The following is a 55,486-nucleotide window of genomic DNA, read 5'->3' on the forward strand; positions in this document are numbered from 1 at the left end:
GCCATCCTCGACGCGAAGCGAAACGCCGTCGACCGCCTTGACATGCCCGACCACCTTGCGGAATGCGCCCTTGCGGATGGGGAAATGCATCCTGAGATCGTTGAGTTCGAGCAGCGGGCTTCGTTGCGTCATGGGATCGGCCATCATTGTCCTCCCTCGTAAAGCAGACAGCTGGCGACATGCCCGTCACCGATGGCGACGGATTGCGGATCCCTTTGGTCGCACAGGCCCGCCCTCGCCTGCTTGCATCGGGGATGAAAGCTGCAGCCCTCAGGCCGGGAAAAACGCGACGGCACCATGCCTTCGATGATCGCCAGCCGCTCGGTCGGCTGCCCGTGCATGCGCGGCACCGATTGCAGCAACGCCTTGGTGTAGGGATGGGCCGGCGCGTGGAAGATCGTGTCGACATTGCCCGCCTCCACCACCCGGCCGACATACATGACGACGACCTCGTCGGCGATCTCCGCCACCACGCCGAGATCATGGGTGACGAACAGCACCGAGAGCCCGAATTCGGCCTGCAGCGAGGCGAGGAGATCGAGGATATTGGCCTGGGTGGTGACATCGAGCGCGGTGGTCGGCTCGTCGGCGATCAGCAGTTTGGGACGACAGGCGAGTGCGAGCGCGATGCAGACGCGCTGGCGCATGCCGCCGGAAAACTGAAAGGCATAACTTTCCATACGTTCGGCCGGCCGGGGAATACCGACCAGCGCCAATGTCTCGATCGCATGTTCGCGCGCCTCCTTCTTTCCCATCTTCAGATGCAGGCGGATCACCTCCACCATCTGGTTGCCGATCGTATGAACGGGGGAAAGTGCGGCCATCGGCTCTTGGCTGATCAGGCCGATCTGGGCGCCGCGGATCGCCCGCATCTCGCGGCCGCGCGGATCAAGTGCGGCGAGATCGATAGCGGGTGCCGCCGGATCGGGCCGGTAGCGGATCGCGCCCGAGACGATCCGCCCTCCGCGCGGAACCTGATTGAGGATCGAGCGGCCGGTAATGCTTTTGCCCGAACCGGATTCGCCGACGACACAGACCGTCTTGCCGCTTGGGATGGAAAAGGAGACGCCGTCGACCGCCCTAATCGTGCCCGCACCGCCGAAGAAATGGGTCCTGAGATCGTCGACCTCGATCAGCGGGTCGCGCGCCCGGTGCCGGCCGCCGGCGGCGGCGAAATTGGGATCAGTATTCATAGGGATCTGCAGCATCGCGTAATCCATCACCGAGGAAATTGAGGGCCAGCACCGTGACGATCACCGCGAGAGCCGGAAGAAACAGCCAGGGCGCGCTCGACACCGCGAGAATGTTCTGCGCCTCCTGAAGCAGCACGCCCCAGCTCACCACCGGCGGGCGCAGGCCGATGCCGAGGAAGGACAGCGCGGTTTCGGCGAGGATCATCGTCGGGATGGCGAGCGTCACCGACGCGATGATGTGGCTCATGAAGGACGGAACCATGTGCCGCCAGATGATGCGCATCTGCGAGCAGCCGTCGAGACGGGCGGCAATCACGAAGTCTTCCGTCTTCAGCGACAGGAAGCGTCCACGCACCACTCGTGCCAGATCAGTCCAGCCGATCAGCGACAGGATGACCGTGATCCAGAGATAGACGATGATCGGATCGGCGCTGATCGGAACGGCAGCCGCAAGGCCCATCCACAGCGGGATGGTCGGGATCGAGTTGATGAGTTCGATAGAACGCTGGATGACATCATCCACCCAGCCGCCATAGAGGCCGGAGATGCCGCCGAGGATGATGCCGAGGATCAGGCTGATTGCCACACCGATGAGACCGACGGACATCGAAACGCGGGTGCCGTGCACCGTCCGGCTGAAAACGTCGCGGCCCAGCCGGTCGGCGCCGAACAGGTAGAAGGGTTTGCCCATTTCGACCGGGCCGATCAGGTGCCGGTCGAGATCGAACAGCCCCCAGAGCCGATAGGGTTCACCCTTGACGAAGAAGCCGACGGGAATGACGACGGCTGGATCGGCAACATAATTGCGGCTGAGCGCGATCGGATCGATCTTCATCGAATAACCGTTAACGTACAGCGGATGAAACTGCCCGGCCGCGTCGTAGCCGGCGAATCTCAGCTGCTGGGGCGGCGCATAGGTGAAGCGGGAATCGTAGGTCTGCGACGAAACCGGGGCGAGAACCTCGGCAAACAGGGCGACCAGATAAATCAGGAAGATCACGACGCCTGCGGCGAGCGCCAGCCGGTGGCGACGAAAACGCCGCCAGATGAGTTTCCACTGCCCGGCGACGGCGTCGGAATTTTGGATCAGTGCAGGTGATGGCGCGATGGCTTGATCGGTCATATCGATGCTCCTTCAGCCGTTGCGAATGCGTGGATCGAGCCAGGCGAGCAGCAGGTCTGAAATCAGCGTGCCGATCAGCGTCAGCATGCTCATCAGCAGGATGAAGGTGCCGGCCAGATACATGTCCTGGGCAAACAGCGCATTGAGCAGGAGCGGCCCGGTGATCGGCAGACTGAGGACGATTGAGACCACCACCGAGCCCGAGACGAGGTGCGGCAACACCCAGCCAACTGTGGAGACGAAGGGGTTGAGCGCCACACGCACCGGGTATTTCAACAGCAGCCGGATCTCGCTGAGGCCCCTGGCGCGGGCCATGTCGACATAGGGCTTGTTGAGTTCGTCCAGGAGGTTGGCGCGCATGATGCGGATCAGCGCCGCCGTGGCGCCGGTGCCGAGCACCACGACCGGGATCCACATATGCGAGATCAGGTCGGCGAGTCTCGCCCAGCTCCAGACGGCATTGATATAGGTGGGCGAAAACAGCCCGCCGACGCTTTGGCCGAAATACTGTGCCGAGACATACATCAGCACGAGCGCCAGCAGGAAATTTGGAATGGCGAGGCCCAAAAAACCGAAGAAGGTGGCGAAGTAGTCCCCCACCGAATATTGCCGCACGGCCGAATAGATACCGATCGGAAAGGCCACCGCCCAGACGAAGATCAGCGTCGTGACCGAGACCACCATCGTCAGGCCCATGCGAGCCCAGATCAGCTCGCTGACCGGCTTGTTCCAATCGAGGGACTGGCCGAAATCGCCGCGCAGCAGGATGCCGCTGATCCATTTCCAGTATTGGACCGCCCAGGGCTGATCGAGGCCATAACGTTCGCGCAGGCCGGCGATGACGCCGGGGTCAATCGTTTCGTTCTGGGAGGCCAGACGCGCGGTCATCGCGGTCAGGAAGTCGCCCGGCGGCAACTGGATGATGATGAAGGTCACGACTGAGATCGCAAACATCATCGGGATCATGTAAAGCAGACGTCTGATGATGAAGCCGGCCATGTTCAAGCTCCTTCAATCGGCGATCGCCGATCGGGCTGAATGATTGGGACTGGGCTGGTGCGGGGACGGCGCCGGCGGACGCCATCCCGTCCATCGTGTGTCGCTACTGCTGGTAGTAGAAGGTCTCCGGCTTTGCCGGTCCCGGCGTCATGTAGAACGATGTGCTGGGAATGACCTTGGGAACGTTGCGCATATTGGTCTTGACGATGCCGACGCGGTCCGGCTCCAAGTTGGTGCCGATGACGTAGAACTCATCGCGGGTGATCGCCAGCAGTTCCTTCATCGCGGCCAGCTGCTTTTCGAGCGTCGGGGCTTCCTGCACCTGCCGATAGAGATCCATCTGCTTCTTGGCGGCCGGGCTCGGCTCCTCTGCGTTCGGATCCTTGGGGTTCTGGTAATAGAGGCCCCATGCCGTTGCGAAGCTCGATTCATATTCGTGCGGGAAATACCATTTGGGATCGAGCAGGCCGAGGAAGTCGTAGCCGCCGCCGCCGACCCATCCGAGACCGTCATTCTCATTGTTCTGCAGGCGCGAGAAGATCAGCGAACGTTCAGCCGGACGGGGTTGCATGTCGATACCGACGGCCCGCCAATAGCGCTGGATCATTTCCAGCGCATCGACCTGGATCGGGCTTCCGGTCAGCGCATCGATCGCAAAGGTGATCCGCTTGCCGTCCTGACCGAGGCGATAGCCTTCGGTGTCCCGTTTGGCAATGCCCGCCTTATCAAGGTGTTGATTGGCAAGATCGACATTATATTCCAGATATTGAGTGGCCATTTTCTCGTCGTAGAGCGCCGTGCCTTCGCGCGGCGCCGCCTGATAGGGCTTGGCCTGTCCGGCATAGATCAGCTGGTTGAGCTCTTCACGGTTGATGGCGTAGCTGAGGCCGATGCGAAAATCCTTGTTGGAGAAGACGGCGCGCAAGGCCGGATTCTTGTGGGTCTGGTTGAGGGTGATCAGCAGGGCGTTCGACCATGCCGGCCGGGCAATGAACAGTCCGTAGCCGGCCTTTTGCTGGTTCTGCACGATCACGGTGCGGGCATCGGTCGTCTCGATGAAGCGGTTCTGCATGTCGATTTCACCGCTGATCGCCTTCAGGATGATCGCCTGCGTGTCCTGCATCACATCGATGGTGATGCGATCGAAGTAAGGCAGCTGGTTTCCAGCGGTATCCACCTTGGCGTAGTAAGGATTACGTTCGGCAACAACCTGGGTGGTGCCGTTATAGGGCGCGGTCAGCACCCAGGCATCGAGTGTCGGGCGGCCGAGATCGCGCCAGCGGCCGGGAAAGCCGATCTTGTTGTTGAAGAGCTGGACCCAATCGGTCGCGCCCGCCGCCTTCACCAGGGCGTCGATGCCGTCGGGATTGAAATCCTTGTGGAACTGCTTGAGGTAGTGGGCCGGTGCGGCAGCCAGGATGTCGGAGCCGCGCACCGTCGCCATGTTCATCAGGAACAGGCCGTTCGGCGCGGCAAACTTGAAGACGACCTTGTCGTCAGCGAGCTTTTCAACCTTGACGGTCTCTGCACCCGCGGTCAGCCAGTCGGGTGCTGCAGGCGTGATCTTGGTGTTGCGCAGCACGTTCTCGTTCCACCAGACCAGATCGTCTGCGGTAAAGGGCTCGCCATCCGACCAGCGCGTTCCTTCCCTCAGGGTGAAGGTATATTCGGTGGCGTTGTCATTGACCTCGACGCTCTTGGCGATGTCGGGGATGACCTCGGTCCATTCCGGGTTCCAGCGCACCAGCCTAGTATAGCCGATCGAACGCTCGATCTCACTGTCGCCGCCGCCGAAGGTCGCCGTGCGCCAGGTGCCGCCATAGCTGCCGACCGATTCAAGCGGCGTCAAAACCAGCGGCTCCTTGGGCAGCCGTTTTTCCACGGGCGGCAGCTTGCCGGCATCGACGAGCGCCTTGAGGTCCGGCGACTCCTGAAAGCCGAACGCGGCGCCGGCCAAGCTGGAGCCAATAAGGATCGCTGCGGCAACGGTTGAGACAACGTGCCGTCGTAGAATTCTGACCTGTTGCATTCCTACCTCCCAATGTTCCTGCTCTAGGTTATCGTTAACGTAATCTCCTCTTTCCCAAACGTTATCGTTACCGTTAAATCTTGTCAAAGAGATTCTGGTCTTCTTATATTTCGCCCGGGCCAGCCTTGGCTTTCTCGGCAATTATGTTAGTTATCGTTATCGTAAATATTCCCGCCATTCTCAGAGACAGCCCAATTGAGCCGCCCTAAAGAGCCAGAAGCCAAAATAACCATCGCCGATGTCGCCCGCGCCGCAGGCGTGTCGCCGATGACGGTATCGCGTGTGCTCAATGACCAGGGCGGCGCCAGTGCGGAGACCAGTCAACGCATTCTTTTGGCGGCAAACGAACTCAATTACCGGCCCAATCCGTTTGCGCGCGGATTGCGGTCAGACCGGTCGAAAACCATCGGCCTTCTCGTTCCCGACATCACCAATCCGTTCTTTCCCGAAGTCATCAGGGGAGCCGAGGATGCGGCAAGCCTTGCCGGTTACAACCTGCTTTTGTCCAATGTCGTCGAAAACAGCAAGCGCGAGGGTGAGCTCATCGAGACGCTGCTGCGGCATCGGGTCGATGGGATCATCGTCTGCAGCGCGCGCCTGCCGGACGCGGCGCTTCACAAGGCGCTGGCGCATCACCGCGCCGTGGTGCTCATCAACCGCGAGGCGCCCAACGAGGTCGCCGGAACGATCGTCACCGACTACGAGACGGGAGCGTCGCGCGCTATCGACCATCTGGTCGAACGCGGCCGCCGCAAAATCGCGATCATCGCCGGGCCGCGCAGTTCGTTTGGCGGCAAGAGCCGTCTCGTCGGTTTCCGCAAGACGCTGACCACCCACGGGCTGAAGGCGCACGGCCTGGTTTATTGCGATCCGACAGCCGCGGGCGGACAGACGGCAGCGGCGCAATTGCTGGCGGAAACGCCTGAGATCGATGCCCTCGTCTGCTACAACGACCTCAATGCGATCGGCGCCATGAAGGCCTGCCGGGCGGCCGGCATATCGATCCCCGAGCAGATCGCCCTGATCGGCTTCGACGACATCCCCACAGCCGAATTGCTGTCTCCAGCGCTCACCACCATGCGGGTGCAGAAACGGGAAATGGGAGAGGAAGCCGTGCGCCTGCTGCTCAGCCGCATCGCCACCAAGAACCGTCAGCACGGCATCGTTATCGTCCCCGAGCTCATCATCCGCGAAACGACCTAAACGCCAGGATCAACAAGAGGAATATCCCATGGATGCCGACAATCTGCAGTCGCTGGCCCTGCCCGAGGAGAAGAAGACCTGGTTCGTCCATGACCGGTTCGGCATGTTTGTGCATTGGGGGCTCTACGCGCTGCCGGCACGCCATGAATGGGTCAAGAGCCGCGAAGAACTGAACGACGGCGATTACCAGAAATATTTCGCTCACTTCGATCCGGATCTCTACGAGCCGCGCGAATGGGCCAAGCGCGCCAAGGCCGCAGGCATGAAGTATGTGGTGCTGACGACCAAGCACCATGAAGGTTTCTGCCTCTGGGACACCAAGGCCACCGATTTTAAGGTGACCAACACGCCTTACGGAAAGGATCTGCTGCGGCCCTTCGTCGACGCCTTCCGGGCGGAGGGCCTGAGGATCGGATTCTACTATTCGCTGATCGACTGGCACCATCCCGACTTCACGGTCGATCCGCGCCACCCGCAGCGCAATCATCCGGATGCCGCAAAGATCAACGAAGGCCGGGACATGCAGCGTTATGCCGCCTTCATGCGCGAGCAGGTGCGCGAACTGCTGACGGAATTCGGGCAGATCGACATCATGTGGTTCGATTTCAGCTATCCGCAGTGGAAGCTCGGGGAACTTGTGGGAAAGGGCCATCGGGATTGGGAAAGCGAGAAGCTCGTTCGCCTGGTGCGCGAGCTCGCCCCTGATATCATCATCAACAATCGGCTCGATCTCGCCGGCCTGCAGCCCGACATCGTCACGCCCGAACAATACATGCCGCGCGCCTGGCCGAAACGCGACGGCAGGCGCGTCGTCTGGGAAGCCTGCCAGACGCTCAGCGGCTCCTGGGGTTACCACCGCGACGAGGATACCTGGAAAAGCACCGAGCAACTGGTGCAGATGCTGGTCGGCACCGTCGCCATAGGCGGCAATCTGCTGATGAATGTCGGGCCAACGGCCCGCGGCACGCTCGACCACCGCGCAATATCAGCCCTGTCGGCCTATGAGGAATGGATGGCGCTGCACGAGCGCAGCATCGTCGGCTGCACCCAATCCGACTTCACCGCTCCACCCGACTGCCGCCTGACCCAGAACGGCGATCGCCTCTATATCCACCTGTTCAACTGGCCCTATAAGCATCTGCATTTCGATGCGCTGGCGGGTAAGATCGAATATGCGCAATTCCTGCATGATGCCAGCGAAGTCACCTGGCTGCGCCCGTCCGCCAATACCCTATGGGCAAACACCCAGTTCCCAGTCGGCGAGGATGAGCTGACATTCGTCCTGCCGGTGCGCCGACCCACGGTCGTGGTCCCCGTCATCGAGGTCAAGCTCAACGCGGGGAGTGCTCCGGCTATTCAGGCGTGAGAACCCGGCCTGCCTGAGCGGGCGGAATAAGACGTCCGCTCAGGAGAACGGCTCGGTCGGCCCCGTCGCCGGCTCGGCGAACCAGCGGGGTCCTTCGGCGGTCATGTAGATATGATCCTCCAGCCGGATCCCGAATTTCTCGGGAAAGACGATCATCGGTTCGTTGGAAAAACACATGCCGGCGGCGAGCGGCGTGTCGTTGCCGCGAACGACGTAGGGCTCCTCGTGGATCTCCAACCCGAGGCCATGGCCGGCGCGATGGGGCAATCCCGGCAGGCGGTAGTCGGGGCCGAGGGAATGTTTGGCGAGCACCTTGCGGGCCGCATCGTCGAGGCTCGAACAGGCAGCGCCGATCCGGGCTGCGTCGAAGACGGCCTGCTGCGCCTCGCGTTCGATCCGCCAGGCGCTTTCGAAGGCGCTGTTGCCGCCGTCCAGCATATAGGTCCTGGTGAGATCGGAATGATAGCCGTCGATCCGGCAGCCGGTATCGACGAGGATGACGTCGCCGGCGCCAAGGACTTGATCGCCATCAGCGCCATGCGGAAGCGAGGTCGCCGCACCGAAGGAGACGATGCAGAATGTCGAGCCGGCATCGGCGCCGGCCTGGCGATGACGGAGATCGATGAAATCGACTACTTCGGACGACCTGATGGCCGGGCTTCAACAGAGCGTGCACCTGTCTGTGGACGTCGAGCGTCAGGCTCATCGCATATTGGATGAGGGCGATCTCGGCGGCCGATTTGATGCGACGCAGGCCGCGGATCAACCGCCCGCCATCGGCGAGCCTTTCGGCGCCCATCGCCGCGGCCAAGGCGTGATAGAAGAACAGCGGCAGCCCATCGTCGAGGGCGAGCCTGCCACGCTCGCCGACAAGGCGGGAGATGAGCGCGGCACTGCTCTCCTCCTCTTGCCAGACCAGGATTTCCCCCGGCAAATGCGGCAGCGTTTCGACGCGGCTGCGCTCGAAACCCGGAACGATGTAGGGAACGGCCGTGGGCGTGATGAGCGCCCCGAGGAACCTTTCGCTCGGAGGCCAGACGAGGCCGGTGAAATAGCGCAGGCTTTCGGTCGGACCGAGAAGCAAGCCGGCCAACCCTTCAGTTTCGATCGCCTCCCGAAGCCTGGTGAGCCGGATCTGCCGTTCGTCCTCGGTGATGCGGGGTACGGGGTGCTGCCACGACATGTCGTTTCCTATTCTTTCCGCGTTGGCTGACGGTGCCGGCCAGCGCCGGCTAGCTGCCAACCTTAGCATCAGCCCTGTTTCGTGCCTTCGGAACGCTCCAGGCTGCCGCGACTGACCAGCGACGGTATCTGGAGAATATGCTCGGCCGCGGTCCGGCCTTCAATTCTGGAAATGAGGGCCCGGGTTGCGACCTGACCGAGCTCCCTGCCCGATTGATCGACGCTTGCCAGATTGACGAGGCCAAGGGCTGCGGTCGACGAGTTGTCATATCCGATGACGGCGAGGTCCTCCGGTACACGCACGCCCATCTCCATCGCGAGACTGAGAAGCGTGATCGCGTCGAGATCGCTCCAGCAGAACACGGCACGCGGTCTGTCCTTCCTCGATAGAAACCTTCGCATCGTCTCCTCCCGCTTTGGCGAGGCGATGGGAATTTTGCCGATTGCGGTGGAGGAGCCGAGGCCCCCACGCTGCATTGCTCGGCGGAAGCCGATCTCTCGCTGGCGGACGACGGAAACCGCGTGCCCCTCGCGTTCGCCGAGGCTGAGCATTTCGATGTCGCGATAGCCGCAGGCAAGCAGCGCTTCCACCGCGATCTCCGCCCCGCGCTGGTCGTCGGCATTGACGGTGTCGAAGGCCGTGGCGCCGGCATCGTGGTAACCGACCGCGACGATCGGAATCTCCAGCGCGAACTTTGCGATGATCTCCGAGGGCAACCGCGGCGCAACCAGGATAAGCCCGTCCATCTTGTAGTCGATCATCGACTCGATCAGCGACGTTTCCAGCTGCACCCGCGCATCGCTCACGCCGATCATCGCCTGATAGTGCGACGGCGCCAGCACCCCGTTCACGCCGGCAATCACCTCGGGAAGGAAGGGATTGCGGATGTCGATCAGAAGCACGCCGATGGTGAAACTCTGGCCGCGCAGCCCCCGCGCCGCCCGCGAAGGGCGATATCCGAGCGCATCGATAGCGTCGGTCACTTTTGCACGTAGCGCCTCGCTGACGCCGTAGGCGTTTCGCATCACCTTGGAAACCGCGGCGACCGATACGCCTGCGTGGGTTGCCACCGTCCGGATCGTCACCCGGTCGTTTCGTTGCGGCTTTTGTTTGTCTTCGACTGACATGAAATCTCTAAGCTGCGGCTGCGGGTCGTCAATCGCCCGCAAAACCACCATGGCAGACTGGCAACGAAATTTCTATTGCACTTCCGAAGAAAATGTAGAACGTTATATGGAGAACGTTCTACAAGTCACTGGGAGGTTTTGATGAACTTTCAGCCGGCAGCCATCAGCGGCAATCTCGTTTCGCGCGCATGGTCGGGGGAGATGATCACGCCGCAGTCGGATGGCGGCCAAGGGACGGCCGCAAGCTTCGTCTCCCAAAGCTTCGAACATGACGGCACCGGATTTCCGGTCGAACTGTTCATCTCCGCACTTGGCCTTTACCGCTGCTTCATCAACGGCGCCCGCGTTGGGGACGACCTGCTGACGCCGGGCTGGACGAACTATGACGATCGCATTGCCTATCAGCGCTACGATATCTCGAACCTCATCAAGCCTGGCCAGAACCGCATCGAGATCTGGCTGGCTGACGGATGGTACCGGTCGCCCTTGATGTGGGGTGCCAAGCCGATCCCGAACTGCTGGGGCGACAGGATCGGCGCCATCGCCGATCTCGCCGGGCCGGGCGGCACCCTTCTTTCCACCGACGCCACGTGGCGGAGCGGCCTTCTGCCGATCCTGAAGTCGGGGATCTATTTCGGCGAGATCTATGATGCTCGCGCGGAAAATCTCGTCGAGACACATGACACCGAGAGATTGCCGTTCGACAAGGCGCTGCTCGTCGCCCATGAAACCGCGGCGGTGCGGGAATTGCAACCGCTCGCCCCGATCGAAAGCTGGAACGACGACGGCAGGACCGTCTATGATTTCGGCCAGAATGCCGGCGGTTATATCAGATATACGGTCCGGGGAACGGCCGGCGCCGAAGTGCAGGTGGAGCATTCGGAAGTGCTCGGCCCCGACCGCCATTTCGACAATCGCAATTATCGCACGGCCGTGGCGCAGACCGTCTATACGCTCAGCGGCAACGGCGACGAGACCTACGCGCCGCATTTCACCTTCCAGGGTTTCCGATATGCCAGGGTGACGATCAAGGGCGATGCCGAGATCGTTGCAATCGCATCCATCCCGATCTCGTCCGTGCCCGAACCCGCCGGCGGCTTCACCTCGGGCAATGCACTCGTCAATCGCCTCGTCGAGAACACGATCTGGTCGCAGCGCGCCAATTTCGTCGAGGTACCCACAGATTGCCCCCAGCGCGACGAACGCCTAGGCTGGACGGGAGACGCTCAGGTCTTTGCCGCAACCGCCTGCTGGCTGAGCGACAGCCAGTCTTTCCTCAGGAAATATCTGCGCGATGTCATGGCCGACCAGCGCGAGGATGGCGCCGTCTCGCATTTTTCGCCGGATCCGACGCGACTGCATCCCGCCAATTTCCCGGGCTATGCCGGCTCGACCGGTTGGGGCGACGCGATCGTCGTCATCCCCTGGGTTCTCTACACCCATTACGGCGATCGGGCGGTGTTGTCGGAGTGCCTCGATTCCATGGTCCGCTGGGTCGATTTCGTCTGGTCGATCTCGGATGGTCCGCTCGTGCGCCCGCCGTCGCGCTGGGGCGATCGCGGCTTTACCTTCGGAGACTGGCTGCAGCCGGTCGGCGACAACAGAAAACCTCGTCCGACGATCGCCGACGACTGCGCGGCCACACTCTATCACTTCATCTCGACCGACCTTTTGTCGAAAATCGCAGCGGTTCTCGGCAAGCATGAGCTTGAAGATCAGATGAAGCAGCGCGCCGGCGAGATCCGGCAGGCCTTCGCCAACGAGTTCATCACGCCCTCGGGACGGCTGGCGCATAACGATCAGACGTCTTATGCGCTGGCCTTCCTCCACGACCTGATACCGGCTGAGCATCGGCACGCCGCCGAGCAGCATTTCCGGCAGGCGATCATCGATGCCGACTACAGGATCGGCACCGGCTTCATCGGCACGCCCGCCCTGCTGCCGGCGCTGACGAAGCTCGGGATGGACGACCTGGCCGCAAAGGTCTTCCTGCAGCAAGACGTGCCGGGCTGGCTCTACCAGGTCTCGAAGGGAGCGACGACGATCTGGGAGCGCTGGGATTCGATGGCGCCTGACGGCACCATCTACGAACCCGATATGAACAGCTACAACCACTACGCCTATGGCGCCGTCTGCCAATGGCTGTTCGAATCCGTCGCCGGCATTTCGCCGAGCCCGGACGCGCCGGGATTTGCCGAGGTGATCGTCGATCCCGCGCCGATTGCCGCTCTCTCACCGGTTTCGGCCCATCATGACGTCAGCCAGGGCCGCATCGAGGCCGGCTGGCATTGCACTGGCAACGAGGTCAACTATGTGCTGACGCTGCCTGAGGGATGCGTCGGCCGCTTCCGGCCCGGACGGCGGCACCAGAACCCGTCGCTCAACGGCGAGCCTGTCGTCGAGGAAGCCGTGCTGCCGCCGGGCACGCACCGGCTGGTCTTTTCGCTACCCTTTTCTTGAGGAGCACACACGTCACATCGTTCAGAGGAGGAACGTCATGACACATCGGATAAAGCGCACTCTCGCCGGCGCATCCGCGCTTCTGGCCTTGATCGCGGCCAGCCCGTCGCATGCAGAAACCACACTGTCTTTCCTGATCGACAACAACCCCGACACGGTCGCGGCGGCCGAAGCACTGGTTGCCGCCTACCAGGCCAAGGCGCCCGACGTGACGATCGAAATCGAGCCGCGGGCAGGCGGCGGCGAGGGCGACAACATCATCAAGACGCGCCTGGCAACGGGCGAGATGTCAGATGTGTTCCTCTATAATTCCGGTTCTCTCTTACAGGCGTTGAAGCCGACGCAGACGCTAGTCGATCTGAGCGACCTGCCGTCGCAGGCGAAGGTGGACGAAGGCTTTAAGGCGGTGGTCAGTTCCGATGGCAAGCTCTACGGCGTTCCCTTCGGCACGGCGATGGCCGGCGGCATCCTCTACAACAGGAAGATCTACCAGGACCTCAGCCTGACCGTTCCGAAGACATGGGCGGACTTCATGGCCAACAACGCCAAGGTCAAGGCATCGGGCAAGGTCGCCGTGGCGCAGACCTATCGCGATACCTGGACTTCACAGCTCTTCGTTCTGGCCGATTATTACAATCTGCACGCCGCCGTACCGAACTTCGCCGCCGACTATACCGCCAACAAGGCGAAATATGCCGAGACGCCGGCGGCCATGAAAGGCTTCGAACGGCTGAAGGACGTTCATGACGCCGGCCTGATGAACGAGGACTTCGGCGCGGCAAGCTATGATGACGGCTTGAAAATGGTGGCGACCGGCGAGGCCGCGCATTATCCGATGCTGAGCTTCGCCATCGGCGCGCTCAAGCAGAATTATCCCGAGAACCTTGCAGATGTCGGTTTCTTCGCGCAGCCGAGCGACGACGCGGCGACCAACGGCCTGACGGTGTGGATGCCGCCGGCTCTTTATGTTCCCCTGACCAGCCAGCACGCAGAGGAAGCAAAGAAATTCGTCGATTTCGCCGGAAGCGTCGAAGGCTGCAAGATCATGGTGGAAACCAACACCGTGCAGGGGCCTCCTTTGATCGACGGCTGCGATCTGCCTGCCGACGTACCGCCGGCGGTAAAGGACATGCTCCCCTATTTCGACACCAAGGGCATGACCACACCGGCGCTGGAATTCGTTTCGCCGGTCAAGGGGCCGGCGCTCGAGCAGATCACCGTCGAAGTCGGCTCGGGTATTCGCCAGCCGGCCGAAGCAGCGAAACTTTATGACGACGACGTGCGCAAACAGGCCAAGCAGCTCGGCCTGCCGAACTGGTAGCGGTCTTTCGGGGCCTCGCTCCCGACGGAGCGAGGTTCCACCCGATCGAAGAGGTAGTCATGACCGAGACACGCCCCCGCTCGCGCAAATCGCCCTATCCGCTGTGGTTTTTCATTCCCGCCGCCATCATCTACGGCGTGCTGTTTCTTTTTCCGACGGTATCGTCTCTCTGGTACAGCCTGACCCGCTGGGATCTTTCGACGGCTGAATTCATCGGGCTCGAAAACTTTCAGCAATTCTTTTCCGAACCCTTCCTGGTGAAGGGGCTGGTCAACACGCTGATCTATGCGGTGACGACCTCCGGCCTGAAGACGGTCTGCGGACTGCTGCTGGCGGTGCTGTTGACCAGCAATATCTTTGCCCGCGGCTTCCTGCGCACGCTGGTGTTCTTTCCCGTCCTGGTTTCGACGATCGGCATCGGCATCACCTTCACGGTGATGATGCATCCGACCAAAGGCATCATCAATGTGACGCTCGAGACGCTCGGCATTCCCGGGCCGGGATGGCTCACCAACCCGGCGCTCGCGCTTTTTTCCGTAGCCCTGGTCGATGTCTGGAAGGGCGTCGGCCTTGCCACCCTGATATTCATTGCCGGTCTCGCGGCGATCAGCCCCGATTATTACGAGGCGGCGAGAATTGACGGCGCGACGCGCCTTCAGCAGTTTTTCCGGATCACCCTGCCGCTCGTACGTCCCGCCACGGTCATCGTGGTAACATTGTCGCTGATCGGCGGGCTGCGTTCGTTCGACCTGATATGGGCCATGACCCGCGGCGGCCCTGGCTTTTCCTCGGACGTGATCGCCTCGGTCATCTACAAGCAGTACCAAGCGGGTTTCTATGGCCTTTCGACCGCCGGAAACGTCATCCTCTTCGTGCTGATCGCCGTGATCATCCTGCCATTCACTTTGTGGTTCAACCGGCGCGAGGCTGAGGAATGAGAAGCATCCGCCCTTATATAACGGGTGCGATAGCCCTTGCCGTCGCGGCCGTGATCTTTGTGATGCCTTTCGTTTTCGTCGCTATTCAGGCGGTCAAATCGAAATCGGAAGCGTCCCGGCTCGATTTCGAATGGCCCGAGCAGTGGCTGTTCTGGGATAATCTGGTGGCTGTCTTCAAGGCGCGCGACTACCAACTCGTGCTCGCCTATTTCAATTCGACACTGATCACCGTCGTCTCCGTCACCATCCTCATCTTCCTGTCGGCGATGGTCGGCTATGTCATGCAGCGACGCAGGACCGCCTGGAACAGGGTGGCCTTCATTGCCCTCTTCACCGGTCTGATGATGCCGCCGGCGGTCGTACCGACCATCGGCCTGTTGCAGGATATCGGCCTCTTCAAGACAATGACCGGAATGATCCTGATCCAGGTCGCCTATAATATTTCCTTTTCGGTTCTGCTCTACCGGTCGTTCATCGCGACGATACCGCGCGACCTCGATGAAGCGGCGCTGATCGACGGCGCCAAGCCGCGGCAGATCTTCTTCCGCGTGGTTCTGCCACTTCTGAAGCCGGTGACGGTGACCAATATCGTCGTGCAGTCGATTGCGATCTTCAACGACTTCACCAATCCGCTCTACTATCTCCCCGGCAAGGAGAACGTGACGGCGCAGCTGACGCTCTATAATTTCCAGAGCATGTATTCGAGCCAATACAATCTGCTCTTCATGAACATCCTGCTGGTGACCATCCCGCCGCTGATCGTCTTCATCTTCTTCAACCGCCAGATCGTCGCAGGCATGACGGCAGGCGGGGTCAAAGGGTAGCAGAATGGCTGAACTCACACTCAAACAGGTTCGCAAGAGCTTTGGCGCCCTCGAGGTCATCAAGGGGGTCGATCTGGAGGTTGCCTCGGGCGAGTTCGTCGTTTTCGTCGGCCCGTCGGGCTGCGGGAAGTCGACATTATTGCGTATCATCGCCGGCCTGGAAGAGACGACGTCGGGCACACTCACCATCGGCGGCAAGGATGTGACCTATGCCGAGCCCTCCGAACGCGGCATTGCCATGGTGTTCCAGAGTTACGCGCTCTACCCGCATATGACCGTCGCCGAGAATATCGGCTTCGGACTTTCGCTCGCCCGCCGCCCAAAGGCTGAGATCGCCGCCAAGGTTGCGGCAACGGCCGAAACGCTGCAGCTCACCCATATGCTGCAGAGAAAACCGAAAGCGCTCTCCGGCGGCCAGAGGCAGCGCGTCGCCATCGGCCGCGCGATCATTCGCGATCCGAGAGTCTTCCTGTTCGACGAGCCGCTCTCCAATCTCGACGCGTCTCTCAGAGCCCAGATGCGCCTTGAGATCGCCGATCTCCACGCCCGGCTGAAGTCGACGATGATCTACGTCACCCACGACCAGGTCGAGGCGATGACGATGGCGGACAAGATCGTCGTGCTCAACGGTGGAGCGGTCGAGCAGATCGGCAGCCCGATGGAACTCTACCGCAATCCCGCCACACCCTTCGTTGCCGGCTTCATCGGCAGTCCGAAGATGAACCTCTATGGCGGCGAAATCGCACGGCGATTGAACTGCACGACCTACGGCATCCGTCCGGAACATATCAGGCTCTCGGAAGATGTCGGGCAGTGGCAGGGCAAGATCCGGCATGTCGAGCGGCTCGGCGCCGATGCGATCCTCTATCTCGACGTCCCCGAACTCGGCGAGATGGTCGTGCGCGCCGAAGGCGAAACGCGGTTCGCGCCTGATATGACGGTTTGGGCAAATCCGGTCGAAGGAGCGGAACATCGGTTCTGAGGCCGGAGAAAAAGCCCCAACCCTAGTTCCACCGACCGAAGATCTCTACGGTTGTTTGTTTGAGAGCCGCCAGGTCTTCTTTGAGCCGGCCCGGCAAATTCATCCGTTCGTGAAGAATGCTCATAACGTCGCGGAAGCTGCCGTCAGATCAGCCGATCCTCGCATTGGCGCTGCAAATAGGCGTGCAGTCCGAGAATATAGGCGTCCGCCTGCTTTTCTCCCCAGGCCTCAACGGTAATCGGCCCCAAGTTCTGTCCTGAGCGGCATCAGCGCGCGAATAAAATCGATAGGCCACCATCAGGTCTATCGGCGCCTGTTACGGCGGATAACGTCTTCGGCTGAAACAGCAAGAAATTCGCTGTCTTCGGCTCGCATCGCCAGCGCCAGCTCCTTTTGCAGCATATCCCAGGCCTGATCCCGGCTCTGCAAGTCGCAACGAATGAGAGCACGAATATATTCGCTGGCGTTTTCATAGAGGCCGTCATCGCCGACCTGCTGCTGGATCTGATCCAGCAACTGCCCACTGACCTTCACCTGAATGCTACCCGATGCCATCGACATACCTTTCGTTTCGTCCGGTAGCGTAGCACATATTGTCAATATTCATCACGCCCTCGGCTTGCTCACCAGTCCTCAGAACCGGTCGGGACGCAGCGGCGTGAGGTCGATGGCCGGAGTCCTGCCGGCAACAAGCTCGGAAACGAGGTAGCCCGTTAAGGCGGACAATGTCAGGCCGAGATGGCCGTGCCCGAAGGCATAGGTGAGGCGGGGCGAGCGTCGGGAGTTGCCGATGACGGGCAGCGAATCCGGCATGGACGGGCGAAAGCCCAGCCACTCGTTGCTGCCCTCTCCGGCTCCCGGCAGGAGCTTTTTCACGCCCTCCCGGATCATCGCGATCCGTCTCGGGTTCAACGGGGCGGCAAGCCCACCGAGTTCGACGGTTCCGGCCGCGCGCAATCCGTCCGACATCGGCACCATGTAGAAGCCGTGCTCGGGATAACAGACAGGGCGCGACAGCAGATTGCCCGCCTGCGGGAACAAGACGTGATAACCGCGCTCGGTGTCGAGCAGGACGCGGTCGCCGACCGATGTCGTCAGCTTGCGCGAATGGGCGCCGGCGGCCACGACAACATGGTCCGCAAGGATTTGCTTGTCCGCGATCCTGAGGCCGATACCGTCGTCGCGCGGCTCGATGGCCGAGACTTCGCCGCGGACGATCTCTCCGCCGCCAGTTACCAGCGTTTGCGCCAGCGCAAAGGCGAGTTGCCTGGGGCTGGAAAACACATAGGCGTCACGGAACAGCACGCCCTTGTGGTAGAGCGGCGCAAGATTGGGCTCGATGCTGCGGATATCGGCCTGGTCCAACTGGTCCATCGCGACGCCATGGCGTTCACGCAGTTCGTTTTCGGCGTCGGCTGCGCGGAATTGCGCCTGCGTCTTGTAGAGATAGAGGCAGCCGTCGTGCCGCTTCAGCCTTTCGGCGCCTGCCTGAGTCACCAGCGGTTGCCAGGCGGCATCGGCATGAGACAGCAGCACCGCCAGTGTCGCGGCGATGCGCTCGACTTCGGCTTTAGTGCTCGAGGCCAGAAAGGCGCGCAGCCACGGGGTCAATTGCGGCAGGTATCTCCAGACAATCGCCAGCGGACCGAGCGGATTGAGCAGCATTCCCGGCACGCGCCAGATGACGCCAGGTGTCGCGATGGGAACGACGCCGTGCGGCGCAAAGGTGCAGGCATTCCCGTAGGAACAGGCCTGCCGGTAGGATGCATCGCCCAATGGCGGCGCCGGATCGATAATCGTGACCCGGTGCCCCGTCCTCTGCAGCCAAAGCGCCGAGCAGAGGCCAACCAGTCCCGCACCGACAACAGCCACATGCCGGCGTTCGGCATCGAGCAAGGGCTGGAGCTTGGGGAGCGGCTTGTGCATCGTCTAGACCAGGCCGGCCAGAGCACGGGGACGATCGTTCAGCGTCGCGGCGATGATGCGCAGGGCGGTTGCCAGTTCGTCCCGCGACGATGCGCAGCCGACATTGACGCGAACGGCATGTTCGACCGGCTGACGGTCACAGGCAAAGGCGGTGGCGGCCATGACGGCAACGCCGTGGGCGCGCAGATTAGCGGCGAAATCCTCGCATCGCCATGGCGCCGGCAGTCTCAGCCACAGAAACATGCAGCGCGGATCGACGGAGAAGGAGTGGCCGGCAAGGATCGTGATAACGATCGCATGGCGCGCCCGCAGCTCGGCAAGCTGGGCCTTCAGGATCGCTTCAGCCGTGCCGTCCTCCAGCCAGCGGGTCGCAAGAAGTAGAGGCAACGGCGATGGCATCCAGGCGGTCGTGCGCACCGCCTCGGCTGACAGCAGCGCACGGCCGGGCGGGCAAGTGAGATACCCGACGCGCAGACCCGGCGCCAAGGCCTTAGAAAGGGCCGATATATGGTAGGTTCTGGTCGGAGCAAGCGTGATCAGGGCGCTCGCGCGGGTCCCGAGCATCGGTCCGTAGACATCGTCCTCGATGATGACGAGATCGTGCTTTTCCGCAACCTCGACCAGCTCCCGCCGGCGAGCCTCGCTCATGGTGACGACCGTCGGATTGTGCATGGAGGGAACCGTGAAGACGGCGCGTACCGTCTCGTGGCTGCAGATATCGTCAAGTTCTGCGGCCGACATGCCCTGATCGTCACTGCCGATGCCGATAATGCGGAAGCGGAACATCTGCGCCAGAGCGATCAGCCCGTAATAGGTCAGCCGATCGCAGACGATGGTGTCGCCGGGCTCGATCAGGCTGCTGATAACAGCCAGCAAAGCGTGCTGGGCGCCACTGGTGACCACGATATCGTCCTCGGACGGATCGAAGCCATTGAGCGATATCCATTTCCTCGCCGCATGGCGGGCCCAGGCCGGCCCTTCCGGCGGCTGATATTCCTGCATCTGGCGGAAGCGCCGGTCGGACGACAAGTCCGGCAGGGATTGGGCGAGGCGCTGCTGGAAGTCGTCGACGGCAGGCCGGTTGACCGTCAGATCGATGATGCCGGCCGGGCTCGCCGCCCGGTCGACCCGCGGCATGGCGCCGTCGCCCATGACGATCGTGCCGCGTCGGGTGCTGCCCATCACAAGATTGAGGTTCTGCAATTCGCGGTAGGCGCGCGTGACCGTCGAGACGTTGAGCGACCGCTCTCGTGCGAGGTCGCGCTGCGGCGGCAGCTGACTGCCGGGAGGCAGGGCGCCGGAGCGGATCCTCGCCTCGAGCTCGCTTGCGAGTTCGAGATAGGCGGGTGTGCGTGTTTCCCGCTCCTGGTTTGTCTGGCTCACTTCCGATCTTTCAGACATACAATTCCTGCAATCCGTGCGCAGTTCCAACAGCCAGACGCAGGGTATTTGATCAACGGCCCGGCAATTCAGCTTGATTTCGTGCGACATAGCACGCTTTTTCCTCATTTTCGAGGCCCTGGATCGCTGCCATACAAAATTATTTGTGTGGCTTGACAAACAGAAAATGACCGAGACAATATAACCCAGCGTCGAGACAAAGAGGTAGGGACCCGGCCGATGCAAACAGGAGGAATTCATGAGCGAACGCTTCATCGCTTTCGAACGCGTGCGTAAATCCTATGACGGCATCAGTTATGTCGTCCGCGGTCTGGACCTCGACGTTGCGAAGGGCGAGTTTCTGACCCTTCTCGGCCCTTCCGGATCCGGCAAGACCACGACGCTGATGATGCTGGCCGGCTTCGAGGCTCCGAGCAGCGGGACCATTACCCTTGCCGACAACAGGATCGACAGCGTTCCGCCGCATCGCCGCAATATTGGTGTGGTCTTTCAGAATTATGCGCTCTTTCCGCATATGACCGTCGGCGAGAATGTCGCCTTCCCGCTGAAGATGCGCCGGCTGGGCAAGGCGGAGATCACCGAGCGGGTTCGCCGCGCCCTCGACATGGTGCGTATGGCGAGCTTCGAAACGCGGCGGCCCAATCAGCTTTCGGGCGGACAGCAGCAACGCATTGCGCTTGCCCGCGCGCTGGTCTTCGAGCCGCAGCTTGTGCTGATGGACGAGCCGCTCGGCGCACTCGACAAGCAGCTTCGCGAACATATGCAGCTCGAGATCAAACATCTGCATGCCCGCCTCGGCATCAATGTCGTCTACGTCACCCACGACCAGGGTGAGGCATTGACCATGTCGGATCGGGTGGGCGTGTTCAATGACGGTGTCCTGCAGCAGATCGCACCACCGCACGCGCTCTACGAAACGCCGGCAAACCCCTTCGTCGCAACCTTCATCGGCGAGAACAATGCAATCTCGGGCGAAGTCGTCGCGATCGACAGTGGCCTCTGCCGGATTCGCGCACCCGACGGTTCGATCATCACAGGCCAGGCCGGAGAAGGATTGAAGGAAGGGGCGCGGGCAACCCTGGTCCTGCGGCCCGAGCGCATCCAGCTGACGCCTGCCGCCGACGTTCCCAACCGGTTCACGGCCACGCTCAAGGAACTCATCTATCACGGCGACCATGTGAGGCTACGTGTTGCTGCCTGCGGCTGCGACGACGTCTTCATCAAAGTCGCCGCCGCACAGGATATTCCGGTTCAGTCGCTCGGCTCGACTGCCGTCATCGGCTGGGCGCCGGAGGATTGTCGCGCGCTCGCGCTTTCCTGACCAAATGCTCATTCTTTTGTAACGCAGCAACAAAAAGGGGAACCACCATGATGCGTATAAACTGCATGCTTTTCAGCTCCGCCATGGCTCTTGCGATCGCAGGAGCAGCATTTGCTGGGGACACGCTGACCGTCACATCCTGGGGCGGCGCCTATACGAAGAGCCAGGAGGAGGCCTTTTTCAAGCCCTTCGCCAAGGAAACCGGCACCAAGATCCTTCAGGATGAATGGGACGGCTCGACCGCCAAGCTGAAGGGCATGGTCGAAACCGGCCAGGTGACCTGGGATGTCGTCGATGTCGAACCCAGCCATGCGCTGCAAGGCTGTGACGAAGGCTGGCTCGAAACCATCGACTATTCCAAGCTCGGCGGCAAGGACGCCTTCATCGATGGCGCGGCGATGGATTGCGCGGTCGCGACCATCGTCTTCGGCACAATCTATGCCTATGATGCGGCCAAGTTCCCGAATGGCGGGCCGACGACCATGGCCGATCTGTTCGATACGGCCAAATTCCCCGGGCCGCGCGCCTTGCGCAAATCGCCGAAGACCACACTGGAATTCGCGCTGATTGCCGACGGCGTCAAGCCCGCCGAAGTCTACAACGTGCTCGGCACGCCGGAAGGCGTCGATCGCGCCTTCAAGAAGCTCGACACGATCAAGAAGGACGTGAAGGTCTGGTGGACGGCCGGCGCACAGCCGCCGCAGCTTCTCGCCGACGGCGAAGTCGTGATGACCACGGCCTGGAACGGCCGCATCTTTGACGCCGTCAAGAACAGCGGCAAGAATTTCAAGATCGTCTGGGACGGTCAGGGAATGGACTTCAATCTCTGGGCCGAGCCTAAGGGCTCGAAGAACAAGGAGCTGGCGGACAAATTCCTCGCCTTCACCGTCAATCCCGACGTGATGGCGCAGCAGTCGAAATATATCTCCTATGGCCCGACCTTGAAGGCGGCTATCGCCAAGGTTCCGCCGGAAATTCTCGTCGATCTGCCGACTGCACCTGAGAACACGAAGAACGCGTTCGTCGTTTCCTCCGAGTTCTGGGCCGACCATGATGAGGAGTTGACCGAACGCTTCAACAAGTGGCTCGCACAGTAACCTCGTCGGGCGGGTGAGTGTCCCCCGGCTTCGCCCGCCCCTTTCTCTACCGCAAAAAGGCATGAGCGATGGCGACTGCGACAATGAATGAAGGCGACCGCGCGATGGTTGCCGCGCGCGCGCGGACGAAAAGCCTCGGCAGTGCGAAAAGCAAGGCGCAGCTGAGAGCGCTGATGCTGGTCGCGCCGCTGCTGATCTTCCTACTGCTCGTCTTCGTCCTGCCCATCGCCCTCTTGTTGACACGCGCGGTCGACAACAGGGCGGCTTCCGCCACCCTGCCCTATACGATGTCGGCCCTATCCGCCTGGGATGAACAATCGCCACCCGACGAAGCGCTGTTTGCCGCCTTTGCCACCGATCTGAAACAATCGCCGCGCGACCAGATCGCCGAGGTGGCCAAGCGTCTCAACTATTACGAGACGGGCATGCGCTCGATGCTCTTGAAAACCGCACGCACGATCCGCGATGCGCAGCCGCCCTATAAGGCCGCCTTCGTTGCCATCGACCCGAAGTGGCAGACCCCGCATTACTGGACGATCATCAAGAACGCTTCGCCACCCTTCACCGACTATTACCTGCTCGCCTCGCTCGACCTCGAGCGCGACGCCTCGGGCGCCATCGGCAGGGTCTCGGCGGAGAATGCGGTGCATGTCGATGTGCTCATCCGCACATTCGTCGTCAGCGCTTCGGTGACGGTGATCTGCCTGTTCCTCGGTTATCCCCTCGCCGCGCTGATTGCCCGGTCGAAAGGCGCGGTTGCCAATACGCTGCTGATCCTGGTGCTTCTGCCGTTCTGGACCTCGCTCCTGGTCCGCACCAGCGCCTGGGTCGTGTTGCTGCAGGGGCGTGGCGTGATCAACTCGGCGCTCATCTGGCTGGGGCTGGTCGATCCGGCCCATCCGCTCGACCTGATCTACAATCGCATCGGCGTGCTGATCGCCATGACCCATATTCTGCTGCCCTTCATGATCCTGCCGATCTACAGCGTCATGAAGAGCATACCCCCGGTCTATGTCAGGGCTGCCTCGTCGCTCGGCGCACCACCGGTATCGGCCTTCTTTCGCATCTACCTGCCGATGAGCATGCCCGGCGTCAGCGCCGGCGGCCTGCTCGTCTTCATCCTGGCGCTTGGCTACTACATCACCCCGGCTTTGGTCGGCGGACCGGGAGACCAGATGATCAGCTATTTCATCGCCTATTACTCCAATCAGGTGACGAACTGGGGCATGGCGGCGGCTTTGAGCACCATCCTGCTGGTGGCGGTGCTGATCCTCTACGCCGTCTACAATCGCATCGTCGGCATCGACAGGTTGAGGATAGGCTGATGACCAACTTCGTTACTTTCCCGCGGCTGCTTTCGATCCTCCTGTGGCTGGCGGGCGGCCTGGTGATCCTGTTCCTGATCGCGCCGATCGTGGCGATCGTACCGCTCTCCTTCAATGCCGAGCCGTTCTTCACCTATCCGATGCCCGGCCTGTCGCTCAGGTGGTATCACGAATTCTTCGAGTCCAACGTCTGGCAGCTGGCGCTGAAGAACAGCATCATCGTCGCCGTCTTCGCCACTGTGCTGTCGACCTGTCTCGGCACGCTTGCCGCCATCGGCCTCAGCCGGCCCTCCTGCCCGGCGCGAGCAACGCTGACCGCCATTCTGATTTCGCCGATGATCGTGCCGGTTATCGTCTCGGCGGTCGGCATCTATTATGCCTTCGCCGCGGTCGGACTGCTCAACAGCCTGACCGGGCTGGTGCTGGCGCATACGGCCATCGGCGCACCCTTCGTGGTGATCACCGTGACCGCGACGCTCGCAAGCTTCGATCATAATCTGATGCGGGCGGCATCCAGTCTCGGCGCAGCCCCGGTCGAAGCGACATTGCGCATCATGCTGCCGGTCATTGCGCCGGGCGTGGCGTCCGGGGCGCTGTTCGCCTTCGTGACGTCGTTCGACGAAGTGGTGATTGCGCTCTTCATCGCCGGCTCCGAGGAACGCACGCTGCCGCGTCAGATGTGGAGCGGCGTGCGCGAAACGCTGAGCCCGACCATTGCCGCCGTCGCCACACTGCTCATCCTGTTTTCGACGCTGTTCCTCGCCACCATCCAATGGCTGCAGCGACGCGCCGAACGCCAAAAAATTGCGCATAGGGATTGATTCAAGGGGTTGAGCATGCAGATCGAACGCTACGAAACCGGAAAGCGGATGAGCCAAGCCGTGAGCTATGGCGGCTTCGTCTTCCTAGCAGGCCAGGTTGCGATCGACGCGCCGGGTACGTCCGTCCGCGAGCAGACGGCCAACATCCTGGCGCGGATCACGAGACTTCTGGAACGCGCCGGCAGCAATTCGACACGAATCCTCAGCGCCACTATCTGGCTTGCGGACATGTCCGGCTTCGACGAGATGAATGCAGTCTGGGATGCCTGGGCGCCATCGGGCAATACGCCGGCGCGCGCCACGGTCGAAGCAAGACTTGCCGCGCCGCAATTTTCCGTCGAGATCGGCATCATCGCGGCAGCTGGGAACTGACGGTTCGAAAGAACTCAAGCTTTTAGTGGTGGCAATGCATCGCCGGCCAGCGACAAGAGCGGCTCATAGTCGGCTTCGGAAAGTACCGAGAAATCAACGAGGCCGAGCGTGGCGCGCATGGCAGCCAGCGATGGCTCCTTAATGGCAGCGCGGAGTGCACGCCGCAGGAGAAAGGCCCGGTCGTCCGAGGCATCGCCTGAGGTGATAAATGGCAGGCCCGGACCTTTGGGCGTTTCGGCGATGATGCGGACCTCTTGAACATGGTCGGAATCGAAGCGGCGGATATTGGCATAGGTGACGCAATCGATCGCTGCGCTGTCGGCCCTGCCCTCGGCTACGGCGGCGATGCTGTTGCCGTGGCTGCCGGTTTCGATAATCCGGTCGAAGAAGCGGCCGCCCTGGGAAAGCGGTGCGACGGCGGCGCGAAAGAGATTGCTGCCGGAATTGCTGTCAGGGCTATTGATCGCAGCCATGGTGCCGCGCAAATCCTCCAGCGACCGAAGCGACGAATTCTTGCGGACGATGACGAAGCTACGCATCAGCGGGCCGTCGCAGCCGGGATGGTCATAGACCGGCGTCGCCACCAGCCGAACCCTGCCGCGCAGCCTCGTGGCAAAAGGATAGCCGCATGTCTGCGAGAGGAGAAGATCCGGCCTGAGCCAGGCTTCGTCATAGGGCACCGCCTGATCGAGCTTTTCAGGCAAGTCCGTCAGGCCGGCTTGCAACAGCTCATGCCGGAGGAACGACCAGAACTCGGCCGTCGCATCCGCGAGCGGCCGGGCTGTGACATACATGGCGATGCTGACGAGATGCATTGGGGTCTTTCGTGCTGAGCTATGTGTCGCATCCGAGATAAGATGCAAGCGCAGATGCATCTTCGCCGAGCGGGCGATCTTCCACCATCGCAGGCGCGATGCTGCGGACAAGATCGAAGGTTGCCTGAGTGCCCTGTCCGCAACGATGCTGCGGACGTTGGTCGACTGCCTGGGCGGCGGCCAGCATTTCGCAGGCGATCAACTGGCGCCAGAAATCGAGCATCTCGGCCAGTTTCTGGACGACAAGAGCCGATTGCGTCGCATGGTCCTCGACGCCCTCCGAAACCGCCAGGAAATCAAGCATTACCGGGTTGGCCTTGTGGCGGATCGCCGTGGTCAGCGCCGTGACGACCTTCTGCATCGGCACGAAACCGGCAGAGGCGCCGCCGACGGGCGAAAGGTAGCGCGGCAAGCCGTTTCGGCCCGAACCTGTCAGCTGGATAAAGCGTGCAGCGCTTGCCGATGCCGCCTGGGCGATGGCGAGCCCCAGCGACTCGAAAGCGAGTGACAAAGACGGTGTGTGAAAGTTGCCGGTCGAGAGCACACGCTCTTCGTCGAGAATGACGAGCGGATTGTCTGCGGCCGCATTGAGCTCGATTTCGACGGCCCGCTCGGCGTGACGCAGCGTTTCTGCCAGCGCGCCGTTGATCGGTGCCACACAGCGCAGGCTAAGTGGATCCTGAAGGGCGGCCGTCGTCTCGAAGAGGGTCGAGCCGGAGAGCGCATCGAGAAGCTGCGCTGCCTCCTCCGCTTGGCCGCCGGACGGCCTTGCCTTTTGAATAGCCGGCGAGAGAATGAGCGGGTTGCCGCCAAGACCTTCGAAGCTCAAAGCTGCGGCCTGCCGCTGGCGGTCAAGGAGATGACGTATGTCGTGAAGGGCGAGCGCCCCTTGCCCGACGGAGACGGCGGAGGCATTCAGCAGCGAAATGCCGTCCTTTGGCCGCAAGCTCACCGGTGCGAGGCCAGCGAGCCTCAGCGCCTCATGCGCGGGACGGATGGCGCCTGCATATTCGGCTTTGCCCTCGCCAACCAGACACCGGGCAACGGCGGAGAGAAGCACCAGATCGCCGGCACCGATCGAGCCGATCGATGGAATGAGCGGATGGATGCCGGTGTTGAGTAAAGCGAGAAGCGCCTCGAAGACCGGCGGTGAGATGCCGGAACCGCCGACGGCCAACATGGCGAGGCGCGCCGCCATCACCGCGCGCGTGACGTCGCGCGGCAAAGCCGGCCCGACACCCATGGCACGGCCGCGTACGAGCTGCAGCTGGAACGCCTCGAAATCGGCAGTGACGGGTGTTTTCAGATTGGCGCCGAGGCCGGTATTCATTCCGTAGATCTGCTGGCCCGATGCGGCGGCTTCCTCCAGGATCTGCCGGGCCCGCGCCAGTCGCGGCGCAACATCCGGGCTCGCCTCGACGGCAACGTCACGCCGGGCGATCGCCACAATGTCGGCGATCACAATGTCGGAACCAGTCAGTAGAACCGAGGTCATGCGAAACGCAGCCTCTGACCGATGTTGGCGGCGTGCGCCTTGGCGAGCAGCGCATGGCCGAGCGCCATGTCGCTGAGCGACAGGCCGCGATGCCAGAGCAGGATCGTCTCGTCATCGTTCTGACGTCCTGGCTTCAGCCCGGCAACGATCTGCCCGAGCTCGGCGTGCAGGGTTTCTGCCGACAGTTTGCCGGCATCAACATGGGCTCGCAGCGAGCCGAACTTGCCGCCCTTGCATTGGCCCCAATCGTCGACGACGAGCTTGTCCATGATGTCGGTCAGCGACAGTTCGACTGCACTCATCGTGCCGTAGGGAACGACAAAGGCGCCCTTCTTGATCCACTCGGTCTTCAGCATCGGTTCAGGCGCGGAAAGCCGCGATGCCTCCACGATGATATCGGCGCCTTCAACGCAGTCGCGCCAATTATCGGTCACGGTGATCTTCTTGCCGAGATCCTGCTCGAGCTTGACGCCGAAGGCATCGCGGCTTTCCGAGCGGCGGGAATGGACGCGGATCTCGTCGAAATCGTAGAGATGGTCGAGCAGGCGGACATTCCAATAGGCCGTGCCGCGCGCGCCGATATGACCGAGCACCTTCGAGCCCTTACGGGCCAGGTGTTTGGCGCCAAGCGCGGTGACGGCGCCGGTACGCATGTCGGTGATGACGGTGGCGTCGAGGATCGCCTTCGGCACGCCGGTGCGTGGATCGAACAGGTTGAGTACGCCGAATTCCGAGGGGTAGCCGAGCTTGTAGTTATCGACGAAATCGCCGACGATCTTGACGCCGGCAAGGTTCAGCGGCGCCACATAGCCGCGCAAAACATTGAAATGGCCGTGAAAGCCGGGATCGGGCTCGAGGTGGACGCGGGGCTCGATCACCGTCTCGCCCTTGCCTTGGGCGCCGAGCGAAGTCTCGATCGCAGCGAGGATCTCGTGATTGCTCAGATCCAGAGCCTGGATATCGAAGGCGTTGAGATAGTCGATATAGATGGGGTTCATAATCATCTCACATCATCGTTTGGCCGGCGTGTCGACACCGAGATTGCGGCGCAGCGTCCGGCCTTCGTATTCTTCACGGAAAAGCCCGCGCCGGCGAAGCTCCGGCACGACGAGCGTCACGAAATCCTCCAGCCCGGAAGGAAAGAGGGGCGCCATCAAGTTGAAGCCGTCGGCGGCGTCCTCGCTGAATCGCTCCTCCATCGCGTCGGCGATCTGGGCCGGAGTCCCGGCGACCTGCCAGTGACCGCGCGCCCCGGCGAAATGTCGGGCGAGCTCGCGGATCGAGAGCTTCTCCCGCCTGCCGAGGTCGATGATCAGTTGCTGGCGGCTCTGGATGAGGTTGGTCTCAGGCATTTCAGGCAACGGTCCATCGAGCGGATAGGCGGAAAGATCCTGGATGCTGAGATAGCTTGCAAGCAGCGCCACGCCGACGGCATCCGGGATCAGCTCCTGCAGCGCGCGATATTTCGCCTTGGCTTCTTCCTCGGTCGTGCCGACGATCGGCGAAATGCCCGGCATGATCTTCATATCGTCCAACTGGCGGCCGTACTTGGCAAGCCGCGATTTCACGTCGGCGTAGTAGGCCCGGGCTTCGCCGATCGTCTGCGAGGCGGCGAAGACGACATCGGCCGTGCGGGCTGCAAGCTCTTTGCCGACATCGGACGCACCGGCCTGCACCATAATCGGCCGTCCCTGCGGCGAGCGTGGGCTTTCGAGCAGACCTTCGACGGAAAAATGCTTGCCGCGATGATGCACGGGATGGAGCTTAGCGCGATCGGCAAAGGTTTCACCACCCTGCGGCAGATAAGCGCCATCCTCGACGCCATCCCAGATCGCAAGAACCGCATCGGCAAATTCCTCGGCGCGCTCGTAACGCTCCGAATGCGGGCGAAGACCGCTGCTTGCGAAATTCTCCGCTTCGAGCTCGCTTGCCGAAGTGACGAGGTTCCACCCTGCCCTGCCCCCGCTCAACAGATCGATGGAGGCGAAGGTGCGGGCAAGGCCATAGGGCTCGTTATAGGTGGTCGATGCCGTGGCGACGAGACCAATATGCGAGGTGTTGACCGCAAGCGCCGCCAGCAGACTCAAGGGCTCGAAGGCGGTCGAGCGGGCGGCCTGGCTTGCCATCTCAGGATTGCGCTCGCGGATCGCGGCGGCGTCCTCGACGAAGATCATATCGAACTTGCCGCGTTCGGCGATCCGGGCAAGCGCGATGAAATGAGCGATATCGACGCCGGCCTCGGCATGCGCAAACGGATGGCGCCACGCCGCGATATGATGGCCGCCTGCCATCAGGAAGGCGCCGAGTTTCATTTTGCGGTCGCCGCTCATGATGCGCGCTCCAACGCTGCCGGATGGGTCGGGCGCGACAGTCCGAGAGAGTGGCGCAGCGTTGACCCGCCTTTCGGTTTGCCGGTGAGACCGCGCCGCTGCAATTCCGGAGCAACTTCGGAGAGGAAGAGATCTCCCGTTGCCGATGTCGGCGGCAGGATGGTAAAGCCGTCTATGTGGCCGGTTTCAAACCATTGCTGCAGCAAGTCGGCAATGTCAATCGGCGTGCCGATCAGGTTTGCGCCGGAGAGCGGTTGGGTTGGTCCGTCACCATCGGCCTGCAACGCGTCATGGAGGGCGAGCGCCTCCGCCCGCATCCCGGCAATGAACGGGCTGACGTTTGCCAGTATCCTGGTGTCGGTCCGGCTGCGCTTGCCCGCATCGAGGCTCTTGACGAAATCGGCGGCAGCTTCTTCTGCCAGGCTCGGCGAAGAGGACTGAAGGAAGACGAGTTCGGCGGCATGTGCCGCCAGCGCTCTGCTTTCATCCGTCAGGATCTGTGCCAGAACCGGCTTGCCCTGCGGCGAGCGGTTGACGTTGAGCGGCCCGCGCACCGAGAAATGCTCGCCCTTGTGGTTCAGCACATGCATCTTGTCGGGTTGGAAGAAGCGGCCGTTTTCCTTGTCATAGATGAAAGCGTCATCTTCCCAGCTGTCCCACAGCGCGCCGACGAGATCGATATATTCGCGGTCCCGGCCCTCGTCATCGGAGGTGACCGCAACCCAGCCCGTCCGGCCATGGCTGATCGATTCCAGTGACGCGAAACGGCGGGCCAGATTGTAGGGTTCGTGCTGATGCGTTGCGGCAGCGGCGACAAAGCCGATCCGGCGGACGCGGGTCGCGAGGGCGGCAACCAGGGTCGTCGGTTCGAAAGCTGTTGCGACAGGCGAGAGATCGTCGACTGGACGGGCGCCGAGGCGGTCGGCAAGCAGAACGAAATCGAGGCCTGCCTGCTCCGCCCTGGCGACTTGGGAGAGTAGCGCCTCGAAGCCAAGATTTTCGATATCTGCAGCGCGGCGCCAAGCCGCCGGATGATGGCCGAAGGGAGTCAAGGAAAAGCCGAGATACATCGTGTTTCCTCCTTCATATCGAGAAGATGGCGTCTCGCGTCAGCTGTCCCGTCACGGCACCGCCGCCGTCCACGACAGCGAGCACGTCGCTATTTGCCGCGACCATCAGCGACAGCGCGTCGCGCAGATTGACATTCGCCGCCACCGTGGCAGCCGGCGCCGGCGGCGCTCCAGGAAGGGCGGCATCGGCGACCGAGAACAGGCTGAGCCGCTTGATCGCACGGTCGATACCGACGAAATTCGCGACGAATTCATCAGCCGGATGGGAGAGGATCGCGTCCGGCGTATCATATTGCACGATCTTGCCGGTGCGCATGATGGCGATGCGGTCGCCGAGACGGATCGCCTCGTCGAGATCATGGGTGACCAGAACCACGGTCTTTCTCACACGCTTCAGGATCTGCCTGAATTCGTCCTGCAGCCGCGCCCTGGCGATCGGGTCGATGGCGCCGAAAGGCTCGTCCATCAGCAACACGGCAGGGTCGGCGGCAAGAGCGCGGGCAACCCCGATACGCTGGCGCTGGCCGCCGGAAAGCTGGCGCGGATAGCGCTTGAGCATCTCGCTCGGATCAAGACCGACAAGGTCGAGCAATTCTGCGGTGCGCTTGGCGATCCGCGACTGGTCCCAGCCAAGCAGGTTCGGTACGGCGGCGATATTCTCCGCGATCGTCATGTGCGGGAAAAGGCCGACATTCTGGATCACATAGCCAATGTGGCGGCGAAGCTGCACCGGATCGGCCTTAGTGACATCCTCGTCGTTAACGAGGATGCGGCCCTCGGTCGGCTCGATCAGCCGGTTGATCATCCGCATCGTCGTCGTCTTGCCGCATCCGGACGGGCCGATCAGCGCAACAGTAGAGCCCTCGGGCACCTCGAGCGTCAGCTTGTCGACCGAGGGCGCGGCACCATCGGCATAGCGCTTGGTGACGTTTTCCATCCGGATCATGCGGCGGCTCTTTCTGCAAACAGGATTTTCTCGGCGCGGCCGAGAATGAATTCGGTGGCGAGCGCCAGGATCGCGATCGGCACGGCGCCGACGATGAGCCGTGACATATCCATCATGCCGATGCCGGTGGCGATGAAATCGCCGAGCCCGCCGCCGCCGATGAAGGGAGCAAGCGTCGCCCCGGCAAGAACCTGGACGGCGGCCGTGCGCGTTCCGGCAAACATCGCGGGTGCTGCCAGCGGAATGCGGATCTTGCGCAGCACCTGGCCACGGTCCATGCCCATGCCGATCGCTGCCTCCACAGCGTCGGGATCGACATCGCGCAGGCCGACATAGGCATTGAGCAGGATCGGCGGCAGGGCAAGTACCGTCAGCGCCACGATCGACGGCAGCATGCCGATGCCGAGCAGCGGCATCATGATGGCGAGGATCGCAAGGCTGGGAACGGTTCTAAGGCCATTGATGGTATTGATGACGCCGAAGGCGAACCGGCCGTGATTGACGATCAGGATTGCCAGCGGCAGCGCGACGAGAAGCGCGATCGCCAGCGACACGCCGGACATCAGCAAGTGCTGGCCGAGGGCCCGATAGAACTCGTCCTGATGATCGACTATCCAGAAGAAGGCGGTGCTCAACATCCTGTTATCCTCACTGCCATCGCACCAGGGCCTTTTCGGCCTGGGTGAGGATGAGATCGAAGATCACCGCAAGAAGTGCGGTCAAAATGCCGCCAACGAGGATCTTTTCGGCATATTCCTGATCGATGCCGATCAGGATGATGGTGCCGAGACCGCCGCCATCGATGAAGGCGGCAACCGTCGCGATACCGATCACGGTGACGAGCGCGATGCGCGCTCCGGAGACGATCAGCGGCAGGGCAAGCGGCAGTTCGATACGGAAAAGCCGCTGCCATGGGCCGTAGCCCATGCCGTCGGCGGCATCGAGCACGTCTGCGGGAACACCGCGGATACCGGTGACGATATTGCGCAGCAGGATCAGCAGGCAATAGGAGGAAAGGCCGATCAGCGCCGGCTCCATGCCGAGCCCGACGAAGGGAATGAGCAGCGCAAAGAGCGCCAGGCTCGGAATCACGAAGATGACGTTCGTCACCGTCAGCGCGAAGGCATAGAGCTTCGGACGGCGCGCGCAGATGATCCCGAGCACGAGGGCAATCACGAGTCCGATCAGCACGGAAGAGACCGACAGCACCAGATGTTGCCAGACCGCGAGCGCAATTTCCGGAATATGTTTGGGAGCCCAGTTCAAGCGCGAAAATTCCCGTCGGCATGATCAAGACAATGTGGCGAAGCACGAAGCTTCGCCGCTATTTTCATTCATGGGAAGCAAAACCTATCGCTTCGCAAAAATCAGATGCCTTGCGCTTTCAGGAATTCGGCGGCGACATCCGCCGGTTCTTCCTTGTCGCGGTCGACCTTGGCATTCAGTCCGCGCATGTTCTCGTTGTTGAGCAGCGGGCTGATCTTGTTCAGGACCTCCGCGATCTTCGGGTTCTTCGCAAGCGTATCCTGGCGCACGACCGGCACGAGATAATAGGGTGGAAACAGATGCTTGTCGTCTTCGAGCACGACAAGTTTGTTGTCGGAAATCTGCCAATCGGTCGCAAACCCATAGGAGACGTCGAGATCCTTGCTGGTCAGCGCGCTATAGCGGATGCCGAGCTTGGCGAAGATCTTGAATTCCTTGAATTGGATGCCGTAGACCTGCTTCAGACCGGGCAGACCGTCCTTGCGCTCACCGAAACCGCCTTCGGCGCCGAAGGTGAGATCCTTGGAAGCCGGGCCGAGGTCGCTAAGCGTCTTCAGCTTGTATTTCTCGGCCGTCTCGGGAAGCGTGATGATCGCGTAGCCGTTATTGATTTCAGTCGGCTTCAGCAGCGTCAGCTTCAAGTTCTTCTCGTAATAGTCCTTGACGTCGGAATAGATCTTGTCGGCGGAACCGGAAAGATCGCCCTTGACGACAGCGGCGAGCGCCGTGCCGGTATATTCAGGATAGAGATCGATATCGCCGTTGGTCAACGCGGTATGGGCAACCAGCGTCGCGCCGAGATTGAGGTGACGTTCGACCTCGACACCGGCCTTTTCAAGAGCCTGGGCGTAGATTTCGGCGACGATGAATTGTTCGGTAAAATTCTTGCTGCCGATCTTCACCGCATCGGCTTGGGCAGGGCTGATGGCAAGCGCAGTCAACATTGCACCGGCGAGAACGCCGCCTAAAGACTTAAAAAACATCGCATTCCCCTTATTTTGCGGTCTGAGTTCGTCTGAAGCAGCTTCTAACGGTTTCGATCACAATGAACGCGGGATTGAATACTAATTTTATAGTTTTATTGGAAAAATCTCGCTTCAGTGGACGGCAAGGCCGCATCTGGGTCGCAAAGTCACCAGACAGTCAATAACGACGGCTCCTTCGAGCTCATAATTCTTTCTTTTGCGGCAAAGCGCAAGCGCCGACTAAGCTCAGGCAATGCCGCCCAGGCAGACATATTTGAGTTCGGTATATTCGTCCAAGCCGTGCCGTGACCCCTCGCGGCCAAGGCCCGACATCTTCACGCCGCCGAACGGCGCCTCGGCGGTGGAGACGAGACCGGTGTTGACGCCGACCATTCCATATTCCAGCGCTTCGGCGACGCGGAATACCCGCGACAGATCACGCGCGTAAAAATACGACGCAAGCCCGAACTCGGTGTCGTTTGCCTGCTCGATAACGTCCTGCTCGTCGCGGAAACGGAATAGCGGCGCAACAGGCCCGAAGGTTTCCTCGCGGGCGATCTGCATGCCGGCGGCGACGTCGCGCAGAATCGTCGGTTCGAAGAAACGGCCGCCAAGCGCGTGCCGCTTGCCGCCTGAAACGATCCCGGCACCTTTTGCAACGGCATCGCCGATATGGGCTTCGACCTTGGCAACGGCGTTATCGTCGATGAGTGGGCCAAGAACAACGTCACGGTCGAGGCCGTTGCCGACCTTCAACGCCGAAACGGCTTCGGCGAGTTTGGCGGCAAAGGCCTCGTAGACGCCGTCCTGGACATAGAGCCGATTGGCGCAGACGCAGGTCTGGCCGTTGTTGCGGAATTTGGCGATGATCGCGCCCTCGACCGCTGCGTCGAGATCGGCGTCGTCGAATACGATGAAGGGCGCGTTGCCGCCAAGCTCGAGGCCAAGCTTTTTGATCGTCGGCGCGCATTGGCGGTAAAGCAGCTCACCCGTCCGGGTGGAGCCGGTGAATGTCAGGACCCTGATGTCACGGCTTGCCGTCAGGGTCCCGCCGATTGCGGCAGCGTCACCGGTGACGATGTTGAGAAGGCCAGCCGGCAGGCCGGCGCGCTCTGCGAGAACGGCGATGGCAATGGCGGAGAAGGGCGTCTGTGGGGCCGGCTTGAGAACGACGGCACAGCCGGCGGCAAGCGCCGGTCCGACCTTGCGCGTGATCATCGCATTCGGAAAGTTCCAGGGCGTGATCGCGGCCACCACGCCTGCCGGCTGACGCAGGACGAGGATCCGCTTGTCCGGTTGGTGCCCCGGTATGGTCTCGCCGTTGATGCGTCTTGCCTCTTCGGCAAACCACTCGATGAAGCTCGCACCATAGGTGATCTCTCCCTTGGCCTCAGTGAGCGGTTTTCCCTGCTCCAGCGTCAGGATCATCCCCAGATCGTCGCGGTTTTCGATCATCAGGCGATGCCATGCCTTGAGAACGGCGGCGCGCTCGCCGGCAGTCTTCTTCGCCCAAAGTTTCTGGGCAATGACGGCGGCCCGGATAGCCTCTTCCGTTTCCGCGGCGCCGAGGTCGGGGACAGCACCCAGCGGCTCGCCGGTCGCCGGGTTGCGGATCGTCGTCGCCTGGCGGCCTTCCGCTTCGATCCAGCGATCGGCGATCGGGCATGCCTGACGGAACAGCGAGGGATCATTGAGCTTCATAGGACGACTTTCAACAGAATACGTGGGCAGCACCGGGATCAAAATCCAGATGGACTATATCTCCGCGATTGAGCCCGGCAATAGCCTCATGACCGAATGGCAGGCGAACCGCCAGCGCCTCGCCTGCCGCCGTCTCCGTCGAGACATGGATATTGTTGCCGAGGAAGGTAATGTCGCTGACGGTTGCGGCGAGACACGATCCCGCCGCCTGGGCGCGCGACAGCCGAATGCGTTCCGGCCGCAGCATCAGGGCTGCCCTCGTGCCGGAGGTCCCCTTTCCGTGCACCGGAATACGGTTGAAGACCGTCCCGCCGCCGAGCGAAATCGTCGCCTGTCCATCGGACGACGACAGCAGGTCGCAGGAAATGAAATCGCTGTCGCCGATGAATTCGGCGACGAAGCGGGTCTTGGGATTGGCGTAGAGTTCGGGGCCGGTCCCAATCTGGTCGATGACGCCCTTCGAAAAGACGGCGATCCGGTCGGAGAGCCGGAGCGCCTCCTCCTGGTCGTGGGTGACGTAGAGGATCGTCACTTCCGTTTGCTGGTGAATGCGGCGGATCTCGTGCTGAATTTCCTCGCGCAGCTTCTTGTCGAGCGCCGACAGCGGTTCGTCCATCAGAAGCACCGGCGGATCGTAGGCAAGGGCTCTGGCAAGCGCGACACGCTGCTGCTGGCCGCCGGACATTTGCGCCGGCTTCCGATCCTCGAAGCCTTCGAGCCGGACAAGGCGCAGCATCTCCTTGACCTTGCTGTCGATCTCGGCCTTGGACTTGCGCCTGACCTTCAGCGGAAAGGCGATGTTTTCGCCCACCGTCAGATGCGGAAACAGGGTGTAGCGCTGGAACACCATGCCGATGTTGCGCTGGTGCGACGGCGTGGCGAGCAGGGTCTTGCCCTCGAGGGTAATGTCGCCCTTCGTCGGATTGTCGAAGCCCGCCAGAATGTAGAGCGTCGTGCTCTTGCCGGATCCGGAGGGCCCGAGAAAGGTGAGGAACTCCCCGCGCCGAACGTCGAGAGTGACATCGTGGACGGCGACAACAGGGCCGTATTCCTTGCGTATGCCGCGGATCTGAAGGAATGGTTCGTTCATTGTTTCAGCACCTTACGCGCGACGGCAGCCAGGGCCATCAAGATGATCGTCAAAAGGATGAGAAGGGTCGACGCGGCTGCGACAACAGGCGTCAGGTCTTGCCGTAGTGTCGCCCACACCTTCACCGGCAGCGTCTGAAGGGTCGGGCTGGACATGAAGATCGCCACCACCACCTCATCCCAGGATGTCAGAAACGAGAAGACGGCGGCCGAAAATAGTCCGTGGCTGATTGCGGGAAGCGTGACCCGGATTTTTGCTTCCAGCGGCGAGGCGCCGCAGAGCACCGCCGCGTCCTCGATCGACTTGTCGAAGCCCTCCAGCGCACTCGATATCGACAGGATCGAAAAGGGCAACGCCAGAACGAGGTGCGAAATGACAAAACCCGTCAAGGTACCGCCAAGGCCAATCCTCAAGAAGAAGGCGTAGAGGGCAACCGCGAGAACCACGACCGGAAGGATCATCGGCGTGAGGAACAGCGCTTTCAGCGCATCGCGGAACATGAAGGAACCACGCACCAGTCCGAAGGACGTCACAAGCCCGAGCAGCACCGACAGGATGGTCACGATGACCGCGATCTTGAAGCTCGTCAAAGCCGATTCCAGCCAGCGCGGATCGGCGAAGAGCTCGCTGTACCACTGAAACGTCCAGCCCGGCGGTGGGAAGATCAGCCACTGCGAGGAGCCGAAAGACAGCGCGGCGATGAAGACGATCGGCAGCAGCAGGAAGGCTGCGGTCAGCAGCGTTATGCCGAGAAGGGCGTATTTCCACCAGCCGAGACGGTCGAAATTGAGCAACATATCAACGTCCTCCCGGGTTTTGGTTGCCGAAGAAGCGCAGCTGCACGGCATAAAGCGACAGGGTCACCACCAGCAGAACCAGTGCCGCCGCACCCCCCATTCCCCAGTTGACCAGCGACTGCACGAACTGGGCGATCAGCTCTGCGAGCATCATGTTGGCGGTACCGCCGAGCAGCGACGGCGTGACGAAATAGCCAAGCGACATGACGAAGACCATCAGGGCGCCGGCCGCCATGCCGGGCATCGCCAAGGGCAGGAGAACCCGCGTCAGGCACTGCCAGCGATTGGCGCCGCAAAGGGCGGCCGCCTGCAGGGTCGAGGGGTCGATCTTCTTGATCACGCCGTAGAGCGGCAGGATGATGAAAGGCAGCATGATATAGGTCATGCCGATCGTCACGCCGGTCAGATTGTTGACGAGCGCCAGCGGCTGGTCGATCAAACCCATTTCCATCAGCATCTTGTTGATGAGCCCCGTCCGCTGCAGCAGCACCATCCAGGCATAGGTGCGGGCCAGCAGGTTGGTCCACATCGACAAGAGCAGGATCGCAAAGATCACCGAGGTCAGCCGTCCGGGCATGATCGCCAGCGCCCAGGCGACGGGAAATCCGATCGCGAGCGAAATGACGGTGACGAGACCCGAGACGATAAACGTATTGGCGAAAATCTTCAGATAGGTCGAAGACCCAATCAGCTGCGCATAGTTTCCCAGACCCGGCACGGGTTCCAGCACGCTTCGCAGCAGCAGTATCGCCACCGGCACGACGAAAAAGACGCCGACGAAGGCGAAAGCCGGAACGACCCCACTAAACCCTGTTGGCCTGCGGACCTTTGGCAACGGCGTAATTACGCCGGAGGTATCGCTATACGTCGACATGACAGTCCTTCCCACCCGTCAATCCGCGGGCGCCGAAGTGCAACCGATTGGCACTGGCGCTACGGGGGCACGGCGACCTTCGCCGTGCCCGTTCATCTCCAGTTTCAGTCTATTTCGCCTGCCAAGCGTACCACTTCTCGCCGATGGCATCGCGGTTATCAGCCCAGTAATTCATATCGGCATTGACCTGGCTTGCGGTCTGCTGGTCCGGCAGGGTCTTGGCCGTTTCCGGGTCCATCAGCTTGGCCGATTCGACGTTGATCGGCGCATATCCGGTGGCTTTTGCAAGGGCGGCCTGCGGCTCGGCCGAGGTCGCCAGCGCAATGAACTTCATCGCAGCTTCGACATTCTGCGAGCCCTTCGGCACGACGAGCGCGTCGGCAGCGGTGATGTTCTGTTCCCAGGAGGTTTCTACCTTGATGCCGGTCGCAGCAAGCGCTGTCATGCGGCCGTTCCAGACGCTGCCGAATGGCGCTTCGGCAGATGCCAAGAGCTGCTGCGACTGTGCACCGCCCGACCACCAGATGATATCCGATTTGATCGTATCGAGCTTCTTGAAGGCGCGGTCGAGATCAAGCGGATAAAGCTTGTCGGCAGCCACGCCGTCGGCAAGCAGCGCCGCTTCGATCACGCCGGGAGCCGACCACTTGTAGAAGGTGCGCTTGCCGGGAAACTTGGCCGTGTCGAACAGGTCCGCCCATGTCTTCGGGCAGGCTTTGACGGCATCGGCATTGCAGCCAATGACGAAGGAATAATAGAAGCTGCCGACCGAATAGTCGGTGACGAAGCGCGGATCGAGCTTGGATTTGTCGATGACGGAGAAGTCGAGCTTCTCGAGCTGGCCAGTCTTGCCGGCCTGGGCGGCATAATCGCCTTCGACGTCGACGACGTCCCAGGTGACCTCGCCAGCCTCGACCATCGCCTTGAGCTTGCCGTAATCGGTCGGGCCGTCCTGCACGACGGTGACTCCGGTCTTCTCGGTGAACGGGCTCGCCCATGCCGCCTTTTGCGCGTCCTGGGTCGTCCCGCCCCAGCTCGAGAAGACCATGTTGTCGGCTTTGGCCGGCGCGGAGACCGCGACGAATGCGGCAACCGCCGCGACAGCAAATGTTGTTTTCATGTTCCCTTATCCTTGTTTTGGTTGTCCTACGGTATGCCTTATGCCGTCAGTGTGCCTCGCTCCTGGGAGAGAAACTTGCTGGCTTCATAATCTTGTTTTCCGCCACCTCGATGAGGTCACGAATCTTGGGCAGGAAGGCCTGCCACCGGGGATCGGCCAGAAGCCGCTGGCGTCTCGCCTCCCGGTCGTCCAGGCTCGTAAATGCCCAGATGTGGACGATCTCGTTGATCGTGCCGATCTCCGAGAAGAAGTAACCGACCAGCGTGCCGAGATGGCTCTTCTGGATCTCGATCCCCTCTTCCTCGACCACCTTGAGATATTGCGGGATCGTGCCGTTCTTCAGCCGGTAGGTGCGGATTTCGTAAAACATCGGCGTCACCTCATCACGAAGGGATCGGGGATCGGATCGTCCGAGGTCCTGAGCCAGATCGTCTTGGTGCGGGTGTAGTCGAGCGCCGCGGCCATGCCGCCTTCCCTGCCGTGGCCCGACAGACCGAAGCCGCCGAAGGGTGCGATCGGCGATACGGCGCGATAGGTGTTGACCCAGACGATGCCGGCGCGGATGCCCTTCATCAACCGATGTGCCCGGGTGAGGTTCTGGGTAAAGATGCCGGAGGCCAGGCCGTAGCGGGTGTCATTGGCAAGGCTCAGCGCCTCGGCCTCGGTCTCGAACGACACGACGGAGAGGACCGGCCCGAAGAATTCCTCGATCAGCGAGGGCGAGGCAACATCGTCGCAGTCGAGGATCGTCGGCCGGAAATAATACCCTTCGCCATCGATCTTGCTTCCCCCGGTAATAAGACGAGCGCCGCTTTCGATCGACCTCTCGACGAGGGCGCCGATATTATCCTGCTGGCGCTTGGTGGCGAGGGGCCCGACCTCGGTTGCCATATCGAGCGGCGCGCCGATCCGGATCGCTTCCGCCTTCGCACGCAGCAGCGCGACAAATTTGTCCTTGACGCTACGTTCGACGATCAGCCGAGATCCGGCAACGCAGCTCTGTCCCGTCGCTGCGAATATGCCCGCAACCTGGGCATTGGCGGCACTTTCGAGATCGGCGTCGGCAAAGACGATGAAGGGCGACTTGCCGCCAAGTTCAAGCGAGGTGGATGCGAGGTTTTCGGCCGAGTTGCGAACGACGTGCCGGGCAGTTTCCGGGCCGCCGGTAAAGGCGACATGTGCGACCTTCGGATGACGGCCAAGCGCCGCACCACAGGAGGCTCCGAAACCGGTAATGATGTTGACGACACCGGCGGGAAAACCTGCCTCGTGGACGAGACGGGCAAATTCGAGAAGCGGCGCCGGCCCGTCTTCCGAGGCCTTGACCACCATCGTGCAGCCGGCCGCAAGCGCCGGTCCGATCTTGACCGCCGACAGGAAAAGCTGGCTGTTCCACGGCACGACCATCGCCACGACGCCGATCGGCTCGCGGCGAAGCCAGACATCCATGTCCGGCTTGTCGATCGGCAGGTAGGCGCCTTCGATCTTGTCGGCGATACCGGCATAATAACGATAATAGTCGGCGACATAGGCAATCTGTGCGGACGTCTCGCGGATGATCTTGCCGGTGTCGCGCGTCTCCAGCTCCGCCAGAATCGGGGCGTTGGCGGCAACCAGATCGGCCAGCTTGTAAAGCAACTTGCCGCGTTGCGTGGCCGTCATTTTCGCCCACGCGCCTTCGTAAAGCGCCCTGTCGGCAGCGTTTACAGCCCGATCGACGTCCCGTTCGCGCGCCTCGGGCATATCAGCCCAGACCGCGCCGGAGGCGGGATCGATGCTCGGATAGGACGCCTCGCCATCCGAGAATTCGCCGTCGATATAGTGCTGGAAACGCCGCATGGTCTTACTCCTGAAATGCCGGCATGACCTCGGTGATGAAGCGTTCGAGCGACGCCTTCTTGCGCTCGAAACTCATGCCGGTGTCGATCCAGAAGGAATATTCGTCATAGCCGAGGGCTTCATAGGCCTTGAGCCTGCTGATCACGGTGTCAGCGTCTCCAACGACATTGTTGGTGCGCATGACCTGGTCCGACAGCATCGCGTTTGCTCTGACCTGTTCGTCCGGAATCCGCTCGATCAGGCCTTGGGTCACCGGCTTCTCATTTTTGAACCAGGCGAAAAAGTAGTTGTAGTAAACACTCAGCTCATGGGCGGCCTGGGCGACGTCTTCTTCCGAGGAGCCGACATAGGTGTGGCGCAGCAGCATGATCTTTGGCCGCTCGATATCAGGGTTCTTGGCGCAGGCATCGTTGAAACGCTCCATCAGCGACTGAACCTCGTCATCGCCCTGCCAGAGCGGCGTGACCTGGACGTTGCAGCCATTGGCGACCGCAAATTCGTGCGAGTTCGGATCGCGCGCGGCAACCCATATCGGTGGGTTCGGCTGCTGCAGCGGTTTCGGCGCCGAGGTGGTCGCGGGGAACTTGAAGAATTCTCCTTCATGGGCATAGTCACCGGCCCATATACCCTTGACGGCCGGGATGAGCTCGCGCATGCGCTGGCCGGCACCCCAGGCGTCGAGACCGGGCAGCAGGCGTTCGTATTCGAAGGAATAAGCCCCGCGCGCAATGCCGATGTCGAGCCTCCCGTCGCAGATGATGTCGGCCATAGCCGCTTCGCCGGCAAGCTTGATCGGATGCCAGAAGGGGGCAATCACCGTTCCCGTCCCAAGTCTTGCCCGCGATGTGCGGCGCGCGAGATCGGCAATGGTTACGAACGGGTTGGGCGCAATGGTGAAATCCATGCCATGGTGCTCGCCCGTCCAGATCGCATGCATGCCGCCCTTGTCGGCGATCTCGCAGAGCGCGACGAATTCCTCATAAAGGCTCTTGTGGCTCTGGCTGGCGTCGAGCCGTTCCATATGGACGAAGAGGGAGAACTTCATGCTTTTGCGCCCTTGGCTGGAATGGGATGAATGGTGCCGCCGGTCTCGTCACCGAAATAGACGCCAAAATTGCCGATCGAGCTTTCCATCGCGAAGCGGTTGACGATATCGGCAGTCGAACTGGTCTTGAAGTTTGCCGCAACCAAGGCGTCAGGTTTTACGAACCTGCCGCCGGCCGGCTCGCCGTCTCCGGCAACGGCGTGGTAGACAATGTGCTGCTTGCCGTCGCTCTTGCCCTCATAGACCGAATAGAGAAAGCCGATGCTGACCTTCAGCCCGGTGAGCGACTCCAGATATGTTTGCAGCGCCTCGGTCGGGTTGCCGTTATGGGCGTCGACGCTTGGCAGGGAGAGCACATCCTCGCCGAGCAGCAGAACTTCGCCGCGGCGCTCGACGACGGCCGCAAGTTCGATATTGCCTTCGCTTGCCGCCGAAACAGCCTTGCCGGCCAGCGTCGGCGTGAAATAGCCGCCACGCGCATAGCCAAGACCGTTGCGGCCGCTATTGTCGAAAGCTTGGATGCGCCCCATCAGAATGACGTGGTCGCCAGCCTCGATGACCTCTTCCATGGCGCATTCGAACCAGGCCGCCACGCTCGAGAAGATCGGGCAGCCGGCCGATCCCTTGGCCCATTCGACCGCCGCAAATCTGTCCTCGACGGGCCGCGCAAAGGTGTTCGACACGTCTTTCTGGGTTTCCGAAAGCACGTTGATCGCAAAATGCTGCGCGCCGGTCATGATGGCGAAATTTCGCGATGTCTTGGCAAGGCAGACGAGAAGCAAGGGTGGATTGAGCGACACCGATGTGAAGGAGTTCGCGGTGAAACCGATCGGATTTCCATCCCCGTCGCAGGCGGTGACCACCGTCACGCCGGTCGGAAAAGCGCCGAATGCATCGCGCAATGCCCTTGGGTCGACAGTCTGCATTGTCATCGTTCATCCTCCCCGAACGACAGCCACTCAGCGAGCAGCGAATTGACGATATCAGGCGCGGTCAGGTTCACCATATGACGATGACCCTCCACGATACGGACCACCCCCCGTGGGGCGAGTTCTGCCATTTGCGTCGCCATCAAGGGCGTCGAGTTCGGGTCATCGGACCCCGTCAGGAACAGCGCCGGACCTTGAACCTCTTTCCAGCGATCGGCATAGGTCTCGTCTCCTCCGGCGAAGGCGGCGTAAGCAACAGCATACCCCTGGGGATCGACGAGGTTGAGCCATTTCCGCGTCAATTCACGGGCAACGACGCTGTCCGGATCGTCGCCGAACCAGCGAGCCAGCGGGCCTTCCTTGTCGACGCCGGTCACCGGAATGGCCGCGGCCCGCGCGAGTACGGCAGCCTTGGCTTCCGGATCGCGCCTGTAGACGCCGTTGAGGTAAGCGACCCGCCTGATCCGTTCACCGAAGGTCGCCGCCGCCCCTCCCGATACCAGCGCTCCCATGGAGTGGCCGGCAACATTCGCAGTCTCAATCGCCATCTCGTCGAGAAAGCGCCCGAACCAGGCGACGAACTCTTCTAGGCGGCTGCCCGCCGGCAGCTTTGCGCTCCCGCCATGTCCCGGCATGTCGACGGCGATGACGCGATGGCCGGCCGACAGAAATGCGAGCTGCGGCGTCCAGGCCTCAAGCCGCATGCCGACGCCATGGATCAAAACCAGCGGCTCGCCGCTGCCGGCCTCGTGATAAGCCGTTCCGCTTGCCGTCTTCTTTCGGGGCAAGTCACCGGCGGCGCTCTTTGCTGCAGCGGTGCCTGTGGTCGATCCGGCTGTCAGCATCTCAGAGCGCTCCCTCAAACGCCCGCAGGATTGGCGACGTCCTGCCCCAGATCCTTCAGATCCTGGTAGCGGTCGCCGATGCGGTGATGAGGACGCCCGCCGACCGATGCGCCGAGAGCCACGACGATTTCGTCGGCGGCAGGCGCGTCGGGGATCGACGTCTGGATTGTGAGATAGTGCGAACGGCGACCTTCATCATTTTTGTCCATCAGCGGGATCATGATCGGCGCATTGGCAGGACCACGCGTATTGCAGAAGGCGAGATAGGACTTGGCGCCGACGGCATGGCGATAAAAATTGCCGAAGCGCAACGTGTGGATCAGCGCGGAGGCGTGTTCGATCTCACCGTCCAGGCCGACGACGGCGGCCTTTCCGTAGGCCTCGACAGCCTCGCCGGAACCGACGGCATCGATGATCATCTTGGTCAGCAACTCGCCGAGAACCGGAGCGCCCGCATGGATTTCCGGCTTGAGGTCATCGACAAAGCCGCGGCCACCCCAGGGGTTCTTCACGACAGCGAAGGCGGTGAACAGCTTCAGCGGCACGGCCGCAGTCTTGCCGCCTTCGATCAGCGTCGTTTCGATCTGCAGTCCCGTCTTGCGAATTTGAATGGCCATGGAACACCTCATCTCAATTTCGTATTATGGTATACCATAATATATGAGTGTCAAGTTGAGTTCTGCAGCGCCGCAAATTGAGGCCCGATCTCGCAAATCTTCAGGTTCGGCCCGCTTCAGAACGCCCGGAAGCGCTTGCATTCAGCTTTTTGTCAGGCGGCCGGCGTCGTGGCCGCTACGCGCAGCAACTTTATAGTCAGCATAGCAAAACTACCCCAGTCCACGTGATACCGCCTTATATATTATTGATTATGGCATACCATCACCTCGAGCAAAGTTGAGTGTCAAGCGTGGAGTTGCGAATTTCCTCGTTCCGCGGAGCGTGATGGCGAATCCGGGATAGGCATCGACAGCTGTCGATGCGACAGCGCCTTGCCGGCTGTTTCCTGCGGCCGCAGCGGTCCCGGCCTCATGGATCACTTTGAGCGTTACGCTCTTGCGACAGATTAATGCGGCAGCTCCCTCGCCGACCGCGTCCAATAGAGAAGCGGCTCCCGCCCTATTCGGCAGGCGTCTGGGCGGACAGCACCGCTTCGGCAATTGCGCCCGCCGCCGCGACATGATCCATCGCCGCCCGCTGAGCCCCCTCGCCGTCGCCACGGCGGATGGCGTCGACGATCTTCGACATCTGCAATGGCCCTTCGATGCCGCGCCCTTCCGTCTTGATCGTCATCGAGCGCAGGTGGTTGATGCGCACAGTGAGGAGATTGACGACGCCCCAGGCAACATGTCTGTCGACCATGGTGAACAGCGTTTGATAGAAGGAAGAGGTATTGGCAAGCACACCCGCCATATCGCTGTCGCGATAACTGTTGCGGATTGCCGTCAAAGATTCCTCCAGTGCTGCGACGATCTCGGGGCTGCCGCGTTCCGCACACAGCCGCGCCGCCATGCCTTCGAGCGCACCACGAATCTCATAGATCTGTTTGGCTTCGTCTCTATCCAGCAGAGCGACGATCGGTCCCTTGTTCGGCAGATTGGCGACAAGCCCTTCCGATTCCAGATGCCTTAGAACCTCGCGCACGACCGTTCGGCTGACACCGAGCTGGGCGCAGAGGTCACGCTCGACAAGCCGGTCTCCAGGACGGAAGTATCCGTTGACGATCGCCTCCCGGACCTTGTCGAGCGCCAGTTCCCGCAATGTCTTCGCAGGACGCTCTACCCTGATTGCTGCTTCCTTCAGAGCACCGCTCATGCTGTACCTCAGTGTTGGATTGACTTCGCAGGCTCAACTTCCGCTGCGGCATCCGATTCAGGAATCGTATTATGGCCTACCAAATACTGTAGCTGTCGGCGGCCAGCAATTCAAGCAGTACCGTGCCGAGCCGGAGATTGTCAGACTAGGCGTCGCGAATTGCCCCGCCGACGATCTCTTCGGCCACGGCCTTTGCCTGCAGCCGAATATCTGGGACGGCGGTGATCTCCCAGAATTGTCCTGCCGTCAAGGCGCCGACGGCAAACAGCCGGGCGGGTGATATCCGCGACGGGGCGGTTACCTCGGAAGCCGCATCTACCTGGATCCCGAGGCCGAGAGGATCGGGGGCAATCAGCTGAAACCGGCTCATTTCCTTCAAAAGCGGCGAATGGTTGATCCCGGCGCGCTCCATTCCCGTGCAGTTGACCAGCCAGTCCGCCCTGATCTCGGCGATCTCGCGCTTCGCCCTGACCCTGTAGCCGGCAACGAGCCTGTCCTCCGAGCCCCCGAGCGATTTCAGGAAGCCGGCGTGAAAGCGAACGGTTCCGTCCGAGACCAGCTTCTCGAATCCGGCGAACACGTCGGGCGCGACCCGGTGACGGTGAATGTTCCACCAGGGAAGTGCATGCCGCAGGAAACGTGCCCGCTCCTCGCTCGAAAGCCGTTGCCAGAGCGCCTGTGTGACCGGCCGCAGTCCGTCCATCACCGCCCGCCAATCGGCGATCGCCCTGCTCTTTGCCCGCAAGGTCTTCAATATGCCGCTGATCGTATCCGGAAGGGTCTGAACATCGATCGGCATGGCCGCCGGCGGCTTCTCCGCATGTCCGAGCGGCGCCAAGCCGCGCCGCGAAAGCACGTCGATCCTGCCTTTATGGCCATGAGCGCGAAGTGCCAGAACCTGGTCGATCATCGTCAGGCCGGAGCCCAGGATGCAGACCGCATCGGACGGTGCGACGCGCCTCAGCCACGAGAGCCGCCACGGGTTCTCGATGATCCGCGATCGCAGGGATGACGGGACGCCGGCCGGAACGACAGGAAGGTTCGCGTTTCCGACGCCAAGGCACAGCACCACATGCTTCCCGGCAATCTCGTCGCCGTTGCCGAGATGGAAGGCGAGCGTACTCGTGTAACGCTCCACGCATCCCGCCGCCTTGGCCTTGATGAAATCGACCCGGCAACGGCCGTCCCGCTTCCGAAGCAGCCGGGCAAGCGTATCCCTGACGTAAAGACCGTAATCGCTGCGCGAGGCGAAATCGCCTGCCTGCAGTTGGCGTCCATGGCTTTTCAGCCAGTCGACAAAATCGTCCGGATGATGGGGCAGCAGGCTCATGCGGCCTGCGGGAACGTTGAGGCGATGGAGATAGAGCTCGGTGCGATATGCCGTGCCGCGCCCGAAACCGGGATCGTCGCCAACGATGGCAACCGTCGCCGAAGCGGGAAGCTGCTCGATGAGATTGCAGGTCACAGCTATCGCTGAAAAACCGGAACCGACCACGATCACATCATATATCAACGCATTCTCCCTGAAGCTCACAACGGATCGAGACATTCCGTCATTCAAGCCCCGACATCGCTCGGATCGCCCAAGCGGCAGAATCACGAAAACAATTGTCTCTATAGCCTATAAATATAGTTTGTTATTTCTCCCGCTAGCCCCTTTTCAACCATTAGGCTTTTGAGGGTGAGATCAAGGGCCATGTGGCCCTGAACTAAGGGGCTCAAGATGAAATTCAGAAATTTGGTCGCCGCGATTGCTGTCAGCATCGGCACTCTGGCAACGGCTGTTGTCGCTGAAGCAGCGGATAAGAAAGTCGTCGTCGGCTATCAAACCGATGCCTTGCCGTCTTCCGTGGCAATCGCCAACGGCGAATTCGCCAAGGGCACGGGATACGACATCGACTTCCGCAGGTTCAATTCCGGCGCCGAGATCTTTGCGGCGATTGCCTCCGGCGACGTCCAGGTCGGCTATGTTGGCTCCAGCCCGTTTGCGGCCGCGGTTTCGCGCGGGCTCGAGGTCAAGGCCTTCTACCTCGCCTCCATCTCCGGCATCGACGAGGCCCTCGTCATCCGCAACGGGTCCGGTATCGAAAGCCTGAATGATCTGAAGGGCAAGAAGCTCGCCGCCGCGCCTGTTTCCACCGACCATTATCAGCTGCTGGCGCTGATCAAGTCGCTCGGCCTGACCGAGAAAGACGTGCAGGTCTTCGCAATCCCTCAGCCCGAGATCGTCGCGAGCTATAATCGCGGCGATATCGATGGCGGTTTCGTCTGGGATCCGGCTCTGACCGCACTCAAGAAGAACGGAAAGGTTCTGGTGACCTCCAAAGACGTAGCCGACAAGGGTGCGCCGACCTTCTCCGCCTGGGTTGCGACCTCGAAGTTTGCCGCCGACAACCCGGCATTCCTGAAGGGCTTCGCCTCGGTCATCAACAAATACTACGCGTCCTTCGCATCGGACAAAGGCGCCTGGGGTCCCGACAGCGACAACGCCAAGTCCCTCGCCAAGCTTCTCGGCGGAACGCCCGAACAGCAGGCCTCGGCCCTGAAGAACCTGACGCTGCTGACCCCCGAGATCCAGGCATCGGACGCCTGGCTCGGCGGCGGCGAAAAGTCTGGTGCCGGCAAGATCCTCAAGGACACCGCATCGTTCCTGAAGGGACAGGGCAAGGTGTCCGATGTGCTGGAAAATTACGGCGCCTTCGTCACCGCAGACGCGCTCTCCGGCGTCAGCAACTAGATCCTCCCTAACGCCGGCGCGATCGTCGCGCCGGCGTCGAACTTGCGAGCAACACCATGCTTAAAGTCGACCACGCCAGCGTTTTCTTTGCAGCCCGCGACGGGCGGACCGTTCACGCGCTCGATCGCGTTTCCTTCGATATCCCCGAAAGGGGCTTCGTCGTCGCGCTCGGAGCCTCGGGATGCGGCAAATCAACCCTTCTTAACGCGATCGCCGGCTTCCTTCCGCTTTCCGAAGGCCGGATCACGCTCGATGGCCGCGCGGTCGAACGGCCGGGCGCCGATCGTGGTGTCATCTTTCAGAAAGACTCGCTGCTGCCTTGGAAATCCGTGGTCGACAATGTTGCCCTCGGTTTGAAATTCGCCGGCGTCAACCGGAAGGAGCGCCAAGCCCGCGCCCTTGAACTGCTCCGGCTCGTCGGCCTCGACGAATTCGCCCGTGCTTTTCCCTATGAGCTGTCGGGCGGCATGCGCCAGCGGGTCGGCATCGCCCGAGCGCTCGCCACAAATCCCGACATCCTGCTGATGGACGAGCCTTTCGGCGCGCTTGACAGCCTGACCCGCGAGCAGATGCAGGAACTGCTGGTTTCCATCTGGGACAAGACGGCGAAGAAAGTCTTCTTCATCACCCATTCGATCGAAGAGGCCTTGTTTCTGGGCACGCAGGTTCTGGTCATGTCGCCGCGGCCAGGGCGCGTCGTTGCGCGCTTCGATCTCGATTTCATCCGCCGCTTCGCCGAAACCGGCGATGCCCGATCGATCAAGGCGTCGCCGCAATTTGCCGAGCTGCGCGAGGAGATTCGCACCATTCTCCACAGCAGCGAAGACTTGAGGAGTGCGGCATGAGCGATATCGTCGAGGCCCCGCCGATTGCAGCGCACAGAGCGGAACGCCAGGTCAAGCTGGTGAAAATGGCAAGCTTCGGCGCCGGCGAGAGGTCGACGGTGGCAATCAGCGTTGCCACTGCCCTTGCGATACTGTTGCTATGGTGGTTTGTTTCCGCCCTCGGCGTCGTTCCACACCTGTTTCTACCGCGTCCGGACGAGGTGCTGACGCAGGTCGGGGCCATCTATCGTGACGGTTATGCCGGAGCGTCGCTATCCGAGCATATTTTTGCGAGCTTGTTCCGCATCGTCGTCGCAGCCCTCATCGCCGTCTCAGCCGGCATTCCGCTCGGATTGCTCATGGGCCTTAATCGCTGGGCGAAAGGGGTGCTCGACGCGCCGATCGAGTTCTACTGGCCCCTTCCGCCCCTCTCCTATCTACCGCTGATGATCATCTGGCTCGGCATCGGCGAAACGTCGAAGATTACGCTGCTGGTGCTGGCGATGTTCGCGCCGATCTGCCTTTCTGCCCAGGCGGGCGTTCGTTCGCTGCCGATCGAGCGCGTCAATGCCGCCCGTTCGCTGGGCGCGAGCCGGCTGCGGCTGTTCATCGATATCGTCTTGCCGTCCGCCCTGCCCGAGATTCTCACCGGTATCCGGATTGCGCTTGGCGTCGGCTGGGGCACGCTGGTCGCGGCCGAATTGATCGCTTCCACGCGCGGGATCGGTTTCATGATCATGTCGGCGTCGCAGTTCCTAGCAACCGACGTCGTCTTCGTGGGCATCGGCATCATCGCGATCTGCGCCTTCGCCTTCTCGGCCGCCATCCGTTTTCTGGAGGCGTTCCTCGTGCCCTGGAAAGGCAAGCTCTGACCGCGGATGCGGCTTAACGGCTTTCCATCACCCCGTTCAGGCCATGTATGGCCAGGAGCTCGTCTGCGACGAGCTCCTGAAGCCGCCACAAATTGCGATCTCGAATGCCATGTTCTTCCAGATGCTTCACCGTCAGATAGAGATATTCGGCGCAGGAGCCCATGTGCCCACATGCCCTCGCAAGCACGCGCGCCACCGTCTCCAACGGCAGTTTGCGAGATACGCGCTCTCCCCTCGGGCCGGCCCAAAAGACCAGAGCACGCACGCACCCGTTTGCGGTCTCAACAGGAATCCAGCGAACCGTCGCCGCATCTTCGATCGTGCCGACCTCACGGCGGATCAACCGCCGAATCTGGCCAAGGCGATCGTCGTCGGCAAGCCTGAAGAGAATGCCGTTGCAACGTCCGCCTCGGTCAAGAGCCATCATGAGGCCGGGCTGGATCCGCGTTCCCCGCCAGCGGGTCATCTTCAGGCAGAAGGACCGGTGCCACCCTCTTGCTGCGCCCCGCTGCGAACCGACGGCATCGAAGTCCGGCTTCCATATCAATGATCCATAGGCGAAAACCCAAAGCGGCGCGCCGTCGGATTCATCGAGGAGCCGCCTGGCCAATATCTCCAGCTCCGTCTCGGTAAGTGGTGTCCGGTGCGGCTCGGGGCCGGGGTCGAGCTCCGGGCGAAGGCTGAGCGAGACCAGTTCGTCCGTGAGAGCCATCCTTGTTGCGCCGAACATCCGAACCCCGCTTCGCCGGATCGTCACCTGCTTATGCTCCGTGATATCAGTCACGTTTCAGTACACCGTCAATCTGGCCGCATCGGCCTAGCGCCGTTGCAGGCTGCGGAGCAGCATCGCGGCTTCCCTGACGATCGCCGAAAATGTCGTATCGTCGGCCTCCGCGATCCTGCCGGTCATGTCACGGATGATCGTCGTCAAATGGATGATCGAATGGCGATGCTGCTCAGCTTCCGATCCAATTTCGGCGTCGGCCATGGCGAGCAGCGTCTGCACCAGCCGCTCCATGGTTTGCCGGCGCCTGCTCTTCGGGTCGGCATTCGGATCTTCGCTGAGGCGCAGGAGATCGTCGATAATGTCGGACATTCCGCTTCCATTCACATCGCGTAAGCCGGCTGGGTGGAAACGATACGCCTTCCATCGCCCGCGCGTGTCTTCAAGGCCTCCAGCAGTCGATAGCCAGTACGCCAGCGGCCAAAACCACTGGCGACATTGATGTGCCCGGCAAGGCCGATATTCCTGGTCTCGGCCTTCCACAGGCGGCCAAACAGGGTCAACCGATCGACCGTCATGTAAGCGTCGTTCATGCTGCCGACGACAATGCTCGGAAATGGCAGAGACGCCGTCGGCATGCCACCGAACGAGATATGCCCGGGATGCAGGTTTTCGGTGGCAAGCAGATCGCATGGAGCGACGAGCAAAGCGCCTTTCACGCGACGGGCAGCGCTTCGCCCTGCCAGCCGGGCGGCAAGCAGGCATCCGAGACTATGGGCAACCAGATAGGCCTCCCCGGCCTCTTCCAGCGCGCCTTCCAGCCGCCGCAGCCAATTGTCGAGGTCCGGATGATCCCAGTCGTCCTGGGCAACGCAACGACTGCCCGGCTGATCCTGCAGCCAGTGCTGTTGCCAGTGCCCCTCCCCCGAGCCGAAAAGTCCGGGGAGAATAAGGACGTCGCTCATCGGATCAACCCGATCACCAGGGCGAACAAGAAGGCGAATGAACTGGTGATCGTGCAGATCCCGGCCGCGTGCGCGAACTGCGACATGATGCTGCCAGCCGGCCTTTTCCCACCACCCCGACGAAGCTCGGTCCCGACGACAACTGCCATCACACCCGCCTCCTCAATACCAAAGTCCGGGCGTCGCGCCCCAATAATGCAGCTCGTATTCGCGCGCGAACCGGTCCCGCTCTTCATCCCGGGAGAAGCCGTTCCCCCGCGAGAATAAACCGTTCTCCCCAGAGAACGATGCGTTTACGGGTTCCCGCCCCGTCGGCTCGAAGAGGCGGCCGATCGCGCGTTTCAGCCAGAAGTGGAAATCAAGCTTCATGCGAACCTCCTGTCAGGTACCGATAGGATCTAAGGAATCATGGAAATCCGCGAATGACGTCGCGCATTGGCAAGAAGATCGCGAAGCGATGCCGTCGGTCCGTAGAGCATCAACAGGCGGTTCTCTTCCCGCTTGGCGAGGCGATATCGTCGAGCGAATTCAAAGACGCTCCACAATTGCTCGCTTGACCCCGGCCGTTCCGCATCGTCCATCGCAGCCTCCTGAGATCGAACCATCGTGATGATCCTTATTCGGCCGCGGCTATCGCCGGTCTTGCTTCAGGAAAGAAAGCTGCCAATTCGCCGATCACGTCGCTGATGCGGTTCGAAAGCGCATCGGATGCGACGGCGTAGTCGGCAAAATCGCGATCGGACGCATAAACGGCCGTCGGCAGCGTATGAGCCATGAAAAAACCGAACAGTGGCCGAAGCTGATGCTCGACCATCAGTGCATGCCGGTCGCCGCCGCCCGTTGCCGTGATGATGATCGGTTTGCCCCGAAGCTCGTGCGGGTCGATCAGATCGATCAGGTGTTTAAACAGACCGGGATAGGAGCCTTTGTAAGTCGGCGAGCCGATGATCAAGGCGTCGGCTTTGACGATCTCGTCGACGACACGTTTGGCCTTCTCGTCGAGATCCTTGCGCCACAAGGCGCTGCCCAGCGACGGACCAAGATCGTTGAGATCATAAGTCTTGCTGGCAAAGCCGTATCGGAGGCTGGCGCGGTCGGCCACATGCCGGACGAGCGCCAGTGTCTTTGATGGACGGTTGAAGCTGCCGGCGATGCCGACGAGTTTGAAACCTGACATGGTTTTTCCTCTCTGTGGTTGCCTCAACTATTGTCTATAAAAACTCTAGATTAAAGGAACGTGCGTTTCTCCTGGCTCGCTCCGTTGAAAAAACATTCGCTTCCGCTTGCTTGATCGAGAGCCTAAGGCTTATCGCCGCCAAGATGCCGCTCGAGAAAGGGCAGGTTGTCCTGTCCCCAGTAGTTCTCGCCATCATAGACATAGGTGGGAAAGCCGAAGACGCCGCTGTCGCGCGCATGCAGGCGATCTGCCGACCACTTGCGCTGGACATCGTCATCAGCCTGTCGCCGGAGAAGCGCTGCGCCATCGAAACCGGCCGATGTAACGATCGCTTCGCGCACTTCGGGCTTGCCGATATCCCTCGCCTCACTCCAGAAGGCATGTTGCAGGGCCCGAGCAACGCCGATCCAATCCTGTCCGTCGAGATAGGCCGCTATCACGAAGAGGGATGCCGGCGTCGGATCGCTGAGTTCCGGCCGATGTTCGAGCCGCAATTCCTTACCGCGCACGCGTGCCCAGCGTTTGAGATCTCGTGTCCAGTAAGCACGCCGGATCTCCGGACGGTTGCGCGAGAAGATACCGCCATTTTCCTCGACCACCGTCGTCAGATAGGGCGTGATGACGATGTCGTTCTTCGCTGCAAGTTCGGTGAAGGCGTCGAAGCCGATGTAGGACCAAGGCGATCCGATCGAAAAGAAATATTCTACCGATTTGGTCACTGTCCGATGTCCCTCGTGAATGATTTATGTGGATGTGGTTGTCGGCGCAGCAGCCTAGGAAGCGGCCCGAATGTCGGATTGTGCATTCCATCCGAGTTCCGGTGCGATTGTTGTCACGAAGTCATGGAGGATCTGGCGATATTCCTCGTGCTCGAATTCGTAAGGAAGCTCCAGCCTCAGTTCGCTGACCGAAGGCAGGATCGGATCGGCAAAAAGCTGCTCCAATATCTCGTCCGACATGCCGACGACATCGCCCGCGAACAAGGTGCGCCGCTCGCCCTGCGGCGAAAGCGTCCGCCCATGACGGCCCTCGGCATAGTCGCGGTAACGGCGGCGCGTTGCCTTGTCGGCGCTGTCAAAAGGCACGATGACGCGGCCGAGCGCAACGCGGCGCCCAGTTCCGGCGGCGCGAAAGGTTTCGATCAACCTGGATTGGGCGACAAAGAAATCGTCCGTCCCCTCCCCCGTTATCACATTGCCGGTCAACAGGTTGAAATCGTTTCTACCGGCCCAAGCGGCCGAGCGCTGCGAGCCGCCGCCATACCAGATCCGGTCGATCAAGCCCTTGGCATAGGGTTGCAGGCGCGGCCGCTGTGGGCCGAAAGGCGTCTTGATGAAAGTCTGCTCATCACCGAGATAGGTGCCGCGCAGATTGTCGGCAAAGCGCAGCACGCGATCATGCGAGAAATCGTAACCCGTCCAGTCGCCATCGAAGACGAGCGGAGCAATCAGCTCGGCATGCAGCGGCCGGCCGGCGCTAACGCCGATATTCAGCCGCCCGCGGGAGAGAACATCGACGGTCGCCAGGTCTTCAGCCAGCCGGAGGGCTTTCATAACCGATCGGAATGACCGCCGTTCCGAGCTCGATCCGGCTGGTTCGCTGTGTGGCTGCCGCCAGAAAGGCGCTGGCGGAAGAGATCCCCGGCTCAAGGTGGCGCTGGCGGACCCAGGCACTGTCGAAGCCCAGTTCCTCGCCATGTTTCAGCTGCTGAAGCGTCTGCTCCAATCCCGACAACGGATCCTTGGCGGGATAGTTGCCGGGGGTGAGGAAGCCAATATGGCTGACGGATATGTTGCGGCCGCTCATCTGGTTTTGTCCGGCGATCAATACTTCGGCAGGCCGGGCGGATTGGTCTCGGATGCCGGCAAGGCTTCCTCGGAGAGATGCCAGTGGTCGAGGATTCTGGCATAAGCGCCGTCCTTGATCAGGCCGTTGGTGGCAATAGTCAGCGCATCGGCGAGCCCGCTTCCCTTGCGGGTGGTAATCGCAACGTCGGAACGATCAGGCCAGCCGGCGCTGAGCGTGCCGACGCGCTTGATATTCTTGTCGCGCGCAGCGATGAAGACCAGCTGCGCATGCGGCTGGACGATGACATCCGCCCTGCCCGACTGCAGCGCGAGAAGGCTGGTCGCCTCGTCGTCGTAATATTGCAACTCGATCGGCTTCAGGCCGGCGGCGACATCTTCGTCGCTCCACTTCACCAGGATGCGCTCCTGATTGGTGCCGGCGCCGACGAC

The 55,486-nt window shown here is 61.6% G+C and carries 54 protein-coding genes and 3 pseudogenes (2 of these 57 running past the window's edge); 15 read left to right on the forward strand and 42 right to left on the reverse strand.

What is annotated here, in order from left to right:
* The 5 genes from RLEG4DRAFT_RS14195 to RLEG4DRAFT_RS14215 form a co-directional block, all read right to left on the reverse strand.
* Positions 1–144: the 5' end (the start) of an ABC transporter ATP-binding protein gene (locus RLEG4DRAFT_RS14195; RefSeq protein WP_003577537.1), read on the reverse strand. The gene continues 915 nt to the left of window position 1, outside the view; 144 of the gene's 1,059 nt are visible here — the first part of the coding sequence; it begins with the start codon at positions 142–144; the stop codon falls past the left edge of the window.
* Positions 144–1,193, reverse strand: coding sequence for an ABC transporter ATP-binding protein (locus RLEG4DRAFT_RS14200; RefSeq protein WP_037093610.1), 1,050 nt, complete (start codon positions 1,191–1,193; stop codon positions 144–146). The genes RLEG4DRAFT_RS14195 and RLEG4DRAFT_RS14200 overlap by 1 nt, the downstream gene beginning before the upstream one ends.
* The gene (locus RLEG4DRAFT_RS14205) at positions 1,183–2,316 is read right to left on the reverse strand and encodes an ABC transporter permease (RefSeq protein WP_003577540.1); all 1,134 of its coding nucleotides are present in this window, start codon (positions 2,314–2,316) and stop codon (positions 1,183–1,185) included. Before RLEG4DRAFT_RS14205 ends, RLEG4DRAFT_RS14200 begins: the two co-directional genes overlap by 11 nt.
* Positions 2,317–2,328: 12 nt before the next feature.
* Positions 2,329–3,315, reverse strand: coding sequence for an ABC transporter permease (locus RLEG4DRAFT_RS14210; RefSeq protein ID WP_003577542.1), 987 nt, complete (start codon positions 3,313–3,315; stop codon positions 2,329–2,331).
* 103 nt (positions 3,316–3,418) lie between these two features.
* Complete coding sequence (locus RLEG4DRAFT_RS14215; RefSeq protein WP_003577543.1) at positions 3,419–5,344, reverse strand: ABC transporter substrate-binding protein; 1,926 nt, start codon at positions 5,342–5,344, stop codon at positions 3,419–3,421.
* A 195-nt stretch (positions 5,345–5,539) separates the two neighbouring features.
* Here RLEG4DRAFT_RS14215 and RLEG4DRAFT_RS14220 point away from each other — a divergent pair, with 195 nt between their 5' ends.
* Together RLEG4DRAFT_RS14220 and RLEG4DRAFT_RS14225 are read left to right on the forward strand one after the other, a co-directional pair.
* Entirely contained in the window at positions 5,540–6,547 is a 1,008-nt protein-coding gene (locus RLEG4DRAFT_RS14220; RefSeq protein ID WP_003577545.1) for a LacI family DNA-binding transcriptional regulator, read from the forward strand.
* 13 nt (positions 6,548–6,560) lie between these two features.
* A pseudogene (locus RLEG4DRAFT_RS14225) lies at positions 6,561–7,913 on the forward strand (alpha-L-fucosidase); the annotation flags it as partial.
* Between the two features lie 39 nt (positions 7,914–7,952).
* On the opposite strand, the pseudogene RLEG4DRAFT_RS14230 reads toward RLEG4DRAFT_RS14225, so the two are convergent.
* A pseudogene (locus tag RLEG4DRAFT_RS14230) lies at positions 7,953–9,096 on the reverse strand (M24 family metallopeptidase).
* Between the two features lie 68 nt (positions 9,097–9,164).
* Positions 9,165–10,223 carry a LacI family DNA-binding transcriptional regulator gene (locus tag RLEG4DRAFT_RS14235; protein WP_037093677.1) on the reverse strand — a complete coding sequence of 353 codons (1,059 nt, stop codon included), beginning with the start codon at positions 10,221–10,223 and terminating at the stop codon, positions 9,165–9,167.
* A 141-nt stretch (positions 10,224–10,364) separates the two neighbouring features.
* Between RLEG4DRAFT_RS14235 and RLEG4DRAFT_RS14240 the strand changes: the two genes are divergently transcribed.
* Genes RLEG4DRAFT_RS14240 through RLEG4DRAFT_RS14260 form a run of 5 tightly spaced genes read left to right on the forward strand, consistent with a single transcriptional unit; the run spans position 10,365 to position 16,748 of the window.
* Positions 10,365–12,683, forward strand: a complete 2,319-nt coding sequence (locus RLEG4DRAFT_RS14240) for an alpha-L-rhamnosidase (RefSeq protein ID WP_003577553.1) — start codon at positions 10,365–10,367, stop codon at positions 12,681–12,683.
* A 37-nt stretch (positions 12,684–12,720) separates the two neighbouring features.
* Positions 12,721–14,004 carry an ABC transporter substrate-binding protein gene (locus RLEG4DRAFT_RS14245; protein ID WP_003577555.1) on the forward strand — a complete coding sequence of 428 codons (1,284 nt, stop codon included), beginning with the start codon at positions 12,721–12,723 and terminating at the stop codon, positions 14,002–14,004.
* Between the two features lie 59 nt (positions 14,005–14,063).
* Positions 14,064–14,942 carry a carbohydrate ABC transporter permease gene (locus RLEG4DRAFT_RS14250; RefSeq protein ID WP_003577557.1) on the forward strand — a complete coding sequence of 293 codons (879 nt, stop codon included), beginning with the start codon at positions 14,064–14,066 and terminating at the stop codon, positions 14,940–14,942.
* Positions 14,939–15,766 carry a carbohydrate ABC transporter permease gene (locus RLEG4DRAFT_RS14255; protein ID WP_003577559.1) on the forward strand — a complete coding sequence of 276 codons (828 nt, stop codon included), beginning with the start codon at positions 14,939–14,941 and terminating at the stop codon, positions 15,764–15,766. Before RLEG4DRAFT_RS14250 ends, RLEG4DRAFT_RS14255 begins: the two co-directional genes overlap by 4 nt.
* 4 nt (positions 15,767–15,770) lie before the next feature.
* Entirely contained in the window at positions 15,771–16,748 is a 978-nt protein-coding gene (locus RLEG4DRAFT_RS14260; protein WP_003577561.1) for an ABC transporter ATP-binding protein, read from the forward strand.
* A 303-nt stretch (positions 16,749–17,051) separates the two neighbouring features.
* On the opposite strand, the gene RLEG4DRAFT_RS14265 is transcribed toward RLEG4DRAFT_RS14260, so the two are convergent.
* The 3 genes from RLEG4DRAFT_RS14265 to RLEG4DRAFT_RS14275 form a co-directional block, all read right to left on the reverse strand.
* The gene (locus RLEG4DRAFT_RS14265; RefSeq protein ID WP_003577563.1) at positions 17,052–17,303 is read right to left on the reverse strand and encodes a ribbon-helix-helix domain-containing protein; all 252 of its coding nucleotides are present in this window, start codon (positions 17,301–17,303) and stop codon (positions 17,052–17,054) included.
* 78 nt (positions 17,304–17,381) lie between these two features.
* Positions 17,382–18,674, reverse strand: a complete 1,293-nt coding sequence (locus RLEG4DRAFT_RS14270) for an NAD(P)/FAD-dependent oxidoreductase (RefSeq protein ID WP_003577565.1) — start codon at positions 18,672–18,674, stop codon at positions 17,382–17,384.
* Between the two features lie 3 nt (positions 18,675–18,677).
* Positions 18,678–20,075, reverse strand: a complete 1,398-nt coding sequence (locus RLEG4DRAFT_RS14275; protein WP_003577566.1) for a PLP-dependent aminotransferase family protein — start codon at positions 20,073–20,075, stop codon at positions 18,678–18,680.
* A 238-nt stretch (positions 20,076–20,313) separates the two neighbouring features.
* Here RLEG4DRAFT_RS14275 and RLEG4DRAFT_RS14280 point away from each other — a divergent pair, with 238 nt between their 5' ends.
* The 5 genes from RLEG4DRAFT_RS14280 to RLEG4DRAFT_RS14300 all read left to right on the forward strand — a co-directional run bounded on the left by RLEG4DRAFT_RS14280 (position 20,314) and on the right by RLEG4DRAFT_RS14300 (position 25,011).
* Complete coding sequence (locus RLEG4DRAFT_RS14280; RefSeq protein WP_003577568.1) at positions 20,314–21,396, forward strand: ABC transporter ATP-binding protein; 1,083 nt, start codon at positions 20,314–20,316, stop codon at positions 21,394–21,396.
* Between the two features lie 47 nt (positions 21,397–21,443).
* Positions 21,444–22,493, forward strand: a complete 1,050-nt coding sequence (locus RLEG4DRAFT_RS14285; RefSeq protein ID WP_003577570.1) for an ABC transporter substrate-binding protein — start codon at positions 21,444–21,446, stop codon at positions 22,491–22,493.
* 68 nt (positions 22,494–22,561) lie between these two features.
* Positions 22,562–23,818 (forward strand): ABC transporter permease, encoded by a 1,257-nt coding sequence (locus RLEG4DRAFT_RS14290; RefSeq protein ID WP_003577572.1) that lies wholly within the window; start codon positions 22,562–22,564, stop codon positions 23,816–23,818.
* On the forward strand, positions 23,818–24,639 hold the full coding sequence (locus RLEG4DRAFT_RS14295; protein WP_003577574.1) for an ABC transporter permease: 822 nt from the start codon (positions 23,818–23,820) through the stop codon (positions 24,637–24,639). Before RLEG4DRAFT_RS14290 ends, RLEG4DRAFT_RS14295 begins: the two co-directional genes overlap by 1 nt.
* Positions 24,640–24,654: 15 nt before the next feature.
* The gene (locus RLEG4DRAFT_RS14300) at positions 24,655–25,011 is read left to right on the forward strand and encodes a RidA family protein (RefSeq protein WP_003577576.1); all 357 of its coding nucleotides are present in this window, start codon (positions 24,655–24,657) and stop codon (positions 25,009–25,011) included.
* Positions 25,012–25,025: 14 nt separating this feature from the next.
* Here RLEG4DRAFT_RS14300 and RLEG4DRAFT_RS14305 read toward each other — a convergent pair whose 3' ends face one another.
* The 22 genes from RLEG4DRAFT_RS14305 to RLEG4DRAFT_RS14410 form a co-directional block, all read right to left on the reverse strand.
* Positions 25,026–25,826, reverse strand: coding sequence for a phosphate/phosphite/phosphonate ABC transporter substrate-binding protein (locus RLEG4DRAFT_RS14305; RefSeq protein ID WP_003577578.1), 801 nt, complete (start codon positions 25,824–25,826; stop codon positions 25,026–25,028).
* A gap of 19 nt (positions 25,827–25,845) precedes the next feature.
* Complete coding sequence (locus tag RLEG4DRAFT_RS14310) at positions 25,846–27,321, reverse strand: HAL/PAL/TAL family ammonia-lyase (RefSeq protein ID WP_003577581.1); 1,476 nt, start codon at positions 27,319–27,321, stop codon at positions 25,846–25,848.
* Positions 27,318–28,319, reverse strand: coding sequence for an ornithine cyclodeaminase family protein (locus tag RLEG4DRAFT_RS14315; protein ID WP_003577584.1), 1,002 nt, complete (start codon positions 28,317–28,319; stop codon positions 27,318–27,320). The genes RLEG4DRAFT_RS14310 and RLEG4DRAFT_RS14315 overlap by 4 nt, the downstream gene beginning before the upstream one ends.
* Positions 28,320–28,331: 12 nt before the next feature.
* The gene (locus RLEG4DRAFT_RS14320) at positions 28,332–29,651 is read right to left on the reverse strand and encodes an LLM class flavin-dependent oxidoreductase (RefSeq protein ID WP_003577586.1); all 1,320 of its coding nucleotides are present in this window, start codon (positions 29,649–29,651) and stop codon (positions 28,332–28,334) included.
* A complete protein-coding gene (locus RLEG4DRAFT_RS14325) occupies positions 29,648–30,721 on the reverse strand; it encodes an LLM class flavin-dependent oxidoreductase (protein WP_003577588.1) in 1,074 nt (357 codons plus the stop codon). Before RLEG4DRAFT_RS14325 ends, RLEG4DRAFT_RS14320 begins: the two co-directional genes overlap by 4 nt.
* Before the next feature lie 13 nt (positions 30,722–30,734).
* Complete coding sequence (locus tag RLEG4DRAFT_RS14330) at positions 30,735–31,667, reverse strand: ABC transporter ATP-binding protein (RefSeq protein WP_003577589.1); 933 nt, start codon at positions 31,665–31,667, stop codon at positions 30,735–30,737.
* Positions 31,664–32,305, reverse strand: coding sequence for an ABC transporter permease (locus RLEG4DRAFT_RS14335; protein WP_003577591.1), 642 nt, complete (start codon positions 32,303–32,305; stop codon positions 31,664–31,666). Before RLEG4DRAFT_RS14335 ends, RLEG4DRAFT_RS14330 begins: the two co-directional genes overlap by 4 nt.
* Before the next feature lie 10 nt (positions 32,306–32,315).
* A complete protein-coding gene (locus RLEG4DRAFT_RS14340; RefSeq protein WP_003577594.1) occupies positions 32,316–32,933 on the reverse strand; it encodes an ABC transporter permease in 618 nt (205 codons plus the stop codon).
* Positions 32,934–33,034: 101 nt separating this feature from the next.
* Positions 33,035–33,916 carry a glycine betaine ABC transporter substrate-binding protein gene (locus RLEG4DRAFT_RS14345; RefSeq protein ID WP_003577596.1) on the reverse strand — a complete coding sequence of 294 codons (882 nt, stop codon included), beginning with the start codon at positions 33,914–33,916 and terminating at the stop codon, positions 33,035–33,037.
* Between the two features lie 228 nt (positions 33,917–34,144).
* The gene (locus RLEG4DRAFT_RS14350) at positions 34,145–35,599 is read right to left on the reverse strand and encodes an NAD-dependent succinate-semialdehyde dehydrogenase (protein WP_003577597.1); all 1,455 of its coding nucleotides are present in this window, start codon (positions 35,597–35,599) and stop codon (positions 34,145–34,147) included.
* A 10-nt stretch (positions 35,600–35,609) separates the two neighbouring features.
* Positions 35,610–36,689, reverse strand: a complete 1,080-nt coding sequence (locus tag RLEG4DRAFT_RS14355; protein ID WP_003577598.1) for an ABC transporter ATP-binding protein — start codon at positions 36,687–36,689, stop codon at positions 35,610–35,612.
* Positions 36,686–37,486: an ABC transporter permease gene (locus RLEG4DRAFT_RS14360; RefSeq protein ID WP_003577599.1), complete on the reverse strand. Its 801-nt coding sequence runs from the start codon at positions 37,484–37,486 to the stop codon at positions 36,686–36,688. Before RLEG4DRAFT_RS14360 ends, RLEG4DRAFT_RS14355 begins: the two co-directional genes overlap by 4 nt.
* A 1-nt stretch (position 37,487) precedes the next feature.
* Positions 37,488–38,360, reverse strand: coding sequence for an ABC transporter permease (locus tag RLEG4DRAFT_RS14365; protein ID WP_003577600.1), 873 nt, complete (start codon positions 38,358–38,360; stop codon positions 37,488–37,490).
* A 109-nt stretch (positions 38,361–38,469) separates the two neighbouring features.
* Positions 38,470–39,480 (reverse strand): ABC transporter substrate-binding protein, encoded by a 1,011-nt coding sequence (locus tag RLEG4DRAFT_RS14370; protein ID WP_003577601.1) that lies wholly within the window; start codon positions 39,478–39,480, stop codon positions 38,470–38,472.
* Between the two features lie 46 nt (positions 39,481–39,526).
* The gene (locus tag RLEG4DRAFT_RS14375; protein ID WP_003577602.1) at positions 39,527–39,850 is read right to left on the reverse strand and encodes an NIPSNAP family protein; all 324 of its coding nucleotides are present in this window, start codon (positions 39,848–39,850) and stop codon (positions 39,527–39,529) included.
* A gap of 5 nt (positions 39,851–39,855) precedes the next feature.
* Positions 39,856–41,319 (reverse strand): aldehyde dehydrogenase, encoded by a 1,464-nt coding sequence (locus RLEG4DRAFT_RS14380; RefSeq protein WP_003577603.1) that lies wholly within the window; start codon positions 41,317–41,319, stop codon positions 39,856–39,858.
* A 4-nt stretch (positions 41,320–41,323) separates the two neighbouring features.
* Complete coding sequence (locus tag RLEG4DRAFT_RS14385; RefSeq protein ID WP_003577604.1) at positions 41,324–42,364, reverse strand: LLM class flavin-dependent oxidoreductase; 1,041 nt, start codon at positions 42,362–42,364, stop codon at positions 41,324–41,326.
* Complete coding sequence (locus RLEG4DRAFT_RS14390) at positions 42,361–43,296, reverse strand: flavin reductase family protein (RefSeq protein WP_003577605.1); 936 nt, start codon at positions 43,294–43,296, stop codon at positions 42,361–42,363. Before RLEG4DRAFT_RS14390 ends, RLEG4DRAFT_RS14385 begins: the two co-directional genes overlap by 4 nt.
* Positions 43,293–44,138: an alpha/beta fold hydrolase gene (locus tag RLEG4DRAFT_RS14395; RefSeq protein WP_003577606.1), complete on the reverse strand. Its 846-nt coding sequence runs from the start codon at positions 44,136–44,138 to the stop codon at positions 43,293–43,295. The genes RLEG4DRAFT_RS14390 and RLEG4DRAFT_RS14395 overlap by 4 nt, the downstream gene beginning before the upstream one ends.
* Before the next feature lie 14 nt (positions 44,139–44,152).
* Positions 44,153–44,755, reverse strand: a complete 603-nt coding sequence (locus RLEG4DRAFT_RS14400; RefSeq protein ID WP_003577607.1) for an amino acid synthesis family protein — start codon at positions 44,753–44,755, stop codon at positions 44,153–44,155.
* A 499-nt stretch (positions 44,756–45,254) separates the two neighbouring features.
* Positions 45,255–45,950, reverse strand: a complete 696-nt coding sequence (locus RLEG4DRAFT_RS14405) for a GntR family transcriptional regulator (RefSeq protein WP_003577608.1) — start codon at positions 45,948–45,950, stop codon at positions 45,255–45,257.
* Between the two features lie 145 nt (positions 45,951–46,095).
* Positions 46,096–47,463, reverse strand: coding sequence for an FAD/NAD(P)-binding protein (locus RLEG4DRAFT_RS14410; RefSeq protein ID WP_003577610.1), 1,368 nt, complete (start codon positions 47,461–47,463; stop codon positions 46,096–46,098).
* Between the two features lie 210 nt (positions 47,464–47,673).
* On the opposite strand from RLEG4DRAFT_RS14410, the gene tauA reads away from it, so the two are divergent.
* From tauA to RLEG4DRAFT_RS14425, 3 genes are read left to right on the forward strand one after another with little or no spacing between them, the layout of a single operon-like run.
* Positions 47,674–48,687, forward strand: coding sequence for a taurine ABC transporter substrate-binding protein (gene tauA, locus RLEG4DRAFT_RS14415; protein ID WP_003577613.1), 1,014 nt, complete (start codon positions 47,674–47,676; stop codon positions 48,685–48,687).
* Between the two features lie 56 nt (positions 48,688–48,743).
* Positions 48,744–49,532 (forward strand): taurine ABC transporter ATP-binding protein, encoded by a 789-nt coding sequence (locus RLEG4DRAFT_RS14420; RefSeq protein ID WP_003577614.1) that lies wholly within the window; start codon positions 48,744–48,746, stop codon positions 49,530–49,532.
* Positions 49,529–50,383, forward strand: a complete 855-nt coding sequence (locus RLEG4DRAFT_RS14425; protein ID WP_003577616.1) for an ABC transporter permease subunit — start codon at positions 49,529–49,531, stop codon at positions 50,381–50,383. Before RLEG4DRAFT_RS14420 ends, RLEG4DRAFT_RS14425 begins: the two co-directional genes overlap by 4 nt.
* Before the next feature lie 13 nt (positions 50,384–50,396).
* On the opposite strand, the gene RLEG4DRAFT_RS14430 is transcribed toward RLEG4DRAFT_RS14425, so the two are convergent.
* The 10 genes and pseudogenes from RLEG4DRAFT_RS14430 to RLEG4DRAFT_RS14470 all read right to left on the reverse strand — a co-directional run.
* Positions 50,397–51,167 carry a gamma-glutamylcyclotransferase gene (locus RLEG4DRAFT_RS14430; protein WP_037093621.1) on the reverse strand — a complete coding sequence of 257 codons (771 nt, stop codon included), beginning with the start codon at positions 51,165–51,167 and terminating at the stop codon, positions 50,397–50,399.
* A 33-nt stretch (positions 51,168–51,200) separates the two neighbouring features.
* On the reverse strand, positions 51,201–51,479 hold the full coding sequence (locus RLEG4DRAFT_RS14435; protein ID WP_003577619.1) for a hypothetical protein: 279 nt from the start codon (positions 51,477–51,479) through the stop codon (positions 51,201–51,203).
* Positions 51,480–51,490: 11 nt separating this feature from the next.
* Positions 51,491–52,072, reverse strand: coding sequence for an RBBP9/YdeN family alpha/beta hydrolase (locus RLEG4DRAFT_RS14440; protein ID WP_003577620.1), 582 nt, complete (start codon positions 52,070–52,072; stop codon positions 51,491–51,493).
* Positions 52,069–52,221 (reverse strand): hypothetical protein, encoded by a 153-nt coding sequence (locus tag RLEG4DRAFT_RS40835; RefSeq protein WP_003577621.1) that lies wholly within the window; start codon positions 52,219–52,221, stop codon positions 52,069–52,071. The genes RLEG4DRAFT_RS14440 and RLEG4DRAFT_RS40835 overlap by 4 nt, the downstream gene beginning before the upstream one ends.
* 13 nt (positions 52,222–52,234) lie before the next feature.
* Positions 52,235–52,441, reverse strand: a complete 207-nt coding sequence (locus RLEG4DRAFT_RS14445) for a hypothetical protein (RefSeq protein WP_003577622.1) — start codon at positions 52,439–52,441, stop codon at positions 52,235–52,237.
* A gap of 29 nt (positions 52,442–52,470) precedes the next feature.
* Positions 52,471–52,677 carry a hypothetical protein gene (locus RLEG4DRAFT_RS14450; protein WP_125869631.1) on the reverse strand — a complete coding sequence of 69 codons (207 nt, stop codon included), beginning with the start codon at positions 52,675–52,677 and terminating at the stop codon, positions 52,471–52,473.
* Positions 52,678–52,688: 11 nt separating this feature from the next.
* Positions 52,689–53,249, reverse strand: coding sequence for an FMN reductase (msuE, locus tag RLEG4DRAFT_RS14455; RefSeq protein WP_003577624.1), 561 nt, complete (start codon positions 53,247–53,249; stop codon positions 52,689–52,691).
* A 122-nt stretch (positions 53,250–53,371) separates the two neighbouring features.
* Positions 53,372–53,968 (reverse strand): 2-hydroxychromene-2-carboxylate isomerase, encoded by a 597-nt coding sequence (locus RLEG4DRAFT_RS14460; RefSeq protein WP_003577625.1) that lies wholly within the window; start codon positions 53,966–53,968, stop codon positions 53,372–53,374.
* Positions 53,969–54,022: 54 nt separating this feature from the next.
* Positions 54,023–55,055, reverse strand: a pseudogene (locus tag RLEG4DRAFT_RS14465) (LLM class flavin-dependent oxidoreductase).
* A gap of 17 nt (positions 55,056–55,072) precedes the next feature.
* Positions 55,073–55,486 carry the end of an ABC transporter substrate-binding protein gene (locus RLEG4DRAFT_RS14470; RefSeq protein WP_003577629.1) on the reverse strand. Its footprint extends 522 nt past the window's final position, so the window shows 414 of its 936 coding nt (coding positions 523–936); its start codon lies beyond the right edge, outside the window — the gene reads right to left on this strand; its stop codon occupies positions 55,073–55,075.

It is taken from the genome of Rhizobium leguminosarum bv. trifolii WSM2297 (genome assembly GCF_000271845.1).

What these genes read in the sequence shown, in the direction of transcription:
- RLEG4DRAFT_RS14200 (WP_037093610.1), bottom strand. Translation starts at nt 1,193, where the DNA reads ATGAATACTGATCCCAATTTCGCCGCCGCCGGCGGCCGGCACCGGGCG.
- RLEG4DRAFT_RS14205 (WP_003577540.1), bottom strand. Translation starts at nt 2,316, where the DNA reads ATGACCGATCAAGCCATCGCGCCATCACCTGCACTGATCCAAAATTCC.
- RLEG4DRAFT_RS14210 (WP_003577542.1), bottom strand. Translation starts at nt 3,315, where the DNA reads ATGGCCGGCTTCATCATCAGACGTCTGCTTTACATGATCCCGATGATG.
- RLEG4DRAFT_RS14215 (WP_003577543.1), bottom strand. Translation starts at nt 5,344, where the DNA reads ATGCAACAGGTCAGAATTCTACGACGGCACGTTGTCTCAACCGTTGCC.
- RLEG4DRAFT_RS14235 (WP_037093677.1), bottom strand. Translation starts at nt 10,223, where the DNA reads ATGTCAGTCGAAGACAAACAAAAGCCGCAACGAAACGACCGGGTGACG.
- RLEG4DRAFT_RS14240 (WP_003577553.1), top strand. Translation starts at nt 10,365, where the DNA reads ATGAACTTTCAGCCGGCAGCCATCAGCGGCAATCTCGTTTCGCGCGCA.
- RLEG4DRAFT_RS14245 (WP_003577555.1), top strand. Translation starts at nt 12,721, where the DNA reads ATGACACATCGGATAAAGCGCACTCTCGCCGGCGCATCCGCGCTTCTG.
- RLEG4DRAFT_RS14250 (WP_003577557.1), top strand. Translation starts at nt 14,064, where the DNA reads ATGACCGAGACACGCCCCCGCTCGCGCAAATCGCCCTATCCGCTGTGG.
- RLEG4DRAFT_RS14255 (WP_003577559.1), top strand. Translation starts at nt 14,939, where the DNA reads ATGAGAAGCATCCGCCCTTATATAACGGGTGCGATAGCCCTTGCCGTC.
- RLEG4DRAFT_RS14260 (WP_003577561.1), top strand. Translation starts at nt 15,771, where the DNA reads ATGGCTGAACTCACACTCAAACAGGTTCGCAAGAGCTTTGGCGCCCTC.
- RLEG4DRAFT_RS14265 (WP_003577563.1), bottom strand. Translation starts at nt 17,303, where the DNA reads ATGGCATCGGGTAGCATTCAGGTGAAGGTCAGTGGGCAGTTGCTGGAT.
- RLEG4DRAFT_RS14270 (WP_003577565.1), bottom strand. Translation starts at nt 18,674, where the DNA reads ATGCACAAGCCGCTCCCCAAGCTCCAGCCCTTGCTCGATGCCGAACGC.
- RLEG4DRAFT_RS14275 (WP_003577566.1), bottom strand. Translation starts at nt 20,075, where the DNA reads ATGTCTGAAAGATCGGAAGTGAGCCAGACAAACCAGGAGCGGGAAACA.
- RLEG4DRAFT_RS14280 (WP_003577568.1), top strand. Translation starts at nt 20,314, where the DNA reads ATGAGCGAACGCTTCATCGCTTTCGAACGCGTGCGTAAATCCTATGAC.
- RLEG4DRAFT_RS14285 (WP_003577570.1), top strand. Translation starts at nt 21,444, where the DNA reads ATGATGCGTATAAACTGCATGCTTTTCAGCTCCGCCATGGCTCTTGCG.
- RLEG4DRAFT_RS14290 (WP_003577572.1), top strand. Translation starts at nt 22,562, where the DNA reads ATGGCGACTGCGACAATGAATGAAGGCGACCGCGCGATGGTTGCCGCG.
- RLEG4DRAFT_RS14295 (WP_003577574.1), top strand. Translation starts at nt 23,818, where the DNA reads ATGACCAACTTCGTTACTTTCCCGCGGCTGCTTTCGATCCTCCTGTGG.
- RLEG4DRAFT_RS14300 (WP_003577576.1), top strand. Translation starts at nt 24,655, where the DNA reads ATGCAGATCGAACGCTACGAAACCGGAAAGCGGATGAGCCAAGCCGTG.
- RLEG4DRAFT_RS14305 (WP_003577578.1), bottom strand. Translation starts at nt 25,826, where the DNA reads ATGCATCTCGTCAGCATCGCCATGTATGTCACAGCCCGGCCGCTCGCG.
- RLEG4DRAFT_RS14310 (WP_003577581.1), bottom strand. Translation starts at nt 27,321, where the DNA reads ATGACCTCGGTTCTACTGACTGGTTCCGACATTGTGATCGCCGACATT.
- RLEG4DRAFT_RS14315 (WP_003577584.1), bottom strand. Translation starts at nt 28,319, where the DNA reads ATGAACCCCATCTATATCGACTATCTCAACGCCTTCGATATCCAGGCT.
- RLEG4DRAFT_RS14320 (WP_003577586.1), bottom strand. Translation starts at nt 29,651, where the DNA reads ATGAGCGGCGACCGCAAAATGAAACTCGGCGCCTTCCTGATGGCAGGC.
- RLEG4DRAFT_RS14325 (WP_003577588.1), bottom strand. Translation starts at nt 30,721, where the DNA reads ATGTATCTCGGCTTTTCCTTGACTCCCTTCGGCCATCATCCGGCGGCT.
- RLEG4DRAFT_RS14330 (WP_003577589.1), bottom strand. Translation starts at nt 31,667, where the DNA reads ATGATCCGGATGGAAAACGTCACCAAGCGCTATGCCGATGGTGCCGCG.
- RLEG4DRAFT_RS14335 (WP_003577591.1), bottom strand. Translation starts at nt 32,305, where the DNA reads ATGTTGAGCACCGCCTTCTTCTGGATAGTCGATCATCAGGACGAGTTC.
- RLEG4DRAFT_RS14345 (WP_003577596.1), bottom strand. Translation starts at nt 33,916, where the DNA reads ATGTTTTTTAAGTCTTTAGGCGGCGTTCTCGCCGGTGCAATGTTGACT.
- RLEG4DRAFT_RS14350 (WP_003577597.1), bottom strand. Translation starts at nt 35,599, where the DNA reads ATGAAGCTCAATGATCCCTCGCTGTTCCGTCAGGCATGCCCGATCGCC.
- RLEG4DRAFT_RS14355 (WP_003577598.1), bottom strand. Translation starts at nt 36,689, where the DNA reads ATGAACGAACCATTCCTTCAGATCCGCGGCATACGCAAGGAATACGGC.
- RLEG4DRAFT_RS14360 (WP_003577599.1), bottom strand. Translation starts at nt 37,486, where the DNA reads ATGTTGCTCAATTTCGACCGTCTCGGCTGGTGGAAATACGCCCTTCTC.
- RLEG4DRAFT_RS14365 (WP_003577600.1), bottom strand. Translation starts at nt 38,360, where the DNA reads ATGTCGACGTATAGCGATACCTCCGGCGTAATTACGCCGTTGCCAAAG.
- RLEG4DRAFT_RS14370 (WP_003577601.1), bottom strand. Translation starts at nt 39,480, where the DNA reads ATGAAAACAACATTTGCTGTCGCGGCGGTTGCCGCATTCGTCGCGGTC.
- RLEG4DRAFT_RS14375 (WP_003577602.1), bottom strand. Translation starts at nt 39,850, where the DNA reads ATGTTTTACGAAATCCGCACCTACCGGCTGAAGAACGGCACGATCCCG.
- RLEG4DRAFT_RS14380 (WP_003577603.1), bottom strand. Translation starts at nt 41,319, where the DNA reads ATGCGGCGTTTCCAGCACTATATCGACGGCGAATTCTCGGATGGCGAG.
- RLEG4DRAFT_RS14385 (WP_003577604.1), bottom strand. Translation starts at nt 42,364, where the DNA reads ATGAAGTTCTCCCTCTTCGTCCATATGGAACGGCTCGACGCCAGCCAG.
- RLEG4DRAFT_RS14390 (WP_003577605.1), bottom strand. Translation starts at nt 43,296, where the DNA reads ATGACAATGCAGACTGTCGACCCAAGGGCATTGCGCGATGCATTCGGC.
- RLEG4DRAFT_RS14395 (WP_003577606.1), bottom strand. Translation starts at nt 44,138, where the DNA reads ATGCTGACAGCCGGATCGACCACAGGCACCGCTGCAGCAAAGAGCGCC.
- RLEG4DRAFT_RS14400 (WP_003577607.1), bottom strand. Translation starts at nt 44,755, where the DNA reads ATGGCCATTCAAATTCGCAAGACGGGACTGCAGATCGAAACGACGCTG.
- RLEG4DRAFT_RS14405 (WP_003577608.1), bottom strand. Translation starts at nt 45,950, where the DNA reads ATGAGCGGTGCTCTGAAGGAAGCAGCAATCAGGGTAGAGCGTCCTGCG.
- tauA (WP_003577613.1), top strand. Translation starts at nt 47,674, where the DNA reads ATGAAATTCAGAAATTTGGTCGCCGCGATTGCTGTCAGCATCGGCACT.
- RLEG4DRAFT_RS14420 (WP_003577614.1), top strand. Translation starts at nt 48,744, where the DNA reads ATGCTTAAAGTCGACCACGCCAGCGTTTTCTTTGCAGCCCGCGACGGG.
- RLEG4DRAFT_RS14425 (WP_003577616.1), top strand. Translation starts at nt 49,529, where the DNA reads ATGAGCGATATCGTCGAGGCCCCGCCGATTGCAGCGCACAGAGCGGAA.
- RLEG4DRAFT_RS14435 (WP_003577619.1), bottom strand. Translation starts at nt 51,479, where the DNA reads ATGTCCGACATTATCGACGATCTCCTGCGCCTCAGCGAAGATCCGAAT.
- RLEG4DRAFT_RS14440 (WP_003577620.1), bottom strand. Translation starts at nt 52,072, where the DNA reads ATGAGCGACGTCCTTATTCTCCCCGGACTTTTCGGCTCGGGGGAGGGG.
- RLEG4DRAFT_RS40835 (WP_003577621.1), bottom strand. Translation starts at nt 52,221, where the DNA reads ATGGCAGTTGTCGTCGGGACCGAGCTTCGTCGGGGTGGTGGGAAAAGG.
- RLEG4DRAFT_RS14445 (WP_003577622.1), bottom strand. Translation starts at nt 52,441, where the DNA reads ATGAAGCTTGATTTCCACTTCTGGCTGAAACGCGCGATCGGCCGCCTC.
- RLEG4DRAFT_RS14450 (WP_125869631.1), bottom strand. Translation starts at nt 52,677, where the DNA reads ATGGTTCGATCTCAGGAGGCTGCGATGGACGATGCGGAACGGCCGGGG.
- msuE (WP_003577624.1), bottom strand. Translation starts at nt 53,249, where the DNA reads ATGTCAGGTTTCAAACTCGTCGGCATCGCCGGCAGCTTCAACCGTCCA.